43 protein-coding genes are annotated in these 40632 nt (G+C 64.8%); 11 read left to right on the top strand and 32 right to left on the bottom strand.

The genetic code is table 11. The features are described from left to right. Positions 1–197: 197 nt before the first annotated feature. The 20 genes from QRN51_RS12815 to dacB form a co-directional block, all read right to left on the bottom strand. Positions 198–1646: a DHA2 family efflux MFS transporter permease subunit gene (locus QRN51_RS12815; protein WP_284990230.1), complete on the bottom strand. Its 1449-nt coding sequence runs from the start codon at positions 1644–1646 to the stop codon at positions 198–200. 138 nt (positions 1647–1784) lie between these two features. Next, positions 1785–2687 (bottom strand): pantoate--beta-alanine ligase, encoded by a 903-nt coding sequence (panC, locus tag QRN51_RS12810; RefSeq protein ID WP_284990229.1) that lies wholly within the window; start codon positions 2685–2687, stop codon positions 1785–1787. 2 nt (positions 2688–2689) lie between these two features. Next, positions 2690–3640: a Rossmann-like and DUF2520 domain-containing protein gene (locus QRN51_RS12805; protein WP_284990228.1), complete on the bottom strand. Its 951-nt coding sequence runs from the start codon at positions 3638–3640 to the stop codon at positions 2690–2692. Beyond that, positions 3633–5126, bottom strand: a complete 1494-nt coding sequence (locus QRN51_RS12800) for a PH domain-containing protein (protein ID WP_284990227.1) — start codon at positions 5124–5126, stop codon at positions 3633–3635. Before QRN51_RS12800 ends, QRN51_RS12805 begins: the two co-directional genes overlap by 8 nt. After that, positions 5123–5635 (bottom strand): PH domain-containing protein, encoded by a 513-nt coding sequence (locus QRN51_RS12795; RefSeq protein WP_284990226.1) that lies wholly within the window; start codon positions 5633–5635, stop codon positions 5123–5125. The genes QRN51_RS12800 and QRN51_RS12795 overlap by 4 nt, the downstream gene beginning before the upstream one ends. Further along, on the bottom strand, positions 5616–6137 hold the full coding sequence (locus QRN51_RS12790; RefSeq protein ID WP_059388929.1) for a DUF3180 domain-containing protein: 522 nt from the start codon (positions 6135–6137) through the stop codon (positions 5616–5618). Before QRN51_RS12790 ends, QRN51_RS12795 begins: the two co-directional genes overlap by 20 nt. Positions 6138–6140: 3 nt before the next feature. After that, positions 6141–6680, bottom strand: a complete 540-nt coding sequence (gene folK, locus QRN51_RS12785; RefSeq protein ID WP_284990225.1) for a 2-amino-4-hydroxy-6-hydroxymethyldihydropteridine diphosphokinase — start codon at positions 6678–6680, stop codon at positions 6141–6143. Next, positions 6677–7036, bottom strand: a complete 360-nt coding sequence (gene folB / locus QRN51_RS12780; RefSeq protein ID WP_059388928.1) for a dihydroneopterin aldolase — start codon at positions 7034–7036, stop codon at positions 6677–6679. The genes folK and folB overlap by 4 nt, the downstream gene beginning before the upstream one ends. Before the next feature lie 29 nt (positions 7037–7065). Then, positions 7066–7971: a dihydropteroate synthase gene (gene folP, locus QRN51_RS12775; protein ID WP_284990224.1), complete on the bottom strand. Its 906-nt coding sequence runs from the start codon at positions 7969–7971 to the stop codon at positions 7066–7068. Positions 7972–7979: 8 nt separating this feature from the next. Further along, complete coding sequence (gene folE, locus QRN51_RS12770; RefSeq protein ID WP_284990223.1) at positions 7980–8648, bottom strand: GTP cyclohydrolase I FolE; 669 nt, start codon at positions 8646–8648, stop codon at positions 7980–7982. A gap of 10 nt (positions 8649–8658) precedes the next feature. Then, positions 8659–10728 carry an ATP-dependent zinc metalloprotease FtsH gene (ftsH, locus tag QRN51_RS12765; protein WP_284990222.1) on the bottom strand — a complete coding sequence of 690 codons (2070 nt, stop codon included), beginning with the start codon at positions 10726–10728 and terminating at the stop codon, positions 8659–8661. A gap of 238 nt (positions 10729–10966) precedes the next feature. Continuing rightward, entirely contained in the window at positions 10967–11497 is a 531-nt protein-coding gene (locus QRN51_RS12760) for a hypothetical protein (RefSeq protein WP_284990221.1), read from the bottom strand. Next, positions 11497–12198, bottom strand: a complete 702-nt coding sequence (locus tag QRN51_RS12755) for a hypothetical protein (protein ID WP_284990220.1) — start codon at positions 12196–12198, stop codon at positions 11497–11499. Before QRN51_RS12755 ends, QRN51_RS12760 begins: the two co-directional genes overlap by 1 nt. Next, entirely contained in the window at positions 12195–12764 is a 570-nt protein-coding gene (locus QRN51_RS12750; protein WP_059388927.1) for a signal peptidase I, read from the bottom strand. Before QRN51_RS12750 ends, QRN51_RS12755 begins: the two co-directional genes overlap by 4 nt. Beyond that, positions 12761–13336 carry a SipW-dependent-type signal peptide-containing protein gene (locus tag QRN51_RS12745; RefSeq protein WP_172465591.1) on the bottom strand — a complete coding sequence of 192 codons (576 nt, stop codon included), beginning with the start codon at positions 13334–13336 and terminating at the stop codon, positions 12761–12763. The genes QRN51_RS12750 and QRN51_RS12745 overlap by 4 nt, the downstream gene beginning before the upstream one ends. A 66-nt stretch (positions 13337–13402) precedes the next feature. Then, positions 13403–13987 carry a SipW-dependent-type signal peptide-containing protein gene (locus tag QRN51_RS12740; RefSeq protein ID WP_059388925.1) on the bottom strand — a complete coding sequence of 195 codons (585 nt, stop codon included), beginning with the start codon at positions 13985–13987 and terminating at the stop codon, positions 13403–13405. A gap of 187 nt (positions 13988–14174) precedes the next feature. Next, entirely contained in the window at positions 14175–14726 is a 552-nt protein-coding gene (gene hpt / locus QRN51_RS12735; protein ID WP_059388924.1) for a hypoxanthine phosphoribosyltransferase, read from the bottom strand. 31 nt (positions 14727–14757) lie between these two features. Beyond that, positions 14758–15795: a tRNA lysidine(34) synthetase TilS gene (tilS, locus tag QRN51_RS12730; RefSeq protein WP_284990219.1), complete on the bottom strand. Its 1038-nt coding sequence runs from the start codon at positions 15793–15795 to the stop codon at positions 14758–14760. 122 nt (positions 15796–15917) lie between these two features. Continuing rightward, entirely contained in the window at positions 15918–17021 is a 1104-nt protein-coding gene (locus QRN51_RS12725; RefSeq protein WP_253257327.1) for an Rv3626c family coenzyme F420 biosynthesis-associated protein, read from the bottom strand. Positions 17022–17098: 77 nt separating this feature from the next. Beyond that, positions 17099–18463 (bottom strand): D-alanyl-D-alanine carboxypeptidase/D-alanyl-D-alanine endopeptidase, encoded by a 1365-nt coding sequence (dacB, locus tag QRN51_RS12720; protein WP_284990233.1) that lies wholly within the window; start codon positions 18461–18463, stop codon positions 17099–17101. A gap of 313 nt (positions 18464–18776) precedes the next feature. On the opposite strand from dacB, the gene QRN51_RS12715 reads away from it, so the two are divergent. From QRN51_RS12715 to QRN51_RS12705, 3 genes are all read left to right on the top strand, one after another. Then, entirely contained in the window at positions 18777–19265 is a 489-nt protein-coding gene (locus QRN51_RS12715; protein WP_059388921.1) for an inorganic diphosphatase, read from the top strand. A 196-nt stretch (positions 19266–19461) separates the two neighbouring features. After that, the gene (locus QRN51_RS12710) at positions 19462–20061 is read left to right on the top strand and encodes a hypothetical protein (protein ID WP_284990218.1); all 600 of its coding nucleotides are present in this window, start codon (positions 19462–19464) and stop codon (positions 20059–20061) included. A gap of 67 nt (positions 20062–20128) precedes the next feature. Beyond that, entirely contained in the window at positions 20129–21211 is a 1083-nt protein-coding gene (locus tag QRN51_RS12705; RefSeq protein WP_284990217.1) for an FUSC family protein, read from the top strand. Between the two features lie 77 nt (positions 21212–21288). On the opposite strand, the gene QRN51_RS12700 is transcribed toward QRN51_RS12705, so the two are convergent. Next, positions 21289–22134 (bottom strand): HAD family hydrolase, encoded by an 846-nt coding sequence (locus tag QRN51_RS12700; protein ID WP_059388920.1) that lies wholly within the window; start codon positions 22132–22134, stop codon positions 21289–21291. A 302-nt stretch (positions 22135–22436) separates the two neighbouring features. Next, entirely contained in the window at positions 22437–23717 is a 1281-nt protein-coding gene (gene serS, locus QRN51_RS12695; protein ID WP_284990216.1) for a serine--tRNA ligase, read from the bottom strand. Between the two features lie 111 nt (positions 23718–23828). Between serS and QRN51_RS12690 the strand changes: the two genes are divergently transcribed. Continuing rightward, on the top strand, positions 23829–24875 hold the full coding sequence (locus QRN51_RS12690; protein ID WP_284990215.1) for a diacylglycerol/lipid kinase family protein: 1047 nt from the start codon (positions 23829–23831) through the stop codon (positions 24873–24875). Between the two features lie 46 nt (positions 24876–24921). Here the strand turns inward: QRN51_RS12690 and QRN51_RS12685 are convergent, their stop codons facing one another. The 3 genes from QRN51_RS12685 to QRN51_RS12675 form a co-directional block, all read right to left on the bottom strand. After that, positions 24922–25140, bottom strand: a complete 219-nt coding sequence (locus QRN51_RS12685; protein ID WP_078107002.1) for a hypothetical protein — start codon at positions 25138–25140, stop codon at positions 24922–24924. A gap of 129 nt (positions 25141–25269) precedes the next feature. Next, on the bottom strand, positions 25270–26217 hold the full coding sequence (gene pheA / locus QRN51_RS12680; protein ID WP_284990214.1) for a prephenate dehydratase: 948 nt from the start codon (positions 26215–26217) through the stop codon (positions 25270–25272). Between the two features lie 31 nt (positions 26218–26248). Further along, complete coding sequence (locus tag QRN51_RS12675; RefSeq protein ID WP_059388916.1) at positions 26249–26575, bottom strand: rhodanese-like domain-containing protein; 327 nt, start codon at positions 26573–26575, stop codon at positions 26249–26251. A gap of 83 nt (positions 26576–26658) precedes the next feature. Between QRN51_RS12675 and QRN51_RS12670 the strand changes: the two genes are divergently transcribed. The 3 genes from QRN51_RS12670 to QRN51_RS12660 are packed head-to-tail and all read left to right on the top strand — an operon-like array spanning position 26659 to position 30381. Then, the gene (locus tag QRN51_RS12670) at positions 26659–27402 is read left to right on the top strand and encodes a Type 1 glutamine amidotransferase-like domain-containing protein (protein WP_284990213.1); all 744 of its coding nucleotides are present in this window, start codon (positions 26659–26661) and stop codon (positions 27400–27402) included. Continuing rightward, positions 27395–28852: an amidase gene (locus tag QRN51_RS12665; protein ID WP_284990212.1), complete on the top strand. Its 1458-nt coding sequence runs from the start codon at positions 27395–27397 to the stop codon at positions 28850–28852. The genes QRN51_RS12670 and QRN51_RS12665 overlap by 8 nt, the downstream gene beginning before the upstream one ends. A gap of 50 nt (positions 28853–28902) precedes the next feature. Continuing rightward, positions 28903–30381, top strand: a complete 1479-nt coding sequence (locus QRN51_RS12660) for a peptide MFS transporter (protein WP_502870863.1) — start codon at positions 28903–28905, stop codon at positions 30379–30381. Positions 30382–30463: 82 nt separating this feature from the next. On the opposite strand, the gene QRN51_RS12655 is transcribed toward QRN51_RS12660, so the two are convergent. Beyond that, the gene (locus QRN51_RS12655) at positions 30464–31060 is read right to left on the bottom strand and encodes a DUF4190 domain-containing protein (protein ID WP_059388913.1); all 597 of its coding nucleotides are present in this window, start codon (positions 31058–31060) and stop codon (positions 30464–30466) included. A gap of 208 nt (positions 31061–31268) precedes the next feature. On the opposite strand from QRN51_RS12655, the gene pgm reads away from it, so the two are divergent. Continuing rightward, positions 31269–32933 carry a phosphoglucomutase (alpha-D-glucose-1,6-bisphosphate-dependent) gene (gene pgm / locus QRN51_RS12650; RefSeq protein ID WP_284990210.1) on the top strand — a complete coding sequence of 555 codons (1665 nt, stop codon included), beginning with the start codon at positions 31269–31271 and terminating at the stop codon, positions 32931–32933. A 6-nt stretch (positions 32934–32939) separates the two neighbouring features. On the opposite strand, the gene QRN51_RS12645 is transcribed toward pgm, so the two are convergent. Then, on the bottom strand, positions 32940–33440 hold the full coding sequence (locus tag QRN51_RS12645; RefSeq protein WP_284990209.1) for a 2'-5' RNA ligase family protein: 501 nt from the start codon (positions 33438–33440) through the stop codon (positions 32940–32942). A gap of 232 nt (positions 33441–33672) precedes the next feature. After that, entirely contained in the window at positions 33673–34278 is a 606-nt protein-coding gene (locus tag QRN51_RS12640; protein ID WP_059388911.1) for a malonic semialdehyde reductase, read from the bottom strand. A gap of 188 nt (positions 34279–34466) precedes the next feature. Between QRN51_RS12640 and QRN51_RS12635 the strand changes: the two genes are divergently transcribed. Continuing rightward, positions 34467–35816: a uracil-xanthine permease family protein gene (locus tag QRN51_RS12635; protein ID WP_284990208.1), complete on the top strand. Its 1350-nt coding sequence runs from the start codon at positions 34467–34469 to the stop codon at positions 35814–35816. Between the two features lie 83 nt (positions 35817–35899). Here the strand turns inward: QRN51_RS12635 and QRN51_RS12630 are convergent, their stop codons facing one another. Both QRN51_RS12630 and QRN51_RS12625 read right to left on the bottom strand, forming a co-directional pair. Beyond that, positions 35900–36364, bottom strand: a complete 465-nt coding sequence (locus tag QRN51_RS12630; protein WP_284990207.1) for a GatB/YqeY domain-containing protein — start codon at positions 36362–36364, stop codon at positions 35900–35902. Between the two features lie 187 nt (positions 36365–36551). Beyond that, positions 36552–37694, bottom strand: coding sequence for a glycerate kinase (locus QRN51_RS12625; protein WP_284990206.1), 1143 nt, complete (start codon positions 37692–37694; stop codon positions 36552–36554). 132 nt (positions 37695–37826) lie between these two features. Between QRN51_RS12625 and QRN51_RS12620 the strand changes: the two genes are divergently transcribed. Next, positions 37827–38177 (top strand): YciI family protein, encoded by a 351-nt coding sequence (locus tag QRN51_RS12620; RefSeq protein ID WP_284990205.1) that lies wholly within the window; start codon positions 37827–37829, stop codon positions 38175–38177. Between the two features lie 6 nt (positions 38178–38183). Continuing rightward, positions 38184–39455 carry an RNA polymerase sigma factor gene (locus QRN51_RS12615; RefSeq protein ID WP_284990203.1) on the top strand — a complete coding sequence of 424 codons (1272 nt, stop codon included), beginning with the start codon at positions 38184–38186 and terminating at the stop codon, positions 39453–39455. On the opposite strand, the gene QRN51_RS12610 is transcribed toward QRN51_RS12615, so the two are convergent. Continuing rightward, complete coding sequence (locus QRN51_RS12610) at positions 39397–40182, bottom strand: glycerophosphodiester phosphodiesterase family protein (RefSeq protein ID WP_284990202.1); 786 nt, start codon at positions 40180–40182, stop codon at positions 39397–39399. The genes QRN51_RS12615 and QRN51_RS12610 overlap by 59 nt on opposite strands. A 38-nt stretch (positions 40183–40220) precedes the next feature. After that, positions 40221–40469: a hypothetical protein gene (locus tag QRN51_RS12605; protein WP_284990232.1), complete on the bottom strand. Its 249-nt coding sequence runs from the start codon at positions 40467–40469 to the stop codon at positions 40221–40223. Between the last annotated feature and the right edge of the window lie 163 nt (positions 40470–40632).

Genomic DNA, 40632 nt, shown 5'->3' with positions numbered 1-40632 from the left:
GCGGCGGCGACTCGATCTACTTTACACACCCCCAAGACCCCACGCAAATCACCCCCACAGCACCATCCTGCGCTTCAAAACCCGCTACAACACGGCAATTCCGCGCCCAGTGCCACCTGAGTGAAAGCCTTTAGGGCCGCCAGCCAAAAACATGCCGTGCGTCACAGACAACGCGCCGCACCAGCAAACAAAGCGGACTAGTGCGCGGCTGCGCCCTCGGTTTTGCGCATCATGGTGGACAGCACTACGGCAACCATCGCAATCAAAGTGGCCGTCAGGAATGCGGCCTGCATCCCGGCAACAAAGCCGGACGCAGCCGAGACCACCGCGAAGATCGAAACCAGGAGCGCAGTCCCCGCGGCACCCGCCACCTGCTGCAGTGTGCTCATGATGGCCGAGCCGTGCGAATAGAGGTGCGGCGGAAGCGGGTTGAGGCCAGTGGTGAACGCCGGCGTGAACAGCAAAGCCAACCCCAGGCTAAGCACTGCGTAAAGGACCACGACCCACCACAGGGGGCTGCTCGCGTTGAGCATTGAGAACTGCCACAGCGTGAGCACCAGCAGGATGGAACCCGTGACAGTCAGTGGAAGCGGGCCTATCCTGTCGAACAACCTGCCGACCACCGGACCGAGCAGGCCCATCGCCAAGCCGCCCGGAAGGAGCGCAAGGCCGGTCTCCATTGGCTGCAGGTGGAGAACGTTTTGCAGGTAGAGCGGTAGCAGGATCACTCCGCCGAACAGGGCCATCATGGCAACCACCATGAGCAGGACCGAGACCGTGAACATGCGGAAGTTGAATGCCCTGAGGTCCAGCAGGGGCGCGTCGGACTTCTGCAATTTGAGCTGGCGGAAGACGAACGCCACCATGCACAGGACGCCGATCACGAGTGCAGCGATCGGAACGGCGGTTGCTCCGGAGTGGCCGCCGATCTGGCTCAGTCCATAGACCAGCCCGCCGAAGGCAGGAACGGTCAGGACCACCGAGACGAAGTCCAACCTGACGTTGCCGCGTTCACCGACGTTGGTCAGGAACTTGGCGCCAATGCCCATCGCCAACAAGGCCACCGGCAGTACGAAGACGAACATGAATCGCCACGAGAAGTGGTCGAGGATGATCCCGGAAACCGTGGGGCCCAAGGCCGGCGCAACCGAGATGGCAATGGTCACGTTGCCCATCACGGCACCGCGTCGGGACAGAGGCACCAAGGTCAAGATGGTCGTCATCAGCAGCGGCAGCATAATTGCCGTGCCTCCCGCTTGGACGATGCGCGCCAACAAGAGCACTCCAAAACCCGGGGCCAGCGCCGCGAGCAGGGTACCGCCGCTGAACAGTCCGATGGCCAGAAGGAACGCAGCTCGAGTGGTGAGCCTCTGGAGGATGAAGCCGGTGGTGGGGATGACCACGGCCATGGTCAGCATGAATCCAGTGGAGAGCCACTGGACAGTAGGCGCGTCGACATTGAGGTCCGTCATGAGCCGCTGCAAGGCGACGTTCATGATGGTCTCGTTGAGGATCACTACGAAGGTGGCCACAAGGAGCGTGACGATGACGGTGACAGACTCGCGCGACATCCTGTCGCTGGCTTGCTGTGTCCCTGTTTCCGGCATGGGGTTGCCGTGCGCGTCGGATGTGACGTCGGTAGACATGAGGATCCCTCAGCTTTGGGTGCGATGGTTTCCGGCGCTCGTCACCGGTGAAGATTGCAACAGTCTAAGCCTCAACGGCATTCCCGTCAGCAGCTTAATCCAAACGTTTGCGTACTGGCATCCGGAAGTTAAGAGAGTTCAGGAACCCAGCGGCACGTTGTCGATCAAGCGCACGGGCCCGACCTTCGCCGCAATGAGTGCAAGCCCTTCGCCCCGGAAGGGAGTTTCCCTGCAGTTTTCGGCGAGCGGTTCCAGCGTGCGGGGATCGACGACGTCGAAATAGTCCAGCTTCACGAGGGGCTGCGATTCAACGAGCGCGACGGCGGAGTCCAGCTCGAGCGACTCGTTCGCCAGGGCGCGGGACTCGAGCAGGCGGAGGGCGCGGGACAGAACCAGCGCCGCTTCCCGCTCTTCATCGGAAAGGAAACGATTCCTGCTGGAAAGGGCCAGCCCGTCCGCGTCGCGCACAGTAGGTACGGCCACGATGTCCACCGGAAAGCTGAGATCTGCCACCATCCGCTTCACGAGCGCCAACTGCTGGGCATCCTTCTGGCCGAAGTACGCGCGGTACGCGGCAGCACCGCCGTCGGCTGCTGGACCGCCCGGCAGTCCGTAGTGCAACAGTTTGGCGACCACCGTTAGGGCGCCGTCGAAGTGGCCGGGGCGCGAGGCGCCCTCCCATTTCTCGCCCAACGGTCCCGAAGTCACCCGGACCAGCGGCTCCCCACCGGGGTAAACCTCTTCTACGGAAGGGGCGAAGACGAGATCCACGCCCTCGGCGTCCAGGAGGGCCATATCGGCATCAAGCGTGCGCGGGTAGCGTTCGAGGTCCGCGGCCTCGCCGAATTGCAGAGGGTTCACGAAGATGGAGGCCACCACTACGTCGTTCTGTTCGACGGCGGTGCGGGCCAGCGTCGCGTGACCCGTGTGCAGCGCTCCCATCGTCGGGACGAGGCCCTGCGAGCTCCCGCGCTTTTCCGCGAGCAACCGCGCGCTTTCTGCCCGCAATTCCGCTGCAGTGGTCACAAGTTTGATGGCCATTCTCAGTTTCCTTCCTGCGTCCCGGCAGCGTCGTTGCCTGGACGGTCTTCACCGTTGTCCGGCGTACCCGAGGTGTCCAAGGCGTTGTTGATGTCGCCAAGCTGGCCCTCTTTGAGCAGTCCGCGATTGACAGCCCGGCGGGCCGTGGCGCGGGCCATGGCCCGGTAGGCGACGAGGACATCGCCGCCGGCACCGCCGTCGTACTCCTTGAGGGCCTCCGCATGGGCGGCGACGGTTCCCACATCCCCGCGGGCCACGGGCCCGGTCAGTGCAGATTCGCCTGAGGCCAGGGCGTTCTCCAAGGTGGCGCGGAGCAAGGGGCCGAGCATGCGTTCCGGCGCGTCGACGCCGATATCCCGGAGCAATTGGGAGGACTGGGCCACAAGGGTGACCATATGGTTCGAGCTGTGCGCGAGGGCCGCGTGGTAAAGCGTGCGATCGGCCTCGGCAATGGCCACCGGTTCAGCGCCCATCTCCACCACGAGGGCTTGGGCGATGGGCAGCATCGCGGCGTCGGCAGTGACCCCGAACGTGCAGTCCATGAGCCGGGTGAGGTCCAGGCTCATGCCCGTGAACGTCATGGCCGGGTGGAGGGCGAGCGGAATGGCGCCTGCGGCGCGGACCGGTTTCAGTATTCCGACGCCGAAGCGGCCGGACGTGTGCGCCACGAGCTGTCCTGGCTGCCATGCGCCGAGCTTGGCCAGTCCTGACACGAGTTCGCCGAGCGCATCGTCCGGAACGGCAAGGAGCACCAACTCGGACCGCTCCACGATCTCCTGGATTTCGAGGATCGGGACCCCCGGCAGCAGCGACTCCGCCCGCTCCCGGCTCGCCTCCGACACTGCGGAAACCCCGACGACGGCGTGCTCGGCCCCGCGCAGGGCCGCACCCAGTACGGCACCCACCTTGCCGGCGCCAATGATTCCTACGCCGAGTCGTCCTGGCCTAGCCATGGTCGGGTTCCTCCTGGGTTGATGCACGCCGCATGGCAGGCGTGGCGGGCGGGGCCGGCATGGCGGCGGACGGAAGTTGCGCCAACCATTGCTCGGAACTCTGCAGTTTGCGGGCTTTCCGCGCCCGGGCCGCCTGTTGGTCGAACAAGCCGACTGCTTCCTCGGTGGCTGCCTGGATGAGGCGGGGCGCTACCGGTCCCGGAGTCGTATGCAACACGAGGTCGGCGACGCCGAAGAGCCGGGCCAACGGACCTTGGTGGAGGGCGATCGACTGCGTTCGTTGATGCGGGACCATCACCAACTTCCGCCACAAGCGACCGGAGCGCAGCAGCAGTGCCGTGTCCGTTGAAAGGAAGCCGTTGCGTCGCCAGCCCAACGGGGAAAGAATCCAGGCACGCTTGGGGGTAGTGACAAAGCCGGCGCCTGAATCCAGTCCGGTCAACCCGGCGGTGAACACCCGTTCAGGATCGGCGGTACCAGGATCGGGCAAGACGAGCGAGAGCATCATCATCACTTCAGGCTTCCGGCCGACCGGAAGCAACAGGGTCCGGTGCTCGCCTTCGCTGCGGTGGTGTTCACCGTAGCCGGCAACGTTCACGTGGATCCTGTACCAGCCGAGAATCCGCCACAGCGGCGGCTGCGTGACCTTGAGGGCCTGGATGCGGCCGGGAGGCACGGTTTGGGCCCGGGTGTCCAGGAGCCCGTAGCGCAGGCGGATGCCGTCCGGGGAAACTGCCGCCGTAAAGTTGTAGCCCGTGTTGAACGATCGCCAGTAGGCGGTTCCCAAGCCGAGGATTGCCGGAATCAAGTAGAGGATGAAGGCCCGGGACTCGGTCAGCACTGACACCAACACGGACGCGATGGCGCTGAGCACAATGAAGAGGCTCTGCTCGCTCAGGATCAGCGAACCGACAAGCCGTCCAGGCGGCACGTAGAGCACCACCTGCTCGGGGGCCTCGGGCACGTCGACCGTTTCGCTCCCGTCAGCAATGCCGGCGGCCCGGCCCAGGATCGTGGCACGGAGCTGTTTGGCCTGGGCGAGCCTGAGGTAAGAGAGCCGCACGGCCGAATGGCCGGCGTCGGCCACCTCGAACTTCAGCTCCGCGAGCCCGAAAATACGGGCAAGCAGGGGCTGCACGATGTCGATGGCCTGGACCCGGTCAAGCCGCGCCTGGCGCTGCTGCTTGAACAGGAAGCCGGTGTTGACCCTTACGTAGCCTTCGGCAAGCTGGTACCTGGTGAAGTACCAGCTGAGGACGAAAGAACCCAAAGCAAGTAACACCACGACGCCGCCCCCGGCCAGGAGCCAGAGCGTCCGTTCGTTGAAGTTGTCGCCTATGGTCCCGCGGCCTTGGAGGGCCCGTTCGAAGGTATCGCGGCCGAAGAAATAGACGATCGCCGCCAGTGCCACCCATCCCCGCACGAAGGGCGACGCCGGGTGGACGCGGTGCCAGTCGCCGTCGACGACGGTGTGTTCCTGGGTCACAGCCCGGCCAGCCTCGCTTCGCCGCGGGCCGAAAGCTGCTCGCGCAGCCGTGCGCCTTCAGCGGCGGGAAGTCCGGGAAGGTGGGCGTTGGTTCCGGCTGAAGCGGTGTGGAGTTTGAGGGTGCACAGCCCAAGGACCCGCTCGACAGGTCCAACCGCAACGTCGACGTATTGCATCCGGCCGTAGGGAACCACCATGGTCCGCTGGAAGAAGATGCCGCGGCGGATCAGCAGGTCGTCGTCACGTTCCGCATAGCCGATGGCCCTCACTTGCCTCGGAATCAACACAAGCCGCCACAGGCCAACCAGCAGAAAGGCCGCGGGAACGGAGACGGCGAGCCACAGCGGCGGCCACTTCCACCATCCCAGTTCCACGAAAAGCAAGGGCAAGCTGAACAGGCCGATCGTGATCACGTTGCCAATGGCCCACTCGACAACCCGCACGGTCACGTATTTCCGCGAAACGCGCAGCCACTGGATGCCAGGAGGATCAATCGCCGCGGTATGCATATTCGCCTTCGCCCTTGGCCTCGCCACGACGTGGATCCCTGACGCCGGGGCCGCCTTCCAGGTCTTCCGGAGGGATTCGGCAGAACCGCTCCACCACGAGGCCCACGATGGCCATGATGAGCCCGCCGCCGCCCATGATGAGCGCGAGCCACAAGATGCCTTGGTCGCTCCGGAAGCTCCAGAGCCGGAGTTGCTCAATCACGATTCCCACATGCCAGCCCAGCAGCACCGCGCCGGCATAGGCGCAGGCCTGGGCCAGGATCAGGGTTCGCGCCGCCAAGATGGGGTTGAGCATGGTCTTTTTCTTGCCGTTGCGCCACCGCAGGACGCGGATGCCCATGATCAAGGTCAGCACGGCGATGAAGCCCATGGTTATCAACGCGGAAGGAGGAAGAACCGGCGTCGCCATGCTGTAGCGCGTAGTGAGCACGGTGGTCAGCCAGCCGATGGCGGCAAGAACGACGGCGATGATCGCCAACAAGAGCGGTCGCATGGCCTTCATGGACTATTCCACCGCTCCCGCGGCAGCGACGCTGCCGGATCCATCGAAACCGTCGAAAGGCCGAAGCCCGGGAAAGTCCTCGGCTTTGGCGGCCAGCTCGGCGACGCTCTCACCGTTGAGCCGCGCAGCAGGGTCCAGGAGGGCCCACGGATAGAGCACGAAGGCCCGCTCCGCAGCCCGCGGATGCGGCAGGGTCAGTGTTTCGTCGTCGCTTCTGAACTCGCCATAGACGATGATGTCCACGTCCAAAGTGCGGGGGCCCCAGCGGACCTCGCGGACCCGGTGGTGCATTTGTTCGACGTCGTGGCAGTGTTGCAACAGTTCCAGCGGCGTAAGCGTGGTCTCAATGGCGATCACCATGTTGAGGAAATCCGGTTGCCCCACAGGCCCGCCCACGGCTTTGGTCTGTACCACCGGGGAGACTCCGAGCAGGCGGATTTCCGGGCGGTCAACGAGGTCGGCGACCGCGGTGGAGAGGGTGTCGTTCCGCTCACCCAGGTTGCTGCCCAAGGCCAGGATGGCTTTCGTGAAACGGGAGGTCATGCACGCTCCCTGTGGACACTGACGGTGACGTCACCGAAGGGTACCTCGATAGGGGCCTTGGGTTTGTGGACCGTGACATCGACGGCGGCAACGTTGAAGCCAGCCAGGATCCCCTCGGCGATCCGTACGGCGAGGGCCTCGATCAGGTTGAGGGGTTCGCCCGTAATGAGGGATGTGATGTACTCGGCCACTTCGCCGTAGTGCGCCGTGAACTGCAGGTCATCGGTTTCCGCTGCCTTGCTGAAATCGGTGTACAGCACCGCGTCGACGACGAACGGCTGTCCGTCCCGGCGCTCGAAGTCGAAGACGCCGTGATGCCCGACGGCGGTCACGCCGGTCAGTGTGATCCTGTCCAAACCGGTTCCTCCCCCTTTGTCCACGAAGCTTAGTGTCTGATGCGTGCGGCAACCTTGACGGCGTCAAGGCTGGGGCCGACGTCGTGGACGCGCACGGCCCAGGCGCCGTTCGCGGCACTGATAGCCGTGATGGCAGCGGTTGCATGATCGCGCTCCTCCGGTGCCGCCGCCTTGCCGGCCACCGTCAGGAGCGTCCCGAGGAAACGCTTGCGGGAAGCTCCAATCAGGACCTTGTGGCCAAGTTCATCCAGCTTGCCGATGTACTTGAGGAGTTGCCAGTTCTGGTCCTCGTCCTTGGAGAAGCCCAGGCCTGGATCCACAATGATTTGCTCCGGTGTGACGCCTGCCGCGTAGAGCTTGTCGCGGACGCCCTTGAGCTCTTCGATGACTTCCTCAACCACATTGCCGTAGTCGGCAAGGCTGTTCATGGTCTCGGCGTCGCCCCGGCGATGGGTCAGGACATAGGGCACTTTGGTGCGTGCAACGAGTTCGGCCATCTCAGGTTCGAGGCTCAGCCCTGAGACATCGTTGATGATCGCGGCTCCTGCCTCCACGGCCGCGGCGGCCGTCGACGCATGCGTCGTGTCGATGCTGACGAGCGCTCCCGCCTTCACGAGTGCCTGAATCACCGGCAAGACCCGGCGCTGTTCTTCTTCCGGGGAGACGGGCTCTGCGCCCGGGCGGGTCGATTCGCCGCCGACGTCGATGATGTCCGCTCCCGCGTACAACATGCGCAATGCGTGGGCGATGGCGGTGTCCGCCGTCGGGTGCTTTCCGCCGTCGCTGAATGAATCCGGCGTGACGTTCAGAATTCCCATGACGAGCGTGCGGTCGGCCGGCAGGTCCGCGAAGCGGGCAGCTGGCCGGGGTTTGCGGAGAATGGGCAGGGGGCTGGTAGCCGGGCCCGTTCCTGGTGCTGCTGCGAGGGAATCCATGGTCTTTGTTACCTTCCGAGTATGAGGCTCATGGCTTCGGCGCGGGTGGCCGGGTCATGAAGTTGCCCGCGCACTGCGCTGGTGACGGTCTTGGCGCCGGGCTTGCGGATGCCACGCATGGACATGCACATGTGTTCGCATTCGACGACGACGATCGCGCCCCTGGGCTTGAGGTGGGTCACGAGCGCTTCGACGATCTGGGTGGTCAGGCGTTCCTGCACTTGGGGGCGGCGGGCATAAATGTCGACGAGGCGGGCCAGCTTGCTCAGCCCCGTCACTTTGCCGTCGTGGGAAGGGATGTATCCAACGTGCGCGACGCCGTGGAACGGCACCAAATGGTGCTCGCACGTGGAATAGAACGGGATGTCCTTGACCAGCACGAGTTCCTCATGGTCGAGGTCGAACGTGGTGGACAGGACATGTTCGGGATCCTGGTGCAGGCCCGCGAACACCTCGGCGTAAGCCTTGGCTACGCGCTTCGGCGTATCCACCAGTCCGCCACGGTCCGGGTCCTCGCCCACCGCAATGAGGATCTCGCGGACGGCCGCCTCGATGCGGGGGCGGTCGACCTTATATGAGTGGTGGCCGTGGCCGTGGCCACCTGATTTTCCCCCGGAGGCGTCGCCAAAGTCGTCACTGGCGGCACCGCTGAAGTCGTCGTCGTCGATGTGAGTCACAGCAGAAAGCTTAGCCTTGATGCGAAACGTCGGTGCCCGCGTCAGGTCCTTGACCAGTGAATGACTCCTGGCTGCCGACTCCCTGCGGGTGCGGGGGCTGGGCGTCCAAAGGCTCTTCGAGACGAGCTGCCTTGGCTTGTTCCTGGGCTTCGCGCTCGGCCTTCTCCGCACGGGATTCCACCGGAGGGATGGTCTGGACCGGACGGGACTCCTTGGAGAGCCATACCTCGCGGAAATCACGCTTGCGGATGTCGCGGAAGATGTGGGCGATCTCGGCCTGGTTCAGCGTTTCGCGCTCAAGCAGCTCAAGGGCCAACTGGTCCAGGACGTCGCGGTTCTCGGTCAGGATGGCATAGGCCTCGTCGTGGGCCTGATCGATCAGGCGGCGCACTTCCTCGTCAACGATGTACGCCACCGAGTCCGAGTAGTTGCGTTCCTGTGCCATGTCCCGGCCGAGGAACGGCTCGCCGCCGCCGGCGCCAAGCTTCACGGCGCCGATGCGCTCGCTCATGCCGAACTGGGTGACCATCTTGCGCGCAGTTCCAGTGGCCTTTTCGATATCGTTCGAGGCGCCCGTGGAGGGGTCGTGGAAGACGATTTCCTCTGCAACGCGGCCACCCATGGCATAGGCCATCTGGTCGAGGAGTTCGTTGCGCGTGATCGAATATTTGTCGTCCTCGGGAACGACCATCGTGTAGCCGAGTGCGCGGCCTCGGGGCAGGATGGTGATCTTCGTGACAGGGGCTGAATTGCGCAATGCCGCTGCCACCAGGGCGTGGCCGCCCTCGTGGTAGGCGGTGATCTTCCGCTCCATTTCCTTCATGACGCGGCTGCGCTTCTGCGGGCCGGCCATGACGCGGTCGATTGCCTCGTCCAGGGCGCGGTCGTCAATCAGGTTGGCATTGGACCTGGCCGTCAGGAGTGCGGCCTCGTTGAGCACGTTGGCAAGGTCGGCACCCGTGTAGCCCGGGGTCTTCTTCGCGACGCCTTTGAGGTCGACGCCGTGGGCCATCGGCTTGCCCTTGGCGTGGACATTCAGGATCTGTTCACGACCAATCAGGTCCGGTGCCTCAACAGTGATCTGGCGATCGAAGCGGCCCGGACGGAGCAGGGCAGGGTCCAGGACGTCCGGACGGTTGGTTGCCGCGATCAGGATGACGTTGGTCTTGACGTCGAAGCCGTCCATTTCGACGAGGAGCTGGTTAAGGGTCTGCTCGCGCTCGTCGTTGCCGCCGCCGATACCGGCGCCACGGTGGCGTCCGACGGCGTCGATCTCGTCAACGAAAATGATGGCGGGCGCATTGGACTTGGCTTGCTCGAAAAGGTCCCGGACGCGCGAAGCACCGACGCCTACGAACATTTCGACGAAGTCCGAGCCCGAGATGGAGAAGAACGGGACGCCGGCCTCGCCTGCGACGGCGCGGGCCAGGAGGGTCTTGCCGGTGCCCGGAGGGCCGTACAACAGCACGCCCTTGGGGATCTTCGCGCCGACGGCCTGGAACTTCGCCGGTTCTGCGAGGAATTCCTTGATCTCCTGGAGCTCTTCGACGGCTTCGTCCGCACCGGCAACGTCAGAGAAGGTAACCTGCGGCATGTCCTTGTTGACCAGCTTGGCCTTCGACTTCCCGAACTGCATCACCTTGGAACCGCCGCCTTGCATGCGGGAGAGCAGGAACCAGAAAAGCACACCCAGCAGGAGGACGGGGATGAGGAGGGAGAACAGCCCGGAGAACCAGTTGTTCTCGACGGGCTGGTCCGTGAAGCCCCCGGATGGCTGGGCGTTGGTGACGGCCTTGACGACGTCCCCGGCTCGCGCGGTGACGTAGAAGAACTGGACGTTCTTGCCTTTGTCCTGGCCATCGATGACGAGGTTGTCTTTCAGCGTCAGGTCAACGCGGTTCTCGGCATCGTAGATTTTGGCCTGGTCCACCTTGCCGCTCTGCGAGAGGATCGCGAGGCCCTTGTCGGTGTCGATACGGGTGGATCCGCCGGGGGCAAGGGTTGCAAATGCCACCAGGAGCAAGCCGACTACGACAACAATCCAGATGCCCGGGCCCTTGAAGAAACTCTTAGCTTTCATCTGTTCGGGGGCTCCGCCCCGTCCCTCCTGGTAGTGCTGCACGGCGCAGCTTCTGCGCGCGTGTGGTGCTGCGTCAGTTTCTAGCTTTACACCGTTCGGAGTGATTCACGCACAGTGAGAGGCAAAAGTTCCCTCTAGGCGTACATGAACACGGAATTCCGGAAGTTCCCGGGGGAAATACACCGTTCTTTCAGGATCCCCGCGCAACGGGTCGAACGCAATCGTCGAACGGTTGCAACTACTGCACGGTACAGACCGGGTTGGCGCCCGCCAGTCCCATGGATGCGTTTGCCGTGGCCAAGGAGGAGACCCACCCCGAGCCGTCCTTCGTCTGCAGATAGACACCGTAGGAGCCCCCCAGCAAACCGCCGAGCACGCCCGACTTGAATTGCGTCGTGTACACGCCTCCGACAGGGCCCGTCGTGGAGAGGTTGGTTCCCAGCACCACGCCTGTCAGATTCGGGAGAAGTCCCCCGTTGGCTACGTAGTAGTTCACGTTGGCGGGCGCCGCATACGCGGTTCCCGCCGGGAATCGCCAGTTGACGGTGATCACGGGGCTGGTCCCGGCGACCCCGGGGCTGAGCGTACACGGGCCGATCATGACCGGCGGGGGAATCGTGAGCGCGTTCAATGTACCGGAGCCAACTTCGGAGGCGGACCAGCTCGCGTCCGTGGTCCCCGTTCCGCCCGGGACCACAAACAGTGCGGCCGCGACCCCGGCCACCGTGAGCAGCGATCGCAGGCGATGCGACTTCGAAGGTGTTGCCATCAGTCCCCACCCGGATCACGGGCGGGCGCGATTCCGTCGGCAGCCGCACGGGCGCCGGCGAGCTTGGACGCGAGAGCCCCGGCCAGGACAGTCCCAAGGCCCAGAAGGGCAAAGATGCCCAGGCGGAAGCCGGTATCCGCGAGAGCGGTGCCGGGAAAGTCGTGCGGCCCGGCTGGCTCGCCGGCGGCGTCCACCCTGGCCGTAATTCTGGTTGAAAGCCCCTGCACGCTGTTACCCGCCGACGGCGAAAGCGTCACCTCAAGCAGCAGTTCGACGCCGGCGGGAATTCCGCCGTCGGGATTTGCAAGACTGGTCGCACCACCCAAGGAGGAAAGCGTCGTCGTCGGGATGACGGTGTTTTCACCGGACCGGCAGACCTCCGCCGCCCAGGCGGTGGTGCAGCTGCGGACACCTACCGTGACGACTCGTGCCGACTCATCCGATGCGGCAAGCTCCATAAGTGGGCCGTCCGCAAGCAGCCGCATCCTCAAATCGTGCAGGGTCACGGCCCTGGCAGTCACCCCGATACTCCATCGGCTGGTAGATCCGGGCGCAAGGACGGCCGGCGGATTGCTCCCCCCGTGTGTCAGGATCAGGTCCGGCCCGTCTGTCGCCGCCGACGCCGGAGCGGAGCAGAGCAGACCCAGCGATACCAAGGCGACCGTCGCCGCGTAACGCCTGAGGCTCCCGTGTCCGATCATCGCCTCGCCTTGATTCGGGCCCGCGGGGCCCTCTCGGGGCGGGGCCACAGCGCCCAGGTCACCAACGCGGACACGGCAACCGTAGTGCCGCCAAGCACCCAGGGGCTCGATGCCCCCGCAACAACGTAGGCAATACCCGGCACCGAATAGAGCACCGTGCGGACTTTGGAGACGGTGTACGGTGCGGGATCCTCCACGGGATTGGCGTCGCCTTTGAGCGTGAGGACGGCCGTGGCGCCGTCGACCATCCGGGAGGATGTGACCCGGTGGGTGACGGGCAATTGTCCCGGCCGGTCCACGGTGACAACGTCCCCTGTCCGCACTTCCGACGCCGGGACCTCGCGGACTATGGCCAAGGATCCAGCAGGGATCCCGGGAGACATCGAGCCGGTCTTGAACATGATGAGCGTGATGTGGAAAAAGACGGCGGCCAACGTCAGGAGGATGCAGATGGCGCCGCCGATCGCCGCGAGGTTAAGCAACGTCTCGCGCACGACGTCGGCGAGGCGCCTGCGGTTGTCGGCCGTCCGTCGTCGGGACCCCACCGGCTCAAGCACCGTCCTCATGAGTCGGACGTTCCCTTGATTTCCCAGGTTGCCGTCACGCTGGCCCCCTGCAGGGAGTTGTCCGCGGAGGCAAGCATCGTGACCTCGAAGCACATCTGGGTGGGGCTCAGCGAGTTCGCAGCCACCGCTGTGGCGGCACCGGCCGTGGTGAGTGGCACCGTCGACGCCGAGGTCCCGACAAGGTAGCTCGCCCCGGCCGTGAACTGGCTCGAGTCGCACGATCCGGACGAGTACCTGACCACGCGATAGGCCAGGGCAGCGGCCAGGGCGGCGTTGTTGTTGCTGGCTCCTTGGAGCGTCAAGGTTCCGGAAAGCGACCCCGCAGTAGTCCGGATCCAGATGGGAGCGTAGTTGACGGTGCTTGGTGACATTCCTGCCGCACTGAATGCCATGGTGGCAGCGGATCCCGACGTGGGATGTGCCAGCCATGCACCTCCTGAGTTGACGGAGGATTCGATCTGGAACGAGCTGGCGGTGAATGTTCCTGCCGCGAACTCGGAATCGTTCCAGGCAGCGAGGGTCAGCGTGCATCCGGCACCGAGGACAAGGCCCCCGGCCAAGATGGCGCGCACACGGAGGAAGCGCTGGCGGCCCCGCTCAGGCCGACGAGTCGCCCTGCGTCCGGTCATCGCGGCTGGTCAGGAGGTGGATGCCGCAGCGAACTGCCACGTGGCCGTGCCGTTTTGCCCTTGGACCAAGCCGGCGGCCGCAGTCACTTTGAAGCAGAGGAAGACCGCGTCACCGGGATCGCTCGCGGGGCTGCCGGGGCTGAGGGTAAACGTGACTCCGCTCAGCGCTCCATTGAGAGCGGTACCCGCCTGCACCAATTCGGTTCCCGTGGTGCTGCTGGAGCATCCGAAGGACGTGGGCTGGACAAGTTCATAACTCAGGTTCGCAACCGACCCGGTGGCGGTGGCTGTATTCACCGTGACAGTGGAGCCTGTAGTGGTGTTGGCCGCCAGCCGCACCGCGAAGGGCGCGTAGACGGTGTCCCCCGGCGCCAGATTGGTCGGGTTGAGGGTGAATGGCAAGGTGGCGCCAGGGGAGGCAGCGTGGTCCGTGTACGACGCGCCGTCTGTGCTTCCTTGAAGATTGAAAGTGCCCGCCGTGAATGTTCCGGTGGCGAACTCGGAATCGTTCCACGCGGCCAACACAACCGCCGCGCCGACCCCCAGGACCAATCCGCCGGCCAAAAGCGCCCGCATCTTTCCGCGCTTTGACATTGAAACTGAACTCGTACTCAAAATGCCCCCCACAGGTCAAGTCAAACGACTAATGAGCTGAACGCTAACACGCAAATCCCCCATTATCGGCAGCCCTCCCCTAATGAGTTAAAAAGAGAAGTCGGCCTCCCAATGGGGCGGCCGACTTCTCTCGCTTTCATTTGCGTCTAGGACGCGAAATGAAAGGCTATTCGTAAACGTGCGGGGCGAGGGTTCCCACAAAGTCCAGGTTGCGGTATTTCTCGGCGTAATCGAGACCGTATCCGACGACGAATTCGTTGGGAATGTCATAGCCGACATACTTGACGTCGATCTCGACCTTGGCGGCCGTGGGCTTGCGGAAAGCGGTGCAGATTTCCACCGAGGCGGTGCCTCGCGATTCGAGGTTGGTCTTGAGCCAGGAGAGGGTCAGGCCGGAATCGATAATGTCTTCGACAATCAGGACATCCTTGCCCATGAGGTCGGTATCAAGGTCCTTGAGGATGCGCACGACGCCGGACGACTGGGTACCGGAGCCGTACGAGGACACCGCCATCCAGTCCATGCTGACATGGCTGTGCAGCGCACGCGCGAGGTCTGCCATGACCATGACGGCACCCTTGAGCACGCCGACGATGAGCAGCTCGCGGCCCTCGTAGTCCTTGTCAATCTGTGCAGCAAGTTCGGCGATCCGTTGCTGGATCTGCTCCTTGGTGTAGAGAACGTGTTTGAGGTCTGCCTGGACGTCGTTTGAATCCACCAATGGCTCCTGTGTTGATGCGTGGGTGCGGCTACTGTTGGGGCGATCTTTGATGCCGGAATACTAGCTTCCCACAGCCGCCGCCTTCGCGGGGAACGGCAGTTCCCCCGGCTGCGGCCTCCCGCTCCAATTCGCTCAGGGATACGCGGTAGACGCTGACGCTACCGGGAAGCTGCACGGGGCCCGCGGATCCCTGGCGACGCAGCAAGCCTTCTGCGGCCTGAAGCCGCCCGTAGCCGGGCTGTTGGCCCCCGACGTCGGCCGCCGCCTTGGCGATCACGCGGAACCTCAGCGCGGGGGACAATTCCCTCAAGCGGTCTTCCGGGAGCCAGACCCCGTCGTCGCTCCGGTTCACGAGGCCCGCATAGCTCTCAGCGGCAAGGTGCTCCAGGAAGTCGGCATCCTGTTGCAGGATCGCTGCGGTGCGGGCGAGTGATTCGGCCACCCCGGGCCCCAGCTTGTCCTCAAGCAAGGGCATCACCTCAACCCTGGTCCGCGAGCGGGCGAAGGCGGGGTCAGCGTTACTGGGATCGTGCCAGGTTTCGAGTTCCTCGACCTCGCAGATTTCGAGCGTTTCGGCGCGGCGAAGCCCGAGGAAGGGACGAAGGAGCTTGCCGCGGGCGGGCCGCATCCCGGCGAGGGAACGCGTTCCCGAGCCCCGGGCCAGGCCCAGCAGCACCTGTTCGGCTTGGTCGTCCAGCGTGTGCCCGAGCAGGATTGCTCCGCAATCAAGTTCGGTGGCGGCTGCTTCGAGGGCCGCGTGCCGGGCGTCCCGGGCTGCCGCCTCGGGACCGAACCCGGTAGCTGCCACTTCCACGGTCCGCAGCTGGACGGGAGAGAGTCCCAGCCCTTCAAGGATCGCCACGGTCCGTGCCGCGACCTCAGCCGAGCCTTCCTGCAGTTGATGGTCAACCACGACGGCGGCTACGCTCACGGGGCGGCCGTGAACGTGGCCACGCCGGGCAAAATAGGCTGCCACTGAGGCAAGCGCCAAGGAATCCGGCCCCCCGCTGCAAGCCACCAGGATTCGCTCGGGATAGCCCGCGGAGGCCAGCGCGTCCTGCAACATATTCCGTGCTTTGCCGACGACCGGCGCCAAACGCCCGGGACGCCGTCGTCCACTGCTTGGAGCGCTTCCAGTGCTTGGTGGGTTTCTACTGCTTGCGCCCTGGCCCGATGTGGTGCCTGCGGTCACAGCCCCATCCGCTCAAGCCACAGCTTGGAGTCGTGGATCTCGGTCTCCGTAGGCAGTTTGTCGGCCGATTCCCAGACCCGGTTGAGGCCCTCCATGCCCGCCACCGCAACCACTTCGCGGACAAACTTGGCTCCGTCGCTGTACTGGCGCATCTTGGCATCCAGGCCGAGGATGTTGCGGATGAACTTCTCGATCACGCCTCGGTCCTTGCCCCGTGCGTTGAAGCGCTGCCTGATGGTCTTCACTGAAGGGACAAGGGTGGAATCGACGGCGTCCATCACCACGTTGGCGTGGCCTTCAAGCAAGCTCATGACAGCCGTGAGATGCGAGAGCGAGGCCTTTTCCTCAGGGTTCTGGAGCAGGTCCAAGATGGCCCCGCGGCCGGGTGTGGCGCCGGTGGAGCGGTCGCGCAGGGAGCGCGCGGCGGCAGTAGCGCGATCCATGATGGAGTCCACATTGCCGATGAGATTGGCGCTGAGGCGCTCGATTTCCTCGAGCATGTGGGTCCGGAGCCAGGGCGCCGCGGCGAACTGCACCCGGTGGGTCTGCTCGTGAAGGCAGACCCAGAGCCGGAAATCGTCGGGATCGACGTTGAGCTCGCGCTCCACGGAGATGATGTTCGGAGCCACCAGCAGGAGCCGGCCCGCAGGCGGTGCTTTCGAGTCCGGGGCGAGCGCGGCGAAGGGATCGTATTGGCCCAGGACTTTGCTCGACAAGAAGGCAAGCACAGCCCCGAGCTGGCTGCCGGTGATGGCGCCGCTCGCGGCCGCCGCTGCCGGTGTCATCGCCGGACCCCGCCGGGAATCCAGCATTTGCTTAAGGGCCGGCTGGAGCATCACCGCAAAACTCTGGGTATTGGCCTTCGCCCACGACGCCCGGTCAACCACGAGCACATGGGAATCGCGGAGATCGCGCGCGGCTTCCAAACCGGTGATGTCATGCACATGCGGTACCGAAATGTCCGCACTGAAGCGCAGGCTGTCCACGGCTTTGCCGATCTGGGCCGGACTCAGTACGGGACCGGGGGGAGCGAGCCGGGCGGCCGTGGAGGCGGCCAGCTCCCAGTTGATGAGGGACTGGGCTTGCTGCTGAGACTCCATACGAACCATCAGAACACAACAGTCTGAATCTGCACCCTTAAGTTCGCTCAGCGGCGAACGCCAGGCAGCGGCAAAGGTCAGCCGGCGCGGCAACCGCATGACGCGAGGGCCGTCGCGGACCTGTCCAGCGCCACTTTGTTCCCCGCCGCGCCCGGCGTCAGCCCGTTGCCGATAAAGGAAAAGACCAGGAGGCGGCCGTTCGCGTCCACCACATAGCCGCTCAGAGCGATCACCGAATTCAAGGTGCCGGTCTTGGCCCGCACCAATCCAGCCCCTTGGGAGGTGGTGGCGTCTGCGTAGCGGTCGCCGAGCGTCCCGGTCAGCCCGGCAACGGGGAACCCGGCGAGGGCGGCACGGAGGCGAGTGTCCGGTCCGGAGGTAATCGCCCGCACCACATCCGCGAACTGCCGCGCGGACACCTGGTTGCCCAAGGCAAGGCCGGACACGTCCGCCAAGTGCATGGAGTCCGTCGCGATCCCCAGTTCCGCCACCTGGGCGCTCACGGCCGCCGTCGCGCCGTCGTTGGATCCCGGCTTTCCAGCGGACAGCGCGGCCATCCGGCCGAATACCTCGGCGAGGTAGTTGTCCGAGGTTTCCAGCATCAAGTCCACCTGCTCGCGGACGGTCGCAGAAGCCACGCTGGCAAGGACGTCCTGCTTCCCTGCCGGAGCGGCGGCGCGTTCCACACCGGGGACCACCGTGAATCCGGCAGCGGCGCCCGCGGCTTGGAGTTTCCCGGCGAAAGCCTGGGCGGCGGTGAGCGCGGCGTCCTGCGGACGCGGACCGGTGGTTGCCCCCGGGCTTGTCCGGGCCGAGTTCAGGGCGAGCGGAAAGATCGGCGCGGTTTCACCGGCAGCGACGTCGTCGAGGCTCCACGCCGGATTCAAAGCCGGACCGGTGAACAGTCCATCGTCCAACTGGACTGTGACCGGACCCTTCACACCGCGATCCTGAAGCGCTTTCGCCGCATCCGCCGCGAGGGTCTCCAGGCCGGCATGGCCAAGCACTTCACTTGGCTGGGACGGGCCGTCGCCGAGCAGGACGTCACCCCCGGCGCTCAAGATGATCGTCGACGGCGAAGGTCCCGTCAGGACCCGCGTGTTGAAGCGGGTCTCCGGGCCGATCGCCCGCAGCGCCGCGACCGCCGTCAGCAGCTTCATGTTGGACGCCGGCACCCGGTTCTTGGCGCCGTCGCGATCGTAAAGCGGAAGTCCGGTCAACGCATCCTCAACGACGCCGGTGAAGTCTCCCCCGCCGTCGGGCGTCAGGAGGGCGTTGAGCTGGCTGGTGACATCGGCCGGCAGCGGGACCGGGGCGGAAGCGTCCAAGGGCGCAACGATCTGGGTGCGGCTCAGTTGCTTGGGGACCTGTTGCCAGGCCGGCACCTGGGGCGCGGGCGCAGCGGCTACCCCGAAGAAGCCGGGTGCGACTCCGAGGCCCATCGGCACGGCCAAGGCCGCGATGACCGCGGCCAACAAAACCAGTGGCAGAAAGCCGGCGACACCCTTCGGTTCCGGCCTCGCGGGCGTCCCGGGTCTGGGCTTCCGGGGCCTGAGAACGGGATTTTCCTGCTGTTCCGGAGAGTGGTTGTCAGCCCCCGCCTCGTTAACGCCCTTCATGCAGCTTTAGTCCTCAAAGTCTTGAATGTCCCCACCGTTTCAAGAAACTTGGGCCTCTCGCTATATCCTCAATAGTAGTCGGCGGCGTCGGCTGCTCTGTTGCCGCGCCCATGCCAATACCGTCAAGGAGCATTCCATGAAGCACGACGTCACGATCGAGATCCCCAAGGGGTCGCGCGTCAAGTACGAAGTTGACCACGAGACCGGCCGCGTCCGCCTGGACCGCGTCCTGTTCACCTCCATGCAGTACCCCACGCACTACGGGTTCTTCGAGAACACCCTTGGCGAGGACGGCGACCCGCTGGACGCACTGGTCCTCCTGCAGGACTTCGACCTTTACCCGGGCGTCATCGTTGAATCCCGCCCCATCGGCGTTTTCAACATGACCGACGATGGCGGCGGAGACGCAAAGGTCCTCTGCGTTCCGGCCGACCCGCGCTTCGACCACATCCAGGAAATCTCCGATGTCAGCGAATTCCTGATCAAGGAAATCGAGCACTTCTTCACCCGTTACAAGGACCTTGAGCCGGGTAAGTGGGTCAAGGCTGAAGGCTGGGCCGACCGCGCCGCCGCCGAAGCCGAGCTGGAGGCTTCCATCAAGCGTTACGTTCCGGTCTCCCACTAGTCCCCACTACCTCCCCACTTCCGACGGCGGCGGGTGCGGTTCCATGCGAACCGCACCCGCCGCCGTCGTTAATGGGTGGGTACCCGACGCGGAACGGATCGGCCCACAATCGCCGGGCACCCGCCGTCGTAACGAGAAGTTGGCTCTGGATTAACCGCTTGAAAGTCAGCTACCTGCCGGTAATGTTTGATCCACAATGTTCACCCTGACCATCAACCAACGCGACAGCCGCGGCGACGGAGACCTCGTACCGCAGCTGCTCAAAGACCTGCGCCACGTCCCGGCGTGCGTGGACTTTGACCGCTCGGTGGAGGACGAAGTCCAGGGCATCGTGGAATTCCCCCATCAGGCCGTGGATTCAGCGCTCATCGCCTTGAGGAGCGGACAGTGGTACGTGGGAATCGGCGTGGGACCGGTCAACGAACCCCTGCCGCAGCAAATCAAAGACGCCTCCGGACACGGCCTGGTCTACGCACGCCGCGCCGTGGACCGCTTGCGGAACGGCAAAGAGCGGGTCCCTGTGGCAGTCGAGGGGCCGATCGCTGCCCTCGCTGCCGAATCGGAGGCCGTGCTGCGGCTCCTGGGGCACATTGTGCAGCATCGGAGCGTTGCCGAGTGGCGCGTCCTGGACCTGCTGACGCCCGGCGTGCGTGGGCAGCAGAAGGCCGTGGCCCAGGAACTGGGGATCAGCACCCAAGCCGTGAGCAAGGCCCTGGCACGCGCCCAATGGGTGGAGGAGCACGCCGCCCGGCCGGCCGCGGCGCGCTTGCTGCAGTTGATCCTCGACGTTTACTGATTGCGTCAGCCCGCGTTCATCCATATTGTCCTCGACACGTCCGTTCTTCCCGGCCTACCTTGAGTCCATGATCTCCAAGCCAAAGCTTGGGCGGCTTCTTCCCGCTCTCAGGCAGGCCGTCACAGGCCACCGACTCCTGTTTGCCGCAAAGACGGCCGTCGCGGCGGGGGTGGCTTGGTACCTCGCGCCGCTCATGCCTGGGACAGCCGCCGCCTATCCCTATTACGCTCCCTTGGGCGTCTTGGTCAGCATGCACCCCACTGTTGCGGCTTCCGCCAAGCATGGGCTGCAAAGCCTGCTGGGACTCGGATTGGGCATTGCCATGGCCTTCGCCGTGACCACGGTCACCACCCCAAACGCGCTGGCGGTGGCCGTCGTCGTCGGCCTGGGCGTGGTTATCGGCGGCCTGCCAAGGCTTGGAAGCGCCTCCGAATGGGTTCCCATGGCGGCGCTGTTCGTGCTGGTCCTGGGTTATTCGAATGCGCAGGGATTCTCTTTCGCGTACGTCCTGCAAATGGCTATGGGCGTGGCCGTCGGATTCGCGGTGAACTGGCTGGTCTTCCCTCCCCTTCATCTTGAAGGCATCGATCCCGCCATCGACGGACACCAACGGGCATTGTCCAAGCAACTCAAGGACATGGCCAGCGCCATGACGGAATCCTGGCCACCGGACCATGAGGAATGGGCGAGCCGCAGCGGCGAGCTCGCACGTACCGCGACCGACGTGCGGGCAGCTGTCCAAGCGGCGAAGTTGAGCGCAAAAGCGAACCCGCGGTCCCGCCGTCGAGCCCGCCGGCTGCCCGCCGACCTGGCCGGTTTGCGAACGCTGGAACGGCTGACCTTTCACGTCCAGGACATCACGGACGTCCTGGCAAGCGTCATCTGGGAAGAGGACGCGGGAACGGTCATTCCGGAGGGTGTCCCGCCAAACCTGGCTGAGGCGCTCGACGACGTAGCAACAGCGATCCGGCAATGGAGGCACGGAGATTCCGGAGACTTCCGGGATGCCCTGGACGAAGCCCGGGACAGTGTGGCAGCACTAAGTGACACCGTTACGGAAGCAGCCGCCGGCCAGGAGTCCGTGAACGCCACCGCATCGGTCGCCATGAGCCTCCGCCGGATCATCACTGTGGTCTCCGACGACGCCTGAGCTAGCGATGGGGTGAACTGGCGTAGCCCCGCTGCGCGGGGCTACTTCAGTTGCGTAGGTTCAGTTGAGCAGGGCTATTACAGCAGGCGACGCAGGATGAGGGCCGCACCGTCGTCGTACACCGAAGCGGTGACCTCGTCCGCGACGGCGATGACTTCCTCAGGCGCCTGGCCCATGGCGACACCGCGCCCGGCCCAGCTGAGCATTTCGATATCATTGCGGCCGTCCCCCACTGCCACCGTGTGGCGCGGGTGCGTGCCAAGCCGCCGGCGCAACTGCTCCAAAGCGCTGGCCTTGGTGACCCCGGCGGCGGCGATATCCAGCCAGGCCGTCCAGCCCACCGAATAGGTGACCCCGGACAGCCCGATCTTGCGAATGGCTGTGGAAAATTCTTCGGCCGTGTTTTCGCTGCTGAACACCACGACACGCACCGCAGTGGCATCGAGCATGGTCTGGAAATCGACGCCGATGGCCTCAACGCCGAAGCTGGCGTCCTGGAACCGCTCCGTGGAGAGGAAGTTCCCATCCTCGTCCTCAAGCGCGTATTTGGCGGACGGAAGCTGCTCGCGAAGAGCCATCAACGCCGGGGCGGGATCGAACGTGGCCTTGTGAATGATCTCGTAGCCTGCGTCCAGTTGGGGGTCGAGCCGCAATGTGACACCGCCGTTGCAGCACACGGCATATCCCCGTTCCAGCCCTATCTGCTCAATGATGGGCAACGTGGCGTTCAACGAACGGCCCGTGGCGATCAGGACGTCGTGGCCGTGGGCTACAACCGCCCTTGCGGCGTCGCGGACACCAGGCGACATGTGGCCATCGTGATCCACGAGGGTTCCGTCGACGTCCAACGCCACCATGAGTTTGTGATTCACATTCCGCTGGTCATCGATGCCAGCGACTGAGGTACCAGTCAAAATAGTCATGCCTCCAGTGAAGCAGACCCCACCCACGCCAGCTAGGACGCAGGCCACAGCAAGGGATTAACACGCGGTGAATACTCCCACGTTGTCCACAGTGTGAATATTAACTTGAGGCCTTGCCGCGAGGCCCTAGTCCGGCGCGCAGAAGCTTCTGCCGAAGACGGCCCGGCTGTACGACTCCCCCACTGATTCGGCCTTCGTGTGGGCCAAGCTCGCGATGCGGAGTGCTCTGTGTTTGGTGGCATCAGCCACGATCCCGTCCAGTGCCCCCGGTTGTGGAGGACCGCTCCACCCCGCCCACTGAGCTACAGAACAGGCAGGACCTCAAGGCCTCCGATGTACTTCTGGAGGGCCTTGGGGACGTTGACCGAGCCATCCGGGTTCTGGTGGTGCTCCAGGATGGCCACGATCCAGCGGGTCGTGGCCAGCGTGCCGTTCAGGGTGGCCACGGCGCGCGTGCCCTTCACTACGCCGTCCTCGTTGACCGCGCGCTCACGGATGTTCAGGCGGCGGGCCTGGAAGGTGGTGCAGTTGGACGTCGACGTGAGCTCGCGGTACGCGTTCTGCGTGGGAACCCAGGCTTCGCAGTCGAACTTCCGGGCCGCGGACATGCCGAGATCGCCCGCCGCGGTGTCGATCACGCGGTACGGGAGCTCAACCTTGGCCAGCATTTCCTCTTCCCAAGCCAGGAGCCGCTCGTGCTCGGCAGCGGCCTCTTCAACCGTGGTGTAGATGAACATCTCCACTTTGTTGAACTGGTGGACGCGGATGATGCCGCGGGTGTCCTTGCCGTGCGAACCCGCTTCGCGACGGTAGCAGGAACTCTGCCCCGCGTAGCGGATAGGCCCGGCCGACAGGTCCAGGATCTCGTCCGCGTGGTAACCCGCGAGGGCCACTTCCGAGGTTCCCACGAGGTAAAGGTCGTCTTCGGCGAGACGGTAGATCTCGGCGTCGTGCTTTACATCGAACCCGGTGCCCTGCATGGTCTCCGGACGCACCAAAGTGGGGGTGATCATCGGGACGAAGCCGGCCTCGATGGCTTGGTCCATGGCCATCTGCAGCAAGGCCATCTCCAAGCGGGCGCCGACGCCGCGGAGGAAGTAGAAGCGCGCGCCGGAGACCTTGGCGCCACGTTCCATGTCGATCGCGCCGATCAGTTCGCCGATTTCCAGGTGGTCCTTCGGCTCGAAGTCCGGAAATTCGCGCGGGGTGCCGACCGTCTTGACCACGACGAAGTCGTCCTCGCCGCCCTCAGGCACGCCGTCCACAATCAAGTTGGGAATGACCCGCAGCAGCTCTTCCTGCTTGGCCTGGGCTGCGTCGGCTTCGGCGGAGGCAGCCTTGACCGAATTGGCCAGTTCCTTGACCTCGGCCAGCAGCGCCTGTTTTTCCTCGCCCTTGGCCTGTGCCACCTTCTTGCCGAAGGCGTTCTGCTCCGCACGGAGGTTTTCGTAGCGGATCAGGGCCGCGCGGCGGTCCGAATCGGCGGAAATGATCGCGTCCACCACGGACTCGTCGGCGCCGCGGGCGCGCTGGCTGGCACGGAACTTGTCCGGGTTTTCGCTGAGGTCTTTTACGTCGATCACCAGACAAGAGTATCGAATGAGCGCGCAGCTCCGCGGCCAATGCCCGACGGCGGCCGGCACCCCCTTCCGCCGTGCACCGCCGCGCCTGCAGCGGGATAGGGTTGAAGCACCATGAGCAACTGGATCCTGTACGCGATTCTGGCTGGGGGCGTGGTCTTCGCCGTCTCCAGTTGGTGGGGCGTGCGCCGGCTCAGGGCCAGGCATACCCGCAGCGCTGTGCATGAAGACGCACACAAGCCGGAAGCCGGTCTGCAAAGGGTGGCCGTGGTCCTCAACCCGGTCAAGGCGAAAGCCGAGGACGCGCGGAGGATCATCCGGGAAGCCTGCCATCTTGCGGGCTGGGACGAACCCCGTTTCTTCGAAACCACCGCAGACGATCCCGGCCATTCGCAAACCAAGGCGGCACTCGCGTATAAGCCCGACGTCATACTCGTCGGCGGCGGCGACGGCACCGTGCGCGTCGTGGCTGAGGCCCTCGCGCACACCAACGTCGCGATGGGCTTGATTCCCCTGGGAACCGGAAACCTGCTGGCACGCAACGTGAACCTGGATGTCAACGATCTGCGGGGCAGCGTCCACACAGCGCTCTTTGGCCACCAGCGCTACATCGACACCGCCCGAATGGCGATCCACAACGAGCTGACAGGCACCTCTTCCGAGCATGCATTCCTGGTGATCGCCGGCATGGGACTCGATGCCGAGGTTGTGGGCGATACCAACGACGGGCTCAAGAAGGCAGTCGGCTGGCTGGCCTACACCGAGGCGGGTGTCCGCCACCTGCCCGGCCGGCGCAAAAAGGTCACCATTGCCATGGACGACGAGCCCGAGCAATCCCGGAAAATCCGAAGCGTCTTGTTCGCCAACTGCGGCCTGATTCCGGGCGGCATCGACTTCATCCCCGGTGCGATGATCGACGACGGCGTGCTGGACGTTGTGGTCATGAGCCCCCGTAGTGCCATCGGCTGGCTCGCGGTGTACGCCAAGATCCTGTTCAAGCACAACCGGAACCTGCCGGTCATGAATTACTACCGTTCGGGCAAAGTGGTCATCAGCAGCAGCGAACCGATGGCCACGCAACTTGACGGTGATCCCTCGGGCGAGGCCACGAAGGTCACCGTCAAGGTGGAGCCGCGTTCTCTCCTCGTGCGCGTCCAATAAACCGGTACTCGTGCAACTACCGGTGCGCGCGCGACGGCGCAACGCGCTATTTGGCGTTCTTCGCCGCTTCCGTTGCTTTGTGTTCTGCCAAGGCTTTGGCGGCTGCGCGCGCTTCCGATTGCTCGCGAATCATCGCCTGTTCTTCCTCAAAGCGCAGCCGATCGGCCCGGTCGGCGTCGTCGCCGTCCCAGTCCTGGTTGTCCGCCTTGGGCTTGGGATTGACGATCATTCCCTGGCCGCTGGTGTCATTGCTATTTCCTGACATGGCCCGCTCCCTCCGTTAGGGGCATGCGTCCATCAATTGTGGATCAAGCAAGCATACGCACAGTTTTATCCACGCGATAGGGGTTGAAGAGTCAATTATCCAACGCTTTGCGAAGCGGATTCGGGCCGGTCAAGCGCCCGGTTCCCCACCCAAAATGGCCCGGACCCAGGCATGCGCGGATGCGAACGCGGCGTCGGAGGTATGCGGAGCCACGAAGGCTTTCTGCTCGTCCGCCCGCGCATAAGACCCCAGGAAGCGGGTGGCCGGGCTGATCCGGTGCAGGCCTGCCAAGGCGTCGGCTACCCGGGCGTCCGACGCGTGGCCGTCGGCGTCGATACTGAAGAAATAGTGACCCAGATACTGGCCCGTGGGCCGGGACTCGATACGGCTGAGGTTGACTCCGCGGGTGGCAAACTGGTCCAGGATTTCCATCAGGGCGCCCGGGCGGTCTTCGGGCAGGGGCACGACGACGGTGGTCTTGTCGGCACCCGTGCGATCAGTCAGTGCGCCGGGACGGCTGACCAGGACGAAGCGCGTAACCGCGCCGGGGTTGTCTCCAATGTTCTCCGCAAGGATATTCAGTCCCGGCCGCTCGGCCGCGACAAGGGGTGCGCAGATGGCGGCGTCATAGTGCACATCACCCTCGAGAAGCCCGACGGCGGCCGCTGCCGTAGAGGATCCCGGCACATATTCCGCATTTGGGATATTTTCGTCGACCCACAGCCGGCACTGGGCCCAGGCATGGCCATGGGTGGAGACCCGGCGGATGTCCGAGATCTTCACGCCGGGCCGGGCAACCAGCACGAACGTGATGGGAACGAGGGCTTCGCGGATGATCCGCAGCTCGGTTCCGGTGGCAATAGCATCCAGGGTGGCGGTCACTCCACCTTCCACCGAGTTCTCGATCGGCACCATGGCCGCATCCGCCTCGCCTTGGCGAACCCTCTCCAAAGCCGTGTTCACATTGGTGCAAGGGACCCTGTTGGCATCGGCCGCTCCGGGGACCTGCAAGAGGGCAGCCTCGGTAAAGGTGCCTTCAGGACCGAGGAACGTGTAGGTGAGCACGGATCCCGACATGTATATATTCCTTAGGTGTTATGCGTTGGGGCTACAGGACGACCGGCTTGAGGCCGTTCTCAGATACCATCGGGCGGCCGGTCTCGAACCACATGTCCATGCCTCCGGCTATATTGGTGGCGGTGTAACCCTGCCCCACCAGCCACTGGACCGCCCGGTAGGACCGTCCGCCCGTACGGCAGATGACATACAAGTCATCGTCAGGATCAAGCTCGTCAAGGCGCGCCGGGATCTGGTCAAGCGGAATATGCAGCGCACCCTCGGCGTGGCCCGCTACCCATTCGTAATCCTCCCGGACATCCAGGATTTTCGCGTCGGCCGGAACATCGCCGACAGGCACGGTCTCGAAATCGCTCACGTGGGTCCCTTCCAGTTGATTCAGATCTCCAATCCAGCCTACCGTTGCAGGGACCGAGACCGCTCAAGGCAAAAGGAGGCGCCATGGCTGCCGACGGGCCCACCATCCTGGCAACCTCCGGTGGCTATAAGTCCGGGCATCGCACCAGGATGGAGTTCGACCTCCTGGTTCACCACGCCGTCGAACTCTCCGGAGTCAGCGGACGTGCGCCGCGAGTGGCACATATTGGGACGGCTTCCGGGGACCAGCGTTGGTTCGCCGCGGAATTGGACCAGGCCGCCCGGGTTTCGGGCTTCGATTTCAGCCACCTGAACCTTTTCACGATGCCCAACTACGGCGATCCCGAGGCCTACCTTTTGGAACAGGACGTGGTGTGGGTCAACGGTGGTTCCGTGGTCAATCTTCTGGCCGTATGGCGCGCCCACGGACTGGACAGCATCTTGAGGCGCGTCTGGGAACACGGTGTGGTGCTGGCAGGGGTGTCCGCGGGCTCGATTTGTTGGTTCCAGGGCGGCACTACGGATTCGTACGGCCCTGAATTGCGCGCTGTGACCAACGGACTGGACTTCCTCCCCTACGCCAACGGCGTCCATTATGACTCCGAGCCGGGCCGCCGCCCCCTGGTCCACCAGTTGGTGGCGGAGGGCGTGCTGGGCGAAACGCACTGCACCGACGACGGCGTCGGGCTCGTTTACAGGGGCACGGAACTTGTGGACGTGGTTGCCGAGGTCAGGGGCAAGGCTGCATATCGCGTCACCGCAACTTCCAGCGATCCGGCCGACAGCGTTGCCGTGGAAGAGCGCTTGGAGGCCCGCTTCCTTGGCTGACATCCACGAGCTCGGCGCGGCCGGGTTGCGCCAAGCCTTGGCCGCCGGCGAGCTCTCGGCAACCGAGGTGGCGGAGCACTTCCTCGCGAGGATCGGACAGCTGAACCACACGCTGGGCGCCTTCGTCACGGTGACGGCGGACCAGGCCATGCTCGACGCCGGGGCCGCGGACGCAGCCTACGTCCGCCGACGCAGCGGTGGCCCCGGGCTTCCCCTCCTGCACGGCGTGCCGCTGGCTTTCAAAGACCTCACGGATGTTGCCGGAGTAGTGACCACCCATGGCAGCGGTGCCCTGGACCGGAAGCCCGCCCCGGAGGACGGAGCCCTTGCCGCAACGCTCAAAGGCGCGGGTGCCATCTCACTGGGCAAGACTCAGGTTCCGGAATTCGGACTTACGGCCTACAGCGAAAACCGCATCGCACCGCCGTCGCGCAATCCATATGCACTGAGCCGCAGCTCCGGCGGCTCTTCCGGAGGCAGTGCTGCCGCGGTTGCGGCGGGCTTGGTTCCCTTCGCGCCCGGGAGCGACGGCGGCGGCTCCATACGTATTCCCGCTGCGGCATGTGGACTCCTGGGGTTGAAGCCGGGCCGCGGCCTGGTGCCGGCCGGCGAGAGCGTCGGGGACGCGGCACGCCTGGTGGTGGCCGGCCCCTTGGCTCGCTCCGCGGAGGATGCCGCTCTCATGATGGACGCCCTGGTCCCTCCCGGAATCCGTCCGGAAGGTGGCTACCTTGCGGACCTTGAGGAACCGCCCGCCGCATTGCGCATCGGCGCGAGCCTGGACAGCCCGTGGTCCACCGCTTTCCCCTTCACCCCGGAGCGGGAAGCCCTTGATGCCTTCGCCAAAGGCATCGCACTGCTCGCGGAGGCGGGCCATTCAGTGCTCGACGCGGAGATCCGCTATGACAATCGCTATCCGGAAGCGTTCACCACCGCGTGGACTGCCGGCGTCGGGAGCGCCCGGATCCTGCCGCAGCGCGAAGCCCTGCTGACCCCGCTGACCCGGACCTTCCGGCGTCGGGCGCAACAACGGAGCGCAGCCAAGGTCAACGAAGCGCTCGGTTTCCTGCGGCAGTTCACGCACGACACCGTCACCCAGTACGCGCAGTGGGACCTCGTCCTGACGCCGTCGCTGGCACAGACGGCACGGCCCGTGGGCTGGTTCACCGGCACAATGCCCGGAGGCGAGCAATGGCCGGCCCCCGACTGGCCAGGCGACGCAGACGACGACTACCGCAAGCAATGCGAGTTTGCGCCCTGGTCCTCCATGGTGAACGTGTGCGGCCTGCCGGCGATCACCGTGCCCGTTCATTGGACCGGCCCGACGCCTGGAACGGGGCTTCCGATGGGCATCCAACTCATCGGAAAACCGGGATCCGAGCTGCTGCTCCTGCGGCTCGCGAGGCAGCTTGAGAGGCAGCAAAAAATGGCGCCCCACCCCAGCAAATAGTTGCTCTAGGCATCTAAATGATGTGACAAATGCGCTCAGTCAATGTCACCATGGATCAGATGAGCACAACTCTAGACACGCGGACGCCCGCCAAAAACGCGGGCGATACGTCATTTTTCGGCCACCCAAAGATGCTGGCCAGCCTCTTCTCCGTAGAAATGTGGGAACGATTCTCCTTCTACGGCATGCAGGGCATCCTGCTTTACTACATGTACTTCACCGCGGACCATGGCGGACTCTCGATCGACAAATCGCTCGCCGCCGGACTGGTTGGCGCGTACGGCGGAGGCGTGTACCTCTCCACGATCCTGGGCGCCTGGTTGGCGGACCGGCTTTTCGGCTCCGAACGGGTACTTTTCGGTTCCGCCATCATGATCATGACCGGCCACATCGCACTTGCCCTCCTGCCCGGGATCCCGGGCCTGGTGGCGGGCCTCGTGCTGGTGGGTATCGGATCCGGCGGCCTCAAGGCGAACGCAACAGCGCTGGTCGGCACCCTCTATGGGGAGAAGGACGAACGCCGTGACGCCGGCTTCTCCATCTTCTACATGGGCATCAACCTCGGCGCCCTCATCGGACCGCTCGTGACCGGCTGGCTGCAGGAAAGCAACGGCTTCCACTGGGGCTTCGGCGCAGCCGCAATCGGCATGGCGATCGGCCTGGTCATCTACGCACTTGGCCGCAACAAGCTCCCGGAAGAAGCACACCGCGTTCCAAACGCCCTTCCGTCAGCACAGCGGAGCCGTTACGGGCTCATCTTCCTCGGCATCGCCATCGTGATCGCCGTGCTCCTGATGACCGGCGTGGTGAATCCCGGCAACCTGGCCAAGAGCATGGCATACGCCGCCATTGTCGCCTCGGTCATCTATTTCACGCTGATCTTCAGAAGCAAGAAGGTCACGCCGTTTGAGCGCAAGCGTGTTGTCGCATTCATTCCGCTGTACATCGCGTCTGCAGCGTTCTGGGCACTCTTCCAGCAGCAGTTCACGTTCATTGCCGTGTACTCGGAGGAAAAACTGGACCGCAACCTCTTCGGATGGGAAATGCCGGCGGCCTGGGTACAGTCCATCAACCCTGTATTCATCATCGTCTTCGCAGGCGTCATGGCTGCCCTCTGGACAAAACTTGGTCCGAAGCAGCCGGGATCCCCCATCAAGTTCGCTGCCGGACTCTTCGTCATGGGACTGGCATTCCTGGCCTTCATCCCCTTGTCCGGCGCAGGAAAAACCCCGCTGCTTGCGCTCGTGGGAATCCTGTTCCTCTTCACCTTGGCGGAACTGTTCCTGTCCCCCATCGGCCTGTCCGTGAGCACCAAGCTGGCCCCCAAGGCCTTCCACACCCAGATGGTGGCCCTGTTCTTCCTCTCGGTGTCTCTCGGCACCGCGTTGGCGGGCATCCTGGCCGGCCTGTACAACCCTGACAACGAATTGCCGTACTTCCTGGGCGTCGGCGGCACGGCGGTTGTGATCGCTGCTGCCTTGGCGGCTGGCTCGCCCGCCATCAAGAAATTGATGGGCGGCGTCCGCTAGTCACGTAACCGAGCTGGACCGCGACGGCGGCCGGTGCGTTCGGCGGGTTTCCCGCCAGGCGCACCGGCCGCCGTCGTTGTCGCTAGTAGTTGTAGTTGTAACGCGAAGCCGTGGCGGCAAAAATCGCGACAAAGACCCAGAAGATGGTCACGGCAACAATGCCCAGGTATCCCAGTACAAGGCCCGCGATGGCCATGCCCTTGCCGGCCGGTTCCTTCCTGAGGGCCATGTGGCCGAGGATCACCGCGGCAATCTGGGGCAGGACGAAGAAGCCAAGGCCCACGAAGACCGCGATCCCGCAGCACATGCTCGCAATGCTCAGGCCCTTCGGCTCGACCGGCATGCCGTAGTAGGCGGGCTGGCCATAGGGACTGGCCGGCTGCCCGTAGCCAGGCGGCCCTTGGGGAGGTTGTTGACCATACGGTGAAGCGGGCTGGCCGTAAGGGCTGGCCGGCTGCTGGCCATAGGGCGGCTGGACGTACTGAGCCGGACCACCCTGGGGCTGTTGCGGCTGTGGCTGGCCGTAGGGGCCGGAAGCCGCCGGCGAGGCAAACGGCTGCTCGCCATACGGGTTCTCACCTGCTTGGGGTGCAGGCGGAATGTACGACGGTGGCTCGTAGCCCTTGGGCGGTTCGTCACCCTCGGGAGCGTTCTCGGGTTTAGCTGGCTGGTCGGTCATGGAATATCCCCCTTGCGAGTCTTTGTGCCCAGCCTACCGCCGAGCGAAGGCGCACATAAGCTCACAGAGCCCCGGCTCCGCAACGCCATGCCGCACTCCGGTAAACGGGCAGTGAATCTTCGTCGATCATGCGGAAATACGAAGTCACAGGCCCCGCAATAGTCGGTTTTCTCTTCTAGCGCACCGGGCGGTCTGGCATGCTGGGTCAATGGCTAGCCGTGCGGGCACTGTTGCCCTTCCCCAGGACCTTGTAGACATCACCGCTCTTCTTGACGCGTACTACGACGTGACGCCGGATCTTAGTGATCCCGCACAACGCGTTGCCTTCGGCACCTCCGGGCATCGGGGGTCGAGCCTCAAGGCCTCATTCAATGAAGGGCATATCCTCGCCATCACCCAGGCGATCGTGGAATACCGCGCCGGGCAAGGCATCACCGGCCCACTCTTCCTGGCCAAGGACACCCACGGGCTCAGCGAACCGGCGCAGAATTCCGCCCTTGAGGTCCTCGCCGCCAACGGTGTCAACGTACTGATCGACGCGCGCCACGGCTACACGCCCACCCCCGCCCTGAGCCACGCGATCCTGAAATACAACAACGAAGCCGGCCCCGGGCAGCCCCAGGCAGACGGCATCGTGGTCACCCCGAGCCACAACCCTCCGGCCGACGGCGGTTTCAAGTACAACCCCCCGCACGGCGGCCCTGCAGACACCGACGCCACCGGCTGGATCGCCAACCGCGCCAACGAGCTCCTGGAAAACGGGCTGCGCGGCGTCAAGCGGATTCCGTTGAACGACGCCCTCAAAGCGGATGGCACGGGCAAGTTCGATTTCCTGAGCAGCTACGTGGACGATCTCCCTTCCGTCCTGGACCTCGATGCGATCCGCACCGCCGGCGTACGCATCGGCGCGGACCCCATGGGCGGCGCATCCGTGGACTACTGGGGTGAAATCGGCGAACGCCACCAGCTCGACCTGACCGTGGTCAACCCCACCGTGGACCCGCAGTGGGCTTTCATGACCCTCGACTGGGATGAGAAGATCCGCATGGACTGCTCCTCGCCGTCGGCCATGGCCTCACTCATCAAGCGCATGTCGGACAGTGCTTCGGCCGGAACGGGCGCCTTCGACGTTGCCACCGGAAACGACGCCGACGCCGACCGCCACGGCATCGTGACGCCCGACGGCGGCTTGATGAACCCGAACCACTACCTCGCCGTCGCGATCGACTACCTATACCGCAACCGCACAGGCTGGAACCCGGAGTCCGTCGTCGGCAAGACCCTTGTCTCCTCCTCCATCATCGATCGCGTTGCCGCGGGGCTGGGCCGCAAGCTCGTGGAAGTTCCCGTGGGCTTCAAGTGGTTCGTTCCCGGCCTGCTCTCGGGCGAGGGTGCCTTCGGCGGCGAAGAATCCGCGGGCGCCTCCTTCAACAAGCGCGACGGAAGCGTCTGGACCACCGACAAGGACGGCATCCTGTTGGCCCTCCTGGCATCGGAGATCACGGCCGTCACCGGCAAGTCGCCGTCGCAGCTCTACAAGGGCCTCACGGACCAGTTCGGCGCGCCCGTCTATGCCCGGATCGACGCCGCTGCGACGCGGGAGCAGAAGGCCAAGCTCGGCAAGCTCTCCGCCGCGGATGTCACAGCCACCACGCTGGCGGGCGAGGACATCACCGCCAAGTTGACCGAGGCTCCCGGCAACGGCGCCTCGATCGGCGGCCTCAAGGTTGTCACAGAGAACGCCTGGTTCGCGGCCCGTCCGTCGGGAACCGAGGACGTCTACAAGATCTACGCCGAGTCCTTCAAGGGAGCCGACCACCTCAAGCAGGTCCAAGAAGAGGCCAAGGCACTCGTGGACGGCGTGATCTCCTAGACCTCGCTAGTTTGGCTCCGCCGGGAGGCGCCACACTTTCAGGATCCGCCGGATCGTGTGGTTGCCTTCCGGCGCCATGTCCACCAGTGCGATCTGATCGAGCACGACGGCGTCACCCGGCTTGGGGCGCTTGCCGTCGTGATGCGAAATGTGCGGACGGTAGTTCTCCATGACGTATCGCGGGGTCGCCGCGCGCCCACCGACACTCTCCATGGCTTCGAACAGTTCCTCATGCAGACCCTGCAAAAGGGGATGGTGTTCCACCAGGCTGACCGGGATGGACCCTTGGTGACCGAATCCGGCGTCGGGCCCCACCGTCAGTTCAGCACCGAGGGCGCCCATCGCGGGGGCCGTCACAAGCTCGCTGAGGCGCGCGGCGACGTCGACACCATCGGAGGGCTCGACGTCGAACCTCAACAGGGTGATGTGCAGCGGCCAGTCACTGCGTGGGAAGACGAGCCCGTCAGCCACGGCTTCGACGAACGCCACGAGAATGAGGTTCCGCATAAGGAAATTTTGCCACCGCGGCGCCCTCCCCCGGCGACGATCAATCCCAAAGGTGAGCGAGCGTCGCTCGAGGACAAACGCCCGCTCAGATATGCCGCCCCAACCACCAACGCCCGCTCAGATATGCCGCCCCAACCACCAACGCCCGCTCAGATATACCGCCTTAAGCGCGAACGCTCGCTCACAAGAGTGAGCGAGCGTCGGCGGAAAAGGCCCTAAAGGTGAGCGAGGGTTAGACGGTGCGGACGACGTCCTCGTACGCGAACTTCGGCTTGGCTTCGCCGAAGGCGTCCGGACCCGGCTGGCCGATGTTGACCACGAGGAAGCTCTTCTGGTCACCGGCGGGGAAGAACTCGGCGTCGATCGCAGCGAAGTCGGCACCGGTCATGGGGCCGGCGGCGAAGCCGAGGGAGCGGACGGCGAGGATGAAGTAGCCGGCCTGCAGGTGGGCGTTGTTGTTGCCCGTAGTTGCGGTGAACTCGGGGTTGGCGTCGTACATGGCCTTCGGGGCAGAGTAGACCGGGAGGAACTTGTCCCACTGCTCGTGCCAGGCGGTGTCGTAGGAGAGCACGGCGACCAGCGGAGCAGAGGCGGTCTTGGCCTTGTTGCCCGGAGAGAGGGTCTCGACGAGCTTGGCGCGGGCCTCGTCCGAACGGACGTAGGTGACGCGCAGCGGCTGGGAGTTGAACGCTGTCGGGCCGAACTTGGTCAGTTCGTAGATGGCCTGTGCTTGCTCGTCCGAGACCTCACCGGCAAAGGAGTTGGCAGTGCGGGCTTCGGCAAAGATGGCGTCGACTGCTGCGGCGTCAATCACTGCTTCTTCGTGGGCGATCGTCATTCGCGTACCTTTCGCTGTGCCCGCAGCCATCGACGGCCGGGCGCTTATGCTTTCCATGGTTGCAACTTCAACTTCCCTCCGCCTCTTCCCGTGAAGCCACGTGACGTTCCACACAGCGGAATCGGCAGGCCGTACGGGCGGTAAGGTTGCACCCGAACAATCACAACTTTCAGGGAAGGCTCCCGCAGATGAGCATGCTCGGAACCAAATGGAAGCTGCACGGCAACGGCAAGACGATCCGGCCGGGACACGTGGTGGCACCCGAGGAGCGGCTGGCATGGCCGCTGACCATCGGCGTCGGCATGCAGCACGTCGTCGCGATGTTCGGAGCCACCTTCCTTGTGCCCATCATCACGGGCATGCCACCGGCCACTACACTGCTCTTTTCCGGCATCGGCACCCTGTTGTTCCTGGTCATCACCAAGGGGCGCGTACCGAGCTACCTCGGTTCGAGTTTTGCCTTCATTGCCCCCATCCTGGCGTCCCAGCAGCAGTTCGGCGTTCCCGGCGCGCTCGGCGGAGTGGTGCTTGCCGGCGTCGTACTGGCGCTCGTCGGCGCGGTGGTGCAGAAGTTCGGCGCTGAGTGGATCAACCGGACCATGCCACCTATTGTCACTGGCGCGATCGTCGCCCTGATCGGCCTCAACTTGGCGCCAGCCGCAAAAGCCAACTTCGATAAGGCCCCCGTCACCGCCCTCGTGACGCTGGTGACGATCATCCTGGTGAGCGTCCTCTTCCGCGGCATTCTGGGCCGCCTGAGCATCCTGGTGGGCGTGGTGGTGGGCTACCTCACCGCCATGACGCGCAGCGAAGTGGACTATTCCAAGATGGACGCGGCGTCGTGGATCGGCCTGCCGCACTTCCAGACTCCGGAGTTCCACCTCGGCGTCGTGGGCTTGTTCGTACCGGTCGTCCTGGTGCTGGTGGCCGAGAACGTAGGGCACGTGAAGTCCGTGGCCGCGATGACGGGACGCAACCTCGACGACGTCTCCGGGCGAGCGTTGATGGCCGACGGCGTCGCGACGGTCCTCGCCGGGTTCGGCGGCGGCTCCGGCACCACCACCTACGCGGAGAACATCGGCGTCATGGCGGCGACGAAGGTCTATTCGACGGCGGCCTACTGGGTTGCCGGTGCCTTCGCCATCCTCTTGAGCTTCTCGCCCAAGTTCGGCGAACTCATTGCCACCGTCCCCCCCGGCGTGCTGGGCGGTGCCGCGACCATGCTCTACGGGATGATCGGCGTCCTGGGCGTGAAGATCTGGGTGCAGAACAAGGTCAACTTCTCCAACCCGATCAACCTGACCACAGCCGCCGTCGCACTGATTATCGGGATCGCGGACTATACGTGGACCATCGGCGAATTGAAGTTCACGGGCATCGCGCTGGGTTCGGCCGCTGCCCTGGCGGTCTATCACGGCATGAAGGGCCTGGCCCGTTGGCGCGGGACGGTTGCCGAGCCGGAGATGGAGACGCCGGGACTGCCGCCGGCGGCCAAAGCAGCGATGAACGCGGCAAAGAGGAGTGGGAAGAAGCGGTAAGGGGCCGCCCAGCGCAATTCATGTGTTCGGCGGGGAGGGCAACCCTCTCCGCCGAACACAACTCTTTAGCCGAACACCGATAGCTATGAGAGGCGCCTACGCACAATATCGCTGACCGCCTTGCCGTCGAAGCGGCCGGCGACCTTTTCGGTGACCGGTTTCATGACATAGCCCATGTGCATCAGGGACAGCTCCACGCCTTCGGCCTTGAGTGAGGCGATGACCTCGTCAACGATGGACTCGACCTCGGCGGCGGTCAATGGTTCCGGCAGGTAGGCCTCGATGACCTCGGCATCCGCAATCTCCGTGGCGGCCCGCTCGGACTCTCCGGCCTCCTCGTAGAGGCGGGCGACCTCGTGATATTGTGCGGCCTCTTTCTGCAACATGGCCGTGATCTGGGCGTCGTCCAAGTGGATCGGCGCCTGTCCGGCCTTCTCACGGGTATCGATCTCGCTCAGGACGTTGCGCGTGGCGTTCAGGGCTACGCGGTTGCCATCCTTCATATGGCTGACGACGTCTGCGTGCAGCCGCTCTTTCAAGGTGGACATGGTGTGCTCCTCGATTCGATGGTGCCGTGCTGGCCGGCTGCCAGCCCGGCAGGCGGTGACGGCGTCCCGGGCGGGGTCGTCGCATCGTGGATGCATGGCAGAAGTCAGAGCCATGCTTTGTAGGTTAATTATCTGCCCGGACGACGCCGAGTAACCCCGCTGGGCATGTCCCTGGGTGGACGGGAGCCTAGACCCCTTCCAGCACCTGGCTCGTGGCCCACGCGAGGTACTTGGCGGCGTTCGCCACGGCGTCGGCAACATCCGGCACGCCGTCCCGACGCTGTGCGACGTCGAGCAACTGCGCCGCGGCCACCACGCCGTGGCCGGCCAGTTCCTCCAGTGTCACCAGGATCCGGCCCGCCACCACAATCACCGGAATTCCATGCCCTTGGGCGGAATCCGCGAGAGCGATGGGTGCCTTGCCGGTCAGCGACTGCGAGTCCATGGATCCTTCGCCGGTGATCACCAGGTCAGAGCCGGCGAGCTGTTCGGGAAGCCCAGTCAGGCCCGCCACCAGGGCGAACCCGCCTTCCAACGTCGCTTGGGTGAAGGCCAGGAACGACGCCGGGAATCCTCCAGCCGCTCCGGCCCCGGGAACGTTGACGTCGTGACCGCCCGCTTCCCGAAGCAGCGACGCCCAGTTGCGCAGGCCGGCGTCGAGCAGCTCCACCGCGTCCTCGTCCGCCCCCTTCTGCGGGCCGAAAACATGCGCGGCGCCGTCGCTGCCATAGAGCGGGTTCCGGACGTCGACGGCGATCCGGAACCTCACCGCGGTCAGCCGCGGATCCAGCCCGGAGACGTCGAGGGATACGACGTCGGCGAGCGAGCCTCCGCCGAGTGGAACCACGTTCCCGGCCGCGTCCAGGGCCTTCAGCCCGAGCGCACGCAGGGCGCCGCTGCCGCCGTCGGACATCGCGGAACCACCCACGCCGAGCACGATCTCGGTGGCTCCGGCGTCAAGGGCGGCGGCGATGAGCTGGCCGCAACCGTAGCTGTGGGCGCGCAGGGCGTTTTCCGGAGTCGGCTCCATGTGTGCCAGTCCAGAGGCTTGCGCCGTTTCGATCACTGCAGTGGCTCCGCCAAAGGCATTTTGCCGGATGGCCCACGCAGCGCCTACCGGCTTGAGGATGGGACCGACGACCGCATTGATCCGCTCTTCGTAGCCCGCCGCCACGGCTGCTTCCAGTGTTCCTTCGCCACCGTCGGCGATCGGAAACTGCGTCACCACGGCGTCCGGATAGACGCGCAATGCCCCCTCGGCCATCGCTGAGGCTGCTTCGGCGGCGGTGAGGGAGCCTTTGAACTTGTCCGGGGCAATCAGGATGCGCATGTTCCCATCCTGCCAGCGGGGCTAAGCTTTTCGCAGATTCGTGCGCGGAGATGTCGAAAACAGCCGGCGCCGTTCGTATAGAGGGTGAGACGCGGGCACGGTGCCGGCGCCACATCCCAAGGAGGAACAGTCATGCCACGTTATCTGCTCAGCATCTACCAGCCCGACGGCCCAGCCCCGGAGCCCGAAGTCCTCAACAAAATCATGGCCGATCTTGACGTCCTGAACCAGGAAATGCGCGACGCCGGCGCCTGGGTTTTCACGGGTGGCCTGCACCCCGCCAGTTCCTCCACAGTGGTGCGTGTGAACGACGGCGAGGTTCTCACCACGGACGGCCCCTTCGCTGAGGCCAAGGAACACGTGGGCGGCCTGTGGGTGATCGAAGCCCCGGACCTGGACGTGGCACTTGGCTGGGGACGCAAAGCCGCCCAAGCCACCACGCTGCCTATCGAGGTCCGGCCGTTCGCGGGCTACCGGGAATAGTTTCCCGTGTTCCATATTTCGGAGATCGCACGAATATTCCGTGAAGAGTATGGAAGATCCGTGGCGGTCCTGGTCCGCGTTCTGGGCAGCATCGACGCCGCCGAGGACGCGGTCCAGGACGCCTTCACCGAGGCCGTGGCGCGCTGGCCCGACGACGGCCTGCCGCCGAGCCCAGCGGGCTGGATCATCACCACCGCCCGCAACCGGGCTATCGACCGGTTCCGCCGCGAGGCCTCCGGTATGGAGAAACTCGTCCAGGCCGCGATCCTGCACGGTCATGAACACAGCGATGAACCCGAAGAGGTGGATACCGTGGAGGACAACCAGCTCCGGCTGATCTTCACCTGTTGCCACCCCGCCATCAACCGGGCCGCGCAAGTGGCCCTGACACTCAAGCTCCTGGGCGGGCTCACCACGGCGGAGATCGCCCACGCTTTCCTGGTCCCCGAGGCAACCATGGCCCAGCGCCTGGTGCGGGCGAAAGGGAAGATCCGCGACGCCGGCATCCCCTACCGGGTACCGAGCGGCGCCGAGCTTCCTGAGCGTTTGAAGTCGGTGCTGGCCGTGGTCTACTTGGTCTTCAACGAGGGCTACGCTGCGAGTTTAGGGGCTGGGCTGGTGCGCGAAGACCTCTGCCACGAGGCTGTTCGCCTCGGCCGGCTCATCATGGAACTCATGCCTGATGAGCCCGAAGCCAAAGGCCTGTTGGCCCTCATGCTTCTGCTCAATGCCCGCCGTGACGCCCGGACGACTCCCGACGGCGGCCTGGTGCTCCTCGCGGACCAGGACCGCAGCCTCTGGGACACGGACCAAATTGCGGAGGGTCAATTCTTGGTCCGGCAATGCCTGAAGATGAACCAGCCCGGACCGTACCAATTGCAAGCTGCCATCAACGCGGTCCACAGCGATGCCCTACAGCCCGCGGACACCGATTGGCGCCAAATCCTGGCATTGTACGGGCAACTTCTGGCGATGGAGCCGACGCCGGTGGTCGCCTTGAACAGAGCCGTTGCCCTCGCGGAGGTGGAGGGACCCGCCTCGGGTCTTGCCGCCGTCGACGTCCTTGAACTGGGCAACTGCTATCTTTTCCACGCAGTGCGGGCGGATCTGCTCCGGCGCCTGGGACGCAACAATGAAGCTGTCTCCGCCTACCGGGAAGCGCAGGAGCGCACGGACAACGACGCCGAGCGAGACTTCCTGGCGTCACGCATCCGGGCGCTCACCACCACTGGCCCCGGACCTGCAGCACCGACTTCAGACCATCCGCTCGGTCGGTGACGATCCCGTCCACGCCCATATCAAGCAACCTGGCCATCTCGGCCGGATCATTGACCGTCCAGACGTGAACCTGCAGCCCAAGCCGATGCGCCCGCCGCAGGAAACCGGGGGTCACAACGGCCAGGGGTCCGTAGCGGACCGGCACTTGGAGGGCATCGACGTCGTGCAGGATCTTCCGCAGCCAGCGCTCGGGAAGAAACGGTCCCAAGAGGGTGAAGGCGGCGTTGCAGGCGATGCCTGCCGAGGACGCCGTGCGACGGCGGAGCAGGCGCAGGACGGCCCGACGCCGGCGATCTGAGAAGCTCGCGATCAGCACCCGGTCGTGGGCGTCGAGTTGTTCAATGACTCCAGCGAGGGGTTTGACGGTATGCCAATCCTTGACATCAATGTTCAGCCGGGCCTCGGGAAATTCCTTCAGGACATCGGCCAAGTGGGGAATTGCTTCGCGGCCACCGATCCGGGCCTTGGCGATCTCGGCGGCACTGAGACTGGAGATGGAGCCATGGGCATCCGTGACACGGTCAAGGGTGTCGTCGTGGAAAAGGAGCACCACGCCGTCGGCAGTGGCGCGGCCATCGGTTTCAAGATGCGTGAAGCCGAGCTCAAGCGCCGCCCTGAATGCCGCGGCCGAGTTCTCAAGGCCATCCGGCGAAAATCCGCGGTGCGCGAACGCAAGCGGAGCGGATTGTCCGTCCGGGCGGCTGAAGAAAGGCAAATTCGGGCTCACACGGGTAGCGTAACCCGGCTGCGCCTCCCGCGAGCCCGTCAGGATTCCTGCCGGACGATCTCCACGCCGTCGCCGCAGTGCACCAGCGTGCGGCCGCGGCCGCCGTCGAGGTTTACCCAGACCACGCTGTGGTCACTCGACACGGCGTCCACCTGGCCGGGGTTCTCAAACCCGGGCGCGAGCTTGACGCTCACGCGGTCTCCGCGGCGCAATTGCTTCCAATGTTCAGCCGGCACTGCGCGGCGAACGGGGGCCTCGGGCCACCCCGTCGTCTTTCTCTTGGCCATCATGTCCCCTGTGATCGGCATCGAATACGACAAGAGACTACGAGGAGTAGTTGAACGGCAGTTGGACTGAAGCTGTGTAATGGGTGAGCGGTCCCAACCAACTAGCAATTGTTGACCCTTCTATAGTTGTCAAGCGTTGCAGGGGGCTGGGCTTGTGGCGTTG

The organism is Arthrobacter sp. efr-133-TYG-120 (genome assembly GCF_030209785.1).
In the GTDB taxonomy this organism is placed as follows: domain Bacteria; phylum Actinomycetota; class Actinomycetes; order Actinomycetales; family Micrococcaceae; genus Arthrobacter.
Note: the sequence above shows the minus strand (reverse complement) of the source record. Positions and strands in the feature narration are given on the sequence as shown.

Bases quoted from the DNA above. Each gene is read 5' to 3' on its own strand.
- QRN51_RS12630 (WP_284990207.1), bottom strand. From the start codon at position 36,364: ATGTCCACCTTGAAAGAGCGGCTGCACGCAGACGTCGTCAGCCATATG.
- QRN51_RS12625 (WP_284990206.1), bottom strand. From the start codon at position 37,694: ATGCGCATCCTGATTGCCCCGGACAAGTTCAAAGGCTCCCTCACCGCC.
- tilS (WP_284990219.1), bottom strand. From the start codon at position 15,795: ATGTTGCAGGACGCGCTGGCCTCCGCGGGCTATCCCGAGCGAATCCTG.
- QRN51_RS12750 (WP_059388927.1), bottom strand. From the start codon at position 12,764: ATGAGGACGGTGCTTGAGCCGGTGGGGTCCCGACGACGGACGGCCGAC.
- QRN51_RS12685 (WP_078107002.1), bottom strand. From the start codon at position 25,140: ATGTCAGGAAATAGCAATGACACCAGCGGCCAGGGAATGATCGTCAAT.
- QRN51_RS12640 (WP_059388911.1), bottom strand. From the start codon at position 34,278: ATGACGATCGCCCACGAAGAAGCAGTGATTGACGCCGCAGCAGTCGAC.
- QRN51_RS12805 (WP_284990228.1), bottom strand. From the start codon at position 3,640: ATGGCTAGGCCAGGACGACTCGGCGTAGGAATCATTGGCGCCGGCAAG.
- pgm (WP_284990210.1), top strand. From the start codon at position 31,269: ATGGCTAGCCGTGCGGGCACTGTTGCCCTTCCCCAGGACCTTGTAGAC.
- QRN51_RS12815 (WP_284990230.1), bottom strand. From the start codon at position 1,646: ATGTCTACCGACGTCACATCCGACGCGCACGGCAACCCCATGCCGGAA.
- dacB (WP_284990233.1), bottom strand. From the start codon at position 18,463: ATGGGCCTCGGAGTCGCACCCGGCTTCTTCGGGGTAGCCGCTGCGCCC.
- QRN51_RS12715 (WP_059388921.1), top strand. From the start codon at position 18,777: ATGAAGCACGACGTCACGATCGAGATCCCCAAGGGGTCGCGCGTCAAG.
- folP (WP_284990224.1), bottom strand. From the start codon at position 7,971: ATGGATTCCCTCGCAGCAGCACCAGGAACGGGCCCGGCTACCAGCCCC.
- QRN51_RS12635 (WP_284990208.1), top strand. From the start codon at position 34,467: ATGAGCATGCTCGGAACCAAATGGAAGCTGCACGGCAACGGCAAGACG.
- QRN51_RS12790 (WP_059388929.1), bottom strand. From the start codon at position 6,137: ATGAAGGCCATGCGACCGCTCTTGTTGGCGATCATCGCCGTCGTTCTT.
- QRN51_RS12795 (WP_284990226.1), bottom strand. From the start codon at position 5,635: ATGCATACCGCGGCGATTGATCCTCCTGGCATCCAGTGGCTGCGCGTT.
- panC (WP_284990229.1), bottom strand. From the start codon at position 2,687: ATGGCCATCAAACTTGTGACCACTGCAGCGGAATTGCGGGCAGAAAGC.
- QRN51_RS12705 (WP_284990217.1), top strand. From the start codon at position 20,129: ATGATCTCCAAGCCAAAGCTTGGGCGGCTTCTTCCCGCTCTCAGGCAG.
- QRN51_RS12725 (WP_253257327.1), bottom strand. From the start codon at position 17,021: ATGGAGTCTCAGCAGCAAGCCCAGTCCCTCATCAACTGGGAGCTGGCC.
- QRN51_RS12655 (WP_059388913.1), bottom strand. From the start codon at position 31,060: ATGACCGACCAGCCAGCTAAACCCGAGAACGCTCCCGAGGGTGACGAA.
- QRN51_RS12760 (WP_284990221.1), bottom strand. From the start codon at position 11,497: ATGGCAACACCTTCGAAGTCGCATCGCCTGCGATCGCTGCTCACGGTG.
- QRN51_RS12605 (WP_284990232.1), bottom strand. From the start codon at position 40,469: ATGGCCAAGAGAAAGACGACGGGGTGGCCCGAGGCCCCCGTTCGCCGC.
- QRN51_RS12710 (WP_284990218.1), top strand. From the start codon at position 19,462: ATGTTCACCCTGACCATCAACCAACGCGACAGCCGCGGCGACGGAGAC.
- QRN51_RS12755 (WP_284990220.1), bottom strand. From the start codon at position 12,198: ATGATCGGACACGGGAGCCTCAGGCGTTACGCGGCGACGGTCGCCTTG.
- QRN51_RS12670 (WP_284990213.1), top strand. From the start codon at position 26,659: ATGGCTGCCGACGGGCCCACCATCCTGGCAACCTCCGGTGGCTATAAG.
- QRN51_RS12620 (WP_284990205.1), top strand. From the start codon at position 37,827: ATGCCACGTTATCTGCTCAGCATCTACCAGCCCGACGGCCCAGCCCCG.
- QRN51_RS12690 (WP_284990215.1), top strand. From the start codon at position 23,829: ATGAGCAACTGGATCCTGTACGCGATTCTGGCTGGGGGCGTGGTCTTC.
- folK (WP_284990225.1), bottom strand. From the start codon at position 6,680: ATGACCTCCCGTTTCACGAAAGCCATCCTGGCCTTGGGCAGCAACCTG.
- QRN51_RS12700 (WP_059388920.1), bottom strand. From the start codon at position 22,134: ATGACTATTTTGACTGGTACCTCAGTCGCTGGCATCGATGACCAGCGG.
- QRN51_RS12660 (WP_502870863.1), top strand. From the start codon at position 28,903: ATGGATCAGATGAGCACAACTCTAGACACGCGGACGCCCGCCAAAAAC.
- pheA (WP_284990214.1), bottom strand. From the start codon at position 26,217: ATGTCGGGATCCGTGCTCACCTACACGTTCCTCGGTCCTGAAGGCACC.
- ftsH (WP_284990222.1), bottom strand. From the start codon at position 10,728: ATGAAAGCTAAGAGTTTCTTCAAGGGCCCGGGCATCTGGATTGTTGTC.
- QRN51_RS12645 (WP_284990209.1), bottom strand. From the start codon at position 33,440: ATGCGGAACCTCATTCTCGTGGCGTTCGTCGAAGCCGTGGCTGACGGG.
- QRN51_RS12740 (WP_059388925.1), bottom strand. From the start codon at position 13,987: ATGTCAAAGCGCGGAAAGATGCGGGCGCTTTTGGCCGGCGGATTGGTC.